Source organism: Bradyrhizobium sp. HKCCYLS2038, assembly GCF_051167655.1.
Taxonomy (GTDB): Bacteria; Pseudomonadota; Alphaproteobacteria; order Rhizobiales; family Xanthobacteraceae; genus Bradyrhizobium.
Window position 1 is genome coordinate 793,835 of sequence record NZ_JBNPTM010000004.1, and the last position, 56,090, is coordinate 849,924.

The 56,090-nt window shown below is 66.3% G+C and carries 52 protein-coding genes and 1 tRNA gene (2 of these 53 running past the window's edge); 23 read left to right on the forward strand and 30 right to left on the reverse strand.

Annotated features, from left to right (window positions below; all coding sequences use genetic code 11):
* On the forward strand, nt 1–542 hold the 3' portion of the coding sequence (locus ACQR1I_RS21580) for an SDR family NAD(P)-dependent oxidoreductase (RefSeq protein ID WP_434866551.1). Its footprint begins 238 nt before the window's first position; 542 of the gene's 780 nt are visible here — the last part of the coding sequence; its start codon lies off the left edge, out of view; its stop codon occupies nt 540–542.
* Nucleotides 543–631: 89 nt separating this feature from the next.
* Complete coding sequence (locus tag ACQR1I_RS21585; RefSeq protein WP_434866656.1) at nt 632–1,438, forward strand: glutamine amidotransferase; 807 nt, start codon at nt 632–634, stop codon at nt 1,436–1,438.
* 133 nt (nt 1,439–1,571) lie between these two features.
* On the opposite strand, the gene ACQR1I_RS21590 is transcribed toward ACQR1I_RS21585, so the two are convergent.
* A tRNA-Ala gene (locus ACQR1I_RS21590) sits at nt 1,572–1,647 on the reverse strand.
* 192 nt (nt 1,648–1,839) lie between these two features.
* On the opposite strand from ACQR1I_RS21590, the gene ACQR1I_RS21595 reads away from it, so the two are divergent.
* The 3 genes from ACQR1I_RS21595 (at nt 1,840) to folD (ending at nt 3,506) form a co-directional block, all read left to right on the forward strand.
* Nucleotides 1,840–2,130: a YggT family protein gene (locus tag ACQR1I_RS21595; RefSeq protein WP_434866552.1), complete on the forward strand. Its 291-nt coding sequence runs from the start codon at nt 1,840–1,842 to the stop codon at nt 2,128–2,130.
* Between the two features lie 82 nt (nt 2,131–2,212).
* Nucleotides 2,213–2,542: a DUF167 domain-containing protein gene (locus ACQR1I_RS21600; RefSeq protein WP_434866553.1), complete on the forward strand. Its 330-nt coding sequence runs from the start codon at nt 2,213–2,215 to the stop codon at nt 2,540–2,542.
* A gap of 79 nt (nt 2,543–2,621) precedes the next feature.
* Nucleotides 2,622–3,506, forward strand: a complete 885-nt coding sequence (gene folD / locus ACQR1I_RS21605; protein WP_434866554.1) for a bifunctional methylenetetrahydrofolate dehydrogenase/methenyltetrahydrofolate cyclohydrolase FolD — start codon at nt 2,622–2,624, stop codon at nt 3,504–3,506.
* 1 nt (nt 3,507) lies between these two features.
* Here the strand turns inward: folD and ACQR1I_RS21610 are convergent, their stop codons facing one another.
* The 3 genes from ACQR1I_RS21610 to ACQR1I_RS21620 all read right to left on the reverse strand — a co-directional run bounded on the left by ACQR1I_RS21610 (nt 3,508) and on the right by ACQR1I_RS21620 (nt 6,353).
* Nucleotides 3,508–4,989: a M20 family peptidase gene (locus ACQR1I_RS21610; RefSeq protein WP_434866555.1), complete on the reverse strand. Its 1,482-nt coding sequence runs from the start codon at nt 4,987–4,989 to the stop codon at nt 3,508–3,510.
* A 133-nt stretch (nt 4,990–5,122) separates the two neighbouring features.
* Nucleotides 5,123–5,659: an inorganic diphosphatase gene (gene ppa, locus ACQR1I_RS21615; protein ID WP_434866556.1), complete on the reverse strand. Its 537-nt coding sequence runs from the start codon at nt 5,657–5,659 to the stop codon at nt 5,123–5,125.
* A 184-nt stretch (nt 5,660–5,843) separates the two neighbouring features.
* Nucleotides 5,844–6,353 (reverse strand): GNAT family N-acetyltransferase, encoded by a 510-nt coding sequence (locus tag ACQR1I_RS21620; RefSeq protein ID WP_006611902.1) that lies wholly within the window; start codon nt 6,351–6,353, stop codon nt 5,844–5,846.
* Nucleotides 6,354–6,595: 242 nt separating this feature from the next.
* On the opposite strand from ACQR1I_RS21620, the gene ACQR1I_RS21625 reads away from it, so the two are divergent.
* From ACQR1I_RS21625 to ACQR1I_RS21650, 6 genes are all read left to right on the forward strand, one after another.
* Nucleotides 6,596–7,504: a dienelactone hydrolase family protein gene (locus tag ACQR1I_RS21625; RefSeq protein ID WP_434866557.1), complete on the forward strand. Its 909-nt coding sequence runs from the start codon at nt 6,596–6,598 to the stop codon at nt 7,502–7,504.
* A 9-nt stretch (nt 7,505–7,513) separates the two neighbouring features.
* Complete coding sequence (locus ACQR1I_RS21630) at nt 7,514–7,981, forward strand: DUF2269 family protein (protein ID WP_434866558.1); 468 nt, start codon at nt 7,514–7,516, stop codon at nt 7,979–7,981.
* Nucleotides 7,982–7,991: 10 nt separating this feature from the next.
* Complete coding sequence (locus ACQR1I_RS21635; RefSeq protein WP_434866559.1) at nt 7,992–9,320, forward strand: SDR family oxidoreductase; 1,329 nt, start codon at nt 7,992–7,994, stop codon at nt 9,318–9,320.
* Nucleotides 9,320–9,730, forward strand: a complete 411-nt coding sequence (locus ACQR1I_RS21640; RefSeq protein ID WP_434866560.1) for a thiol-disulfide oxidoreductase DCC family protein — start codon at nt 9,320–9,322, stop codon at nt 9,728–9,730. The genes ACQR1I_RS21635 and ACQR1I_RS21640 overlap by 1 nt, the downstream gene beginning before the upstream one ends.
* 216 nt (nt 9,731–9,946) lie before the next feature.
* Entirely contained in the window at nt 9,947–10,921 is a 975-nt protein-coding gene (locus ACQR1I_RS21645) for a YeiH family protein (protein WP_434866657.1), read from the forward strand.
* 8 nt (nt 10,922–10,929) lie between these two features.
* Nucleotides 10,930–11,820 carry a LysR family transcriptional regulator gene (locus tag ACQR1I_RS21650; RefSeq protein WP_434866561.1) on the forward strand — a complete coding sequence of 297 codons (891 nt, stop codon included), beginning with the start codon at nt 10,930–10,932 and terminating at the stop codon, nt 11,818–11,820.
* A 96-nt stretch (nt 11,821–11,916) separates the two neighbouring features.
* Here the strand turns inward: ACQR1I_RS21650 and ACQR1I_RS21655 are convergent, their stop codons facing one another.
* The 9 genes from ACQR1I_RS21655 to ACQR1I_RS21695 all read right to left on the reverse strand — a co-directional run bounded on the left by ACQR1I_RS21655 (nt 11,917) and on the right by ACQR1I_RS21695 (nt 20,085).
* On the reverse strand, nt 11,917–13,161 hold the full coding sequence (locus ACQR1I_RS21655) for a flavin monoamine oxidase family protein (RefSeq protein WP_434866562.1): 1,245 nt from the start codon (nt 13,159–13,161) through the stop codon (nt 11,917–11,919).
* 164 nt (nt 13,162–13,325) lie between these two features.
* Nucleotides 13,326–15,152 carry a translational GTPase TypA gene (gene typA / locus ACQR1I_RS21660; protein ID WP_434866563.1) on the reverse strand — a complete coding sequence of 609 codons (1,827 nt, stop codon included), beginning with the start codon at nt 15,150–15,152 and terminating at the stop codon, nt 13,326–13,328.
* Nucleotides 15,153–15,376: 224 nt separating this feature from the next.
* On the reverse strand, nt 15,377–16,018 hold the full coding sequence (locus tag ACQR1I_RS21665; RefSeq protein ID WP_434866564.1) for a hypothetical protein: 642 nt from the start codon (nt 16,016–16,018) through the stop codon (nt 15,377–15,379).
* A 148-nt stretch (nt 16,019–16,166) separates the two neighbouring features.
* Entirely contained in the window at nt 16,167–16,436 is a 270-nt protein-coding gene (locus tag ACQR1I_RS21670) for a hypothetical protein (protein WP_434866565.1), read from the reverse strand.
* The gene (locus tag ACQR1I_RS21675; RefSeq protein WP_434866566.1) at nt 16,429–16,662 is read right to left on the reverse strand and encodes a hypothetical protein; all 234 of its coding nucleotides are present in this window, start codon (nt 16,660–16,662) and stop codon (nt 16,429–16,431) included. Before ACQR1I_RS21675 ends, ACQR1I_RS21670 begins: the two co-directional genes overlap by 8 nt.
* Nucleotides 16,659–16,916, reverse strand: a complete 258-nt coding sequence (locus ACQR1I_RS21680; RefSeq protein WP_434866567.1) for a hypothetical protein — start codon at nt 16,914–16,916, stop codon at nt 16,659–16,661. Before ACQR1I_RS21680 ends, ACQR1I_RS21675 begins: the two co-directional genes overlap by 4 nt.
* 222 nt (nt 16,917–17,138) lie before the next feature.
* On the reverse strand, nt 17,139–18,554 hold the full coding sequence (locus tag ACQR1I_RS21685; protein WP_434866568.1) for a radical SAM protein: 1,416 nt from the start codon (nt 18,552–18,554) through the stop codon (nt 17,139–17,141).
* Nucleotides 18,535–19,254: a prolipoprotein diacylglyceryl transferase gene (locus ACQR1I_RS21690; protein ID WP_434866569.1), complete on the reverse strand. Its 720-nt coding sequence runs from the start codon at nt 19,252–19,254 to the stop codon at nt 18,535–18,537. The genes ACQR1I_RS21685 and ACQR1I_RS21690 overlap by 20 nt, the downstream gene beginning before the upstream one ends.
* A gap of 69 nt (nt 19,255–19,323) precedes the next feature.
* Nucleotides 19,324–20,085 (reverse strand): Crp/Fnr family transcriptional regulator, encoded by a 762-nt coding sequence (locus ACQR1I_RS21695; protein ID WP_434866570.1) that lies wholly within the window; start codon nt 20,083–20,085, stop codon nt 19,324–19,326.
* Nucleotides 20,086–20,252: 167 nt separating this feature from the next.
* Here ACQR1I_RS21695 and ACQR1I_RS21700 point away from each other — a divergent pair, with 167 nt between their 5' ends.
* Nucleotides 20,253–20,627, forward strand: a complete 375-nt coding sequence (locus ACQR1I_RS21700; RefSeq protein ID WP_434866571.1) for a response regulator — start codon at nt 20,253–20,255, stop codon at nt 20,625–20,627.
* A 29-nt stretch (nt 20,628–20,656) separates the two neighbouring features.
* Here ACQR1I_RS21700 and ACQR1I_RS21705 read toward each other — a convergent pair whose 3' ends face one another.
* Together ACQR1I_RS21705 and ACQR1I_RS21710 are read right to left on the reverse strand one after the other, a co-directional pair.
* A complete protein-coding gene (locus tag ACQR1I_RS21705) occupies nt 20,657–22,231 on the reverse strand; it encodes an alkaline phosphatase D family protein (RefSeq protein WP_434866572.1) in 1,575 nt (524 codons plus the stop codon).
* Between the two features lie 127 nt (nt 22,232–22,358).
* Entirely contained in the window at nt 22,359–23,717 is a 1,359-nt protein-coding gene (locus ACQR1I_RS21710; RefSeq protein WP_434866573.1) for a TAXI family TRAP transporter solute-binding subunit, read from the reverse strand.
* A 360-nt stretch (nt 23,718–24,077) separates the two neighbouring features.
* On the opposite strand from ACQR1I_RS21710, the gene ACQR1I_RS21715 reads away from it, so the two are divergent.
* Together ACQR1I_RS21715 and ACQR1I_RS21720 are read left to right on the forward strand one after the other, a co-directional pair.
* Nucleotides 24,078–24,377 carry a 4a-hydroxytetrahydrobiopterin dehydratase gene (locus ACQR1I_RS21715; RefSeq protein ID WP_434866574.1) on the forward strand — a complete coding sequence of 100 codons (300 nt, stop codon included), beginning with the start codon at nt 24,078–24,080 and terminating at the stop codon, nt 24,375–24,377.
* Between the two features lie 96 nt (nt 24,378–24,473).
* Complete coding sequence (locus ACQR1I_RS21720) at nt 24,474–24,890, forward strand: YkvA family protein (protein WP_434866575.1); 417 nt, start codon at nt 24,474–24,476, stop codon at nt 24,888–24,890.
* Nucleotides 24,891–25,011: 121 nt separating this feature from the next.
* Here the strand turns inward: ACQR1I_RS21720 and ACQR1I_RS21725 are convergent, their stop codons facing one another.
* The 3 genes from ACQR1I_RS21725 to ACQR1I_RS21735 all read right to left on the reverse strand — a co-directional run bounded on the left by ACQR1I_RS21725 (nt 25,012) and on the right by ACQR1I_RS21735 (nt 28,868).
* Entirely contained in the window at nt 25,012–26,187 is a 1,176-nt protein-coding gene (locus tag ACQR1I_RS21725; protein WP_434866576.1) for a TAXI family TRAP transporter solute-binding subunit, read from the reverse strand.
* 149 nt (nt 26,188–26,336) lie between these two features.
* Nucleotides 26,337–27,344 (reverse strand): hypothetical protein, encoded by a 1,008-nt coding sequence (locus ACQR1I_RS21730; RefSeq protein WP_434866577.1) that lies wholly within the window; start codon nt 27,342–27,344, stop codon nt 26,337–26,339.
* 549 nt (nt 27,345–27,893) lie between these two features.
* Nucleotides 27,894–28,868, reverse strand: a complete 975-nt coding sequence (locus ACQR1I_RS21735) for an NADPH:quinone oxidoreductase family protein (protein ID WP_434866578.1) — start codon at nt 28,866–28,868, stop codon at nt 27,894–27,896.
* Between the two features lie 329 nt (nt 28,869–29,197).
* Between ACQR1I_RS21735 and ACQR1I_RS21740 the strand changes: the two genes are divergently transcribed.
* From ACQR1I_RS21740 to ACQR1I_RS21765, 6 genes are all read left to right on the forward strand, one after another.
* On the forward strand, nt 29,198–29,824 hold the full coding sequence (locus ACQR1I_RS21740; RefSeq protein WP_434866579.1) for an invasion associated locus B family protein: 627 nt from the start codon (nt 29,198–29,200) through the stop codon (nt 29,822–29,824).
* A 149-nt stretch (nt 29,825–29,973) separates the two neighbouring features.
* Nucleotides 29,974–31,185, forward strand: a complete 1,212-nt coding sequence (gene rlmN, locus ACQR1I_RS21745) for a 23S rRNA (adenine(2503)-C(2))-methyltransferase RlmN (RefSeq protein ID WP_434866580.1) — start codon at nt 29,974–29,976, stop codon at nt 31,183–31,185.
* Between the two features lie 166 nt (nt 31,186–31,351).
* Complete coding sequence (locus ACQR1I_RS21750) at nt 31,352–31,834, forward strand: hypothetical protein (protein ID WP_434866581.1); 483 nt, start codon at nt 31,352–31,354, stop codon at nt 31,832–31,834.
* A gap of 46 nt (nt 31,835–31,880) precedes the next feature.
* Nucleotides 31,881–32,666: a phosphatase PAP2 family protein gene (locus ACQR1I_RS21755; RefSeq protein ID WP_434866582.1), complete on the forward strand. Its 786-nt coding sequence runs from the start codon at nt 31,881–31,883 to the stop codon at nt 32,664–32,666.
* A gap of 102 nt (nt 32,667–32,768) precedes the next feature.
* Nucleotides 32,769–34,115 (forward strand): argininosuccinate synthase, encoded by a 1,347-nt coding sequence (gene argG / locus ACQR1I_RS21760; protein WP_434866583.1) that lies wholly within the window; start codon nt 32,769–32,771, stop codon nt 34,113–34,115.
* A 1,015-nt stretch (nt 34,116–35,130) separates the two neighbouring features.
* Nucleotides 35,131–39,297 (forward strand): CHAT domain-containing protein, encoded by a 4,167-nt coding sequence (locus ACQR1I_RS21765; RefSeq protein ID WP_434866584.1) that lies wholly within the window; start codon nt 35,131–35,133, stop codon nt 39,295–39,297.
* Between the two features lie 68 nt (nt 39,298–39,365).
* On the opposite strand, the gene ACQR1I_RS21770 is transcribed toward ACQR1I_RS21765, so the two are convergent.
* Nucleotides 39,366–41,450, reverse strand: coding sequence for an OmpA family protein (locus ACQR1I_RS21770; protein WP_434866658.1), 2,085 nt, complete (start codon nt 41,448–41,450; stop codon nt 39,366–39,368).
* Between ACQR1I_RS21770 and ACQR1I_RS21775 the strand changes: the two genes are divergently transcribed.
* Nucleotides 41,346–41,753, forward strand: coding sequence for a hypothetical protein (locus ACQR1I_RS21775; RefSeq protein WP_434866661.1), 408 nt, complete (start codon nt 41,346–41,348; stop codon nt 41,751–41,753). The genes ACQR1I_RS21770 and ACQR1I_RS21775 overlap by 105 nt on opposite strands.
* Here ACQR1I_RS21775 and ACQR1I_RS21780 read toward each other — a convergent pair.
* The 9 genes from ACQR1I_RS21780 to sdhC all read right to left on the reverse strand — a co-directional run bounded on the left by ACQR1I_RS21780 (nt 41,743) and on the right by sdhC (nt 51,234).
* Nucleotides 41,743–41,961: a hypothetical protein gene (locus ACQR1I_RS21780; protein ID WP_434866585.1), complete on the reverse strand. Its 219-nt coding sequence runs from the start codon at nt 41,959–41,961 to the stop codon at nt 41,743–41,745. The genes ACQR1I_RS21775 and ACQR1I_RS21780 overlap by 11 nt on opposite strands.
* A complete protein-coding gene (locus tag ACQR1I_RS21785) occupies nt 41,961–42,446 on the reverse strand; it encodes a pyridoxamine 5'-phosphate oxidase family protein (protein WP_434866586.1) in 486 nt (161 codons plus the stop codon). The genes ACQR1I_RS21780 and ACQR1I_RS21785 overlap by 1 nt, the downstream gene beginning before the upstream one ends.
* Before the next feature lie 92 nt (nt 42,447–42,538).
* A complete protein-coding gene (locus ACQR1I_RS21790; RefSeq protein WP_434866587.1) occupies nt 42,539–43,366 on the reverse strand; it encodes an FkbM family methyltransferase in 828 nt (275 codons plus the stop codon).
* A 119-nt stretch (nt 43,367–43,485) separates the two neighbouring features.
* On the reverse strand, nt 43,486–45,441 hold the full coding sequence (locus ACQR1I_RS21795; protein ID WP_434866588.1) for an ABC transporter ATP-binding protein/permease: 1,956 nt from the start codon (nt 45,439–45,441) through the stop codon (nt 43,486–43,488).
* 63 nt (nt 45,442–45,504) lie between these two features.
* On the reverse strand, nt 45,505–47,655 hold the full coding sequence (locus tag ACQR1I_RS21800; protein ID WP_434866589.1) for an ATP-binding protein: 2,151 nt from the start codon (nt 47,653–47,655) through the stop codon (nt 45,505–45,507).
* Nucleotides 47,656–47,766: 111 nt separating this feature from the next.
* Nucleotides 47,767–48,549, reverse strand: coding sequence for a succinate dehydrogenase iron-sulfur subunit (locus ACQR1I_RS21805; protein WP_434866590.1), 783 nt, complete (start codon nt 48,547–48,549; stop codon nt 47,767–47,769).
* Between the two features lie 49 nt (nt 48,550–48,598).
* A complete protein-coding gene (sdhA, locus tag ACQR1I_RS21810) occupies nt 48,599–50,437 on the reverse strand; it encodes a succinate dehydrogenase flavoprotein subunit (RefSeq protein ID WP_434866591.1) in 1,839 nt (612 codons plus the stop codon).
* Nucleotides 50,438–50,440: 3 nt separating this feature from the next.
* Complete coding sequence (gene sdhD / locus ACQR1I_RS21815) at nt 50,441–50,815, reverse strand: succinate dehydrogenase, hydrophobic membrane anchor protein (RefSeq protein WP_434866659.1); 375 nt, start codon at nt 50,813–50,815, stop codon at nt 50,441–50,443.
* A gap of 20 nt (nt 50,816–50,835) precedes the next feature.
* The gene (sdhC, locus tag ACQR1I_RS21820; protein ID WP_434866592.1) at nt 50,836–51,234 is read right to left on the reverse strand and encodes a succinate dehydrogenase, cytochrome b556 subunit; all 399 of its coding nucleotides are present in this window, start codon (nt 51,232–51,234) and stop codon (nt 50,836–50,838) included.
* Between the two features lie 580 nt (nt 51,235–51,814).
* Here sdhC and ACQR1I_RS21825 point away from each other — a divergent pair.
* Nucleotides 51,815–52,072: a hypothetical protein gene (locus tag ACQR1I_RS21825; protein ID WP_434866593.1), complete on the forward strand. Its 258-nt coding sequence runs from the start codon at nt 51,815–51,817 to the stop codon at nt 52,070–52,072.
* A 7-nt stretch (nt 52,073–52,079) separates the two neighbouring features.
* On the opposite strand, the gene ACQR1I_RS21830 is transcribed toward ACQR1I_RS21825, so the two are convergent.
* Nucleotides 52,080–53,606 (reverse strand): malonate--CoA ligase, encoded by a 1,527-nt coding sequence (locus ACQR1I_RS21830; protein ID WP_434866594.1) that lies wholly within the window; start codon nt 53,604–53,606, stop codon nt 52,080–52,082.
* A gap of 180 nt (nt 53,607–53,786) precedes the next feature.
* Here ACQR1I_RS21830 and ACQR1I_RS21835 point away from each other — a divergent pair, with 180 nt between their 5' ends.
* Complete coding sequence (locus ACQR1I_RS21835) at nt 53,787–54,545, forward strand: SDR family oxidoreductase (protein WP_434866595.1); 759 nt, start codon at nt 53,787–53,789, stop codon at nt 54,543–54,545.
* A gap of 1,327 nt (nt 54,546–55,872) precedes the next feature.
* Here the strand turns inward: ACQR1I_RS21835 and bamA are convergent.
* Nucleotides 55,873–56,090, reverse strand: partial view of an outer membrane protein assembly factor BamA gene (gene bamA, locus ACQR1I_RS21840; RefSeq protein WP_434866596.1) — the 3' portion only. It continues 2,287 nt past the right edge of the window; the window shows 218 of its 2,505 coding nt (coding positions 2,288–2,505); its start codon lies off the right edge, out of view; the stop codon is at nt 55,873–55,875.

The window sequence follows — 56,090 nt, forward strand, 5'->3', positions numbered from 1 at the left end:
TCGAGCTCGAATACCTCGTCAACAACGCCGGCTTCGGCCTGTTCGGCAAGGCCGTGCAGCTTGATCGCGCCGAGCAGCTCGACATGATCGCAGTCAACGTGCGCGCGCTGACCGAGCTGTCGCTGCGCTTTGCCGACCAGTTGATCCGCAACAAGGGCGGCATCCTCAATCTCGGCTCGGTCGCCGGCTTCCTGCCGGGGCCGGGAATGGCGGTGTATTACGCCTCCAAGGCCTACGTCATCTCGTTCACCGAAGCCCTGCGCAAGGAGCTGGCGCCGCATGGCGTGCGCGTCACGGTGCTCTGCCCCGGCCCGGTGCCGTCGGAATTCCAGGACCGTGCCGGCTTCAAGCCGGGCGTGGATTCCGTGATCCTCAATGTCTCCCCGGCATCGGTTGCCGAAGCGGGCTACCGAGGCCTGATGGCCAACAAGCGCGCCGTGCTGCCCGGCCTCGGCATCAAGGTCGTGCCGTTTCTGCTGCGCTGGTTTCCGCGCGGCTTCATCCTCGAGGCCGTGGGCAGGCTGCAGCTGAAGCGAAGTTGATCGACGCTGGCCCGGCGCTTGCTTTCAAAGGTGGGGTATGGTGCTCGCTCACGCCCCGTTAATCTTTGCTTAGCTATGATAGCCAGGTGATGCTCAGGCAAAACCCTTCGTTGCAGCCGAATGAGACCACCACGGCGGACATTCGGCACATTCCCTCGAAGCTGGATCCGGCGCCGCCGCGGCGGCCGGTCCTCATCATCCTGCACCAGGAAACATCGAGCCCCGGCCGGGTCGGCAATGCGCTGCGCGCCCGCGGCCATCCGCTCGACATCCGCCGGCCGCGGTTCGGCGATCCGCTGCCGGAAACGCTCGATGCGCATGCAGGTGCCGTCATTTTCGGCGGCCCGATGAGCGCCAACGATCCGGACGACTTCGTCCGGCGCGAGATCGACTGGCTTGCAGTGCCCTTGCGCGAACAGCGCCCGTTTCTCGGGATCTGCCTCGGAGCGCAGATGCTGGCGATCCAGCTCGGCGCCAAGGTGGCTCCGCATCCGGAGGGACGTGCCGAGATCGGCTACTATCCGATCAGGCCTACGCGCGCGGGACACAAGCTGTGCCCGCATTGGCCGGATCACGTCTATCATTGGCATCGCGAGGGCTTCGACCTGCCGGTCGGCGCCGACCTGCTCGCTGAAGGCAGCGACTTCCCGGTGCAGGCCTATCAGTACGAGAATGCCACCGGGCTGCAGTTCCACCCCGACGTGACCTACGCGATGATGTGCCGCTGGACCACGCGTGGCCATGCCAGGCTGGATACGCCCGGAGCGCGGCCGCGCCATCACCATTTCGAAGGCCGCGCGCTGCACGACCGCGCCGAGCGGATGTGGCTGGCGCATTTCCTGGAGGGCTGGCTAGCGCGCGAACCGATGGGCGCATTGGCGGAAGCCGCGGAATAGCCGCATCGTCTGATCAACGATGGCTTGTCAGGGTTCTGAAAGCCCGGCTCCGCCAAGCGGCTACGCCGGGCACCACGCTTCGCCCTTCGGGCTCTTGCGTGGCCGTGCCACGCGTAGCCCGAAGGGCGAAGCGTGGTGGAGCCAGGCGGGATCGAACCGCCGACCTCATCATTGCGAACGATGCGCTCTCCCAGCTGAGCTATGGCCCCGAAACACGATCGCTTCGTCACGGCCGCGCGAGATTGGGAAGGCGGCCGTCAGATCGGGCGCCATTTACAGGCGGTGCCCAGTTCAAGTCAAGAACGCTCACATCGCCCGTTAGCCTTGACAGGCGGCTTCCCTTGTTTGCGCTCGGGGGAACAGATATCTAACCGGCCGACAGCTCGTTCCAGGACCCCCGGATGATACGCCTCCTAGACTTCGTCGACTGGCTTCTCGGCCTCTACGTGTTCATCCTGGTCGTTGCGGCAGTCATGTCCTGGCTGGTCGCGTTCAGCGTCATCAACGTCCGGAACGACCTGGTCCGTCAGGTGCTCTACACGCTTGATGCCCTGACAGAGCCGGCGCTGCGGCAGATTCGGCGCTTCGTGCCGCCTGCGGGCGCGCTGGATCTCTCCTTTCTTGTCCTGTTTATCCTGCTGCAGTTCATCCGTGTGGTGGTCATCCCAGGATTGCAGGGTCTGTTCATCTGACACGGTTGGCGACGCGCAATGCAGACGTCGCCAGTCAACGGGGTCTGCCGGAGCAGGCCGGCTCTGCAGCTGATTCGAATCAATGCTTCCTTGGCGGTGCTCAGTTGACGGTGTCGTCGTCGCATTGCGGGTGACGCCGCGCGGTGGCCGTGACGCCATCGACGGCGTCGAGACGCTGTCGGACGGTCGCCACGTGCTGAAGGTCCGGGTGCGCGCGATCGCCGATGGCGGCGAGGCCAATCGCGCCGTCACCGAGCTGCTGGCCAAGGCGATCGGCGTCACCAAGAAGGCGGTGCGAATCACCTCCGGCGCGACCTCGCGGCTGAAGCAGGTCGCGGTCGACGGCGATCCCGCCAAGCTCGATCAGGCCTTGCGCGCGCTCATCACACCCCATAAGCCGACCGGGACATAACGACGGAACGAAGGTCTCACCTCCCTGGAGGGCGAGGGTTCGTGCTCCCCTGGACTGTGTTGAACGACGAGGTAGAGCCATGGCTGCGCGCATCATCGATGGAAAAGTCATCGCAGCCGATCTGCGCGCGCAGGTGGCGCGCGAGGTCGAGCGGGTCAAGCGCGACCACGGCCTGACACCCGGCCTCGCCGTCGTGCTGGTCGGCAACGACCCGGCCTCCGAGGTCTATGTGCGCAGCAAGCACACCCAGACCCAGGCCGCCGGCATGGCCTCGTTCGAGCACAAGCTGCCGGCCGACGTGACCCAGGATGCGCTGCTGGCCTTGATCGGCAAACTCAACCAGGACCCGGCGGTGCACGGCATCCTCGTGCAGCTGCCGCTGCCGAAGGGCCTGGAGACCGAGATCGTGATCAACGCGATCGATCCGGCCAAGGACGTCGACGGCCTGCATCCGCACAATGCCGGCCGCCTCGCCGGCGGCCAGCCGGCGCTGGCGCCGTGTACCCCGCTTGGCTGCATCATTCTCAGCAAGACGGTGCATGCGTCGCTGGAGGGACTGAATGCGATCGTGATCGGCCGCTCCAACCTGGTGGGGCGTCCACTGGTGCAGCTGCTGCTGAACGAGAACGCCACGGTGACGATCGCGCATTCGCGCTCGCGCGATTTGCCTGCACTGACGGCGCGCGCCGATCTCGTCTACGCGGCGGTGGGCCGTCCGGAGATGGTCAAGCGCGACTGGATCAAGCCGGGCGCGACCGTGATCGACGTCGGCATCAACCGCATCCCGGCAGCTGAGGGCAAGACCAGGCTGGTCGGCGACGTCGCCTATGCCGAAGTGGCCGAAGTGGCCGGTGCGATCACGCCGGTGCCCGGCGGCGTCGGCCAGATGACGGTGGCCTGCCTGCTCGTCAACACGCTGCGCGCCGCCTGCGCCATCGCCGGCCTGCCGAAGCCTTCGGTGTGAGCTAGCCCGCGGCCGCCTGCAGCAGCCGCCGGTAGAAGCGAATCATGTCGGCATAGCCCTCGACCGACAGCCGCTCATTGGTGCCGTGAAAGCGCTTCAAGTCCTCTGTCGTCGCGCGCAGCGGCGAGAACCGGAAGATGCTGTCGGCAATGCCGGCATAGTGGCCCGAATCGGTGCCGGCGATCATCAGGCCGGGCGCGACCACCGCATCGTTGAAGATCTCGCGAATGGTGCGATTGACGAGCTGATAGGACGGGCTGGCGGTCGAGGTGACCGGCGGAGGCTCGCGGTTGCCGCGCAAGGGCGCAATCGAGATGCGGTCGTTGGCCACGGTCTGCCGGATGTGATCGATGATGCCTGCTTCCGTGTCGCCGGGCAGCAGCCGGAAATTCACCGTGGCCGAGGCGTTGCCCGGCAACACGTTGTCCTTGTCGCCGGCATTGAAGATGGTCAGCGCGGTCGTGGTGCGCACCATCGCTTCGGCCGGACCGCTCTTGGCGAACTCACTGAACAGCACCGGCTTCAACAGCCAGAGATTGGACAGCACCGCCCGGTTGATGCCGCTCATCTCCGGCGCCAGCGTATCGAACATCTCGCCGACCGCGCCGTCGATGCGCATCGGCAGACGGTTGGCCTCGAGCTTCGCCAGCGCCGCGCTCATCATGCCGATCGCGGTGTCCCTTGGCGGCATCGACGAGTGGCCCGGCGTGGCCTTGGCCGTCAGCACCAGGCTCGCATAGCCCTTCTCGGCGACGCCGACCAGCGCCGCCGGCCTGTCGAGGCCCTTGATGCCGCCCTCCGAGACCAGCAGGCCCTCGTCGATGACGAAATCCAGCCGCACGTTGCGTGCGGCGAGGGCAACCGCCATGGCCTTGGCCCCTCGGAGGCCGCCGACTTCCTCATCGTGGCCGAACGCGAAATAGACGGTTCGCTTCGGCTTGAAGCCGGCCTTGATCAGCGCCTCGGCCGCTTCGAGCATCGCATACAGATTGCCCTTGTCGTCCCAGGCGCCGCGGCCCCACACGAAACCGTCCTTGATGACGCCGGCAAACGGCGGCACGGCCCAGTCGGGCTCGGTGCCCGGTGCGATCGGCACCACGTCCTGATGGGCCAGCAGCGCGATCGGTTTGGCCGCGGCGTCGCTGCCTTGCCAGACGTAGAGCAGGCTGCGCCCGGCCACGACCTCCTGTGTCGCGGTCGCATGGAAGGCGGGGAAACTGCGCTCGATGTGGACCTTCAGCGCGGCGAAGGCATCTGCATTCAGATCGGGATCGTCGTAGCTCGAGACCGTGCGGAAGCGGACCGCCTCGGCGAGCCGCTGCGCGGCAGCTTCAGCACCGACGTCCACCTTGGGCAGCGCCGCGACCTCGATCTGGCGCGAGCTCTGGCGCAGCGTGTTGAACAGCACGATCGCGACGACGACCGCGCCCACGGCGACGACGAGCAGGACGAGATTTCGAATGAGCCTGAGCAGCCGGCGCATCGCAGAAGCTCCAACAAGACAACGGCGCCGCAGACCGGGAGCCTGCGACGCCGCGAAACTGCCTCAGAGCCGGGTCGAAAGTCCATCGCCTTTGCCAAGGCGCGGACCTCGATCGCTCATTGCTTGCGATGTCCTACTTCTTCGCAGCCTTGGCGCGCGCGATGCCCTCGGCGATCAGCTGATGGGCGTCGTCGGCATTGCCCCAGCGCAGCACCTTCACCCACTTGCCGGGCTCGAGATCCTTGTAGTGCTCGAAGAAGTGCTGGATCTGCTGCAGCGTGATCTCCGGCAGGTCCGAGTAGGTCCGGACCTTGTCGTAGCGCTGGGTCAGCTTCGAGGACGGGACCGCGATGATCTTCTCGTCGCCGCCGGCCTCGTCCTCCATCAGCAGCACGCCGACCGGCCGCACACTCATTACGGCGCCCGGCACGATCGCGCGGGTGTTGGCGACCAGCACGTCGCACGGGTCGCCGTCGTTCGACAGCGTGTGCGGGATGAAGCCGTAATTGCCGGGATAGCGCATCGCCGTATACAGGAAGCGGTCGACGATCAGCGTCCCGGCCTCCTTGTCGAGCTCGTACTTGATCGGCTCACCACCGACCGGAACCTCGATGACGACATTGACCTCGCGCGGCGGATCTTTCCCGATCGGGATGGCTTCGATGCGCATGAATGCTCCGTAGAACTTGAACTTGTGAGGGGCGGACGCTCGCGGGGAACGCTCGCATTCGCAGTCGCAAAAAAATAGCGACTGCGCAACAGCTACCTCAAGTCTGGATCTTCAGTTCAATTCACCGACACGTCAACGCTCAACGCGTCCAGAGCCCAGCTCGTTCAAGCGCAGTTAGGCCGGCTCAGTTGGTCCAGGCGAACGCGACCTTGTCCAGCGACTTCGGCCCGAAGCGCTCCGACGACCGCGCGACCATGCGGCCACCCAATGCGCGGTAAAACTCGGTGGCGGGATCGTTGTCGGACAACGCCCACACCACCATGCTCTTCAGCCCGCTCTGCGCGAGGTCGCGCTTGGCAGACTGGAAGAGCCGGCGACCGAAGCCCAGCCCCTGAAATTCCGGTCGCAGATAAAGCTCGTAGACTTCACCGTCGAAGTGCAGGCTGCGGGCGCGGTTGCGACCGTAATTGGCGTAGCCTGCCACCTTGTCGTTGAACACCAGCACGCTGACGCGGCTGCCTTTGCGGATCGCGCTGTCCCACCATTGCGGGCCGCGTCGATTGATCAGCTTCTCCAGCTCGGCGCCAGGGATGATTCCCTGGTAGGCAGAACGCCAAGCTTCATCGTGGGCTGACGCCACCGCAGCCGCATCTGCAGCCTTGGCCGGACGGACTTCGATCAGGGTTGTGCTCATGAGCGGATCAAAGCAAGTCGGCGGTCCGCCTTCAAGGTGCCACGTTAAAGATCGGTTAACCTGTGGACTTTCGGCATCACAGTGGCGGAAAGCTGTGCCGAAAAGGGACAATTTCGCAACATTGTCTAGCAGCGACGGTGCCCTGTAACCTCCGGTTCATACGTTGAACCAAAAACCAGAGGCGGCGAAGCCGGCGCGTCGGCTAGTGTGGCGCTAGCTCAACAATCTTCCCGCTTGGCTGAATGGTCCTGCTTCGCTGCGTCTCATGGTTGTTTGTGGTCGGGTTGCTAACAGGACCGAACGCCTGGGCACAGCCGTTCGGCCCGGTCTCGGCCGAAGCCGAGCCGGCGCGCCAGCAGCAATGGCTGGTGCCATCCACCCTCGCCGATCATCCGTCGCGCGCGCTGTTATATCGACCGTCCGGCGACGGACCATTTCCGCTCGCGCTGATCGCGCACGCTTCGACGCAGAACGCGCTGCGACGGGCGCAGCTGCCGCAGCCGTCCTACACGGCGCTGGCGCGCGAGCTGGTGGCGCGCGGCTATGCCGTGCTGGTGCCGGAGCGGCTCGGGCACGGCGGCACCGGCGGACCCTATGTCGAAGACCAGGGCGACTGCGCCGATCCGAACTACGAGAAAGCCGGACGCGCCACCGCCGCGGAGATCCTGCGGGCGCTGGCCTTCATGCGCGAGCAATCGTTCGTGGCGAAAGGCGGCGCCGTGATCATCGGTCATTCCGCCGGTGGTTTGGGCGCGCTGGCGCTTGCCGATCAGTCGCCTCGGACCATCGCTGCGATCGTCGCGTTTGCGCCTGGCCGGGGCGGCCATGCCGACGACGTCCCCGGGCGAGTCTGCGCCGAGCCGCGCTTGCGCGACGCCATCAGCGTTTTCGGGCGCAACGCGCGCGTGCCCGTCACATGGCTCCTCGCCGCCAACGACAGCTACTTCCCGCCGGATTTGTCGCAACGGCTCGCCGCTACATTCCAGGCCTCTGGCGCCCGCGTAAGCTTCAGCGTGTTGCCGGCGACGGGCGACGATGGCCACTGGCTGATCGAGCGTGATGACGGTGTCAAATCAGCTGCGGCTTCGCTCGCCGGCGCACTGGCTGCCCCGCCGATATATCGCTCGGCGCACCGGAAGCAGCACAACTAGCAGGACACGATGACGCTATATTTCCTCGTCAAGTATCTCCACGTGCTCGGCGCCATCGTGATCCTCGGCACCGGCACGGGAATCGCGTTCTTCATGCTGATGGCGCATCTGAGTGGCGAGGCCGCGTTCATCGCGCGCACCGCAGGCGTGGTGGTGATCGCGGACATGCTGTTCACGCTGTCGGCGGTGCTGTTGCAGCCGGTCACGGGCGGCACCTTGATGTGGTTGTCGTCGACGGCAATGAGCGAGAGATGGCTGCTGGCCTCGCTCGCGCTCTACGCCATCGCCGGTCTGTTCTGGGTGCCCGTGATCTTCATGCAGATCGAGCTGCGCGATCTCGCGCGCGCCGCTGATAGCCGCGCGGAGCTACTGCCGCCGCGCTACTTCATCGTCTTCCGCCGCTGGTTCCTGTGCGGCATCCCCGGCTTCGGTGCGGTCATGGCCATACTCTGGCTGATGATCGCAAAGCCGTTCTGAGAGGATGCGCATGATGCCTTCCACCACCCCGCGCGTTCTCGTGCTTGGCGCGTCCGGGCTGATCGGCCGCTTCGTGACCGACGATCTGCGCCGGCGTGGCCTGACGGCGATCGGAATCGCGCGCGCGCTGTCGGCCTCGCAGCGCGTGTCGTCACTCGATATCGAGCTGCCGATCATGGCCCTGGACGCGCCCGCGCTGGCGGCGTTGATGCGCGCGCATGAGACCGACGTCGTCGTCAATTGCCTCGGCGTGCTGCAGGACGGACCGGGCAGCGACACCAACGCCGTGCACCATCAGTTCGTCGCGCGCCTGCTCGACGCGATCGCTGCCTGCGGCCGCAGCGTGCGTCTGATCCAGATTTCGATTCCCGGCACGGCCGACGAGGATCACACCGCCTTCGCTACTACCAAGCGCGAAGCGGAGCGGCTGATCGCCGCCTCGAACATTCCGCATGCGATCCTGCGCCCGGGCTTCGTGATCGCGCCATCGGCCTATGGCGGCAGCGCGATGGTGCGCGCGCTCGCAGCGTTTCCGATCGATCTGCCGGCGAAGGACGCCGCGACGCCGTTCCAGCCGGTGGCGGTCGCAGACATCGCAGCCACGATCGCCTGGCTCGCCTTGCGGCCGATCGACGAGGCGGCGACACGCGCGATCAGTTGGGACCTGATGCAGCCGGAGCCGGTCACGCTCGGCGATGTCATCGGCGCTTTCCGCCGCAGCTTCGGCACCGAGAATTGGCGCGGCGCGACGATGCCGGCCGTGCTGATCAATCTCGGCGCGATCGCCGGTGACCTCTGCAGCCGTCTCGGCTGGATGCCGCCGATGCGTACCACTGCGATCGCCGAGCTTCGCCGCGGCGTGCGCGGCGAGCCCGCGCCGTGGCTCGCGGCGACCAGCATCGCGCCGACAGGCCTGACCGACGCCGTCGGCGCCCATGGCGCGACCATCCAGGACAAATGGTTTGCGCGGCTGTTCCTGATGAAGGCGCTGATCATCGCGAGCCTGGTGCTGTTCTGGATCGCCTCCGGCAGCATCGCGCTGTTCATCTCGTTTCCAGCCACCACCGCGATCCTCACCACGCGCGGCTGGTCCGAGAGTTTTGCGATCCCGTTCGCGGCGATCACCAGCATGATGGACATCTCGGTCGGCCTGTTGATCGCATTCCGCAAAACGGCGGCTTTCGGCCTCGCTGCCGGCATCTTCGTCTCGCTCGGCTACATGCTTGGATGTGCCGTGCTCACGCCCGATCTCTGGCTCGAGCCGCTCGGCGCCCTGGTGAAGACGGGGCCTGCGATCGTGCTGATGCTCGTGGGACTGCTGATGATGGACAATCGATGATGAGCCAATGGCCCGATGACGACGTGATCCTCTATGACGGCGTCTGCGTGTTCTGCTCGCGCTGGGTGCAGTTCGTCATCGCGCGTGACACCGCCGGACGTTTTCGCTTCACACCGATCCAGTCGCCCTACGGAACGCGTCTAGCTCGGGCGTTCGGCATCGATCCTGATGAGCCCGACACCAATGCCGTGATCCATGGCGGCAAGGCCCATCTGAAATCCGATGCGGCACTCACCGTGCTGTCGAACCTGTCGGGCTGGGGCTGGACGCGCGCGTTGTTCGCCGTGCCGAAGCCGCTGCGCGACGCCGTCTACAGCGTCGTCGCCCGCAACCGCTATCGCATCTTCGGCAAGTTCGACTCCTGCTTCGTGCCGGACGCGGAGCTGCGGAAGCGGGTGCTGGAGCAATAGAGACGTCGGGCAAACCAGCACCATTGATCGATTGAAACGAACGATATATCCGCTATAATTTGTTGGATCGATTGATTTGAGCATGAAATTCTCTTCCAAACCGCCGGTTTGGGAGAGTTTTCCATGGCTGCCCCGTCACACGATCTGACCGCCGATGCGCCCAACGTCGCTCGACATCGAGCTATCCGCCTCTCACCGGCACGCATCTCGCCGCTGCTGCCCGGCGTCGCGCTGTCGGCTGCGATCGCGGCAGGCGCCTTCGGGCTGCGTCTGCTGCCGGGGCTCGGGATGTTCAGCCCGATGATCCTTTCGATCGTGACAGGCATGGCGCTGCACAACATCGTCGGCACGCCGGCGCTGATGAAGCCGGGTGTCGCATTCTCGATGCGCCGCGTGCTGCGGCTCGCGATCATCCTGCTCGGCCTGCAGCTGACCGCGGCCCAGGTGGTCGAAGTCGGCGGCCGCGGGCTCTTGGTGATCGCGCTGAGCCTGGCCGGCACCTTCCTGTTCACGGTAGGAATCGGCCGGCTGCTCGGCGTCGACCGCAAACTGGCGGAGTTGATCGCCGCGGGCACCTCGATCTGCGGCGCCTCCGCCGTCATCGCAACCAATACCGTCACGCGCGCACCCGACGAGGATGTCGCCTATGCGGTCGCCTGCGTCACCGTGTTCGGCTCGATCGCGATGATCGTGTATCCCCTGCTCCCGGCATTGCTGCATCTCGACGCACATGCCTTTGGCCTGTGGAGCGGGGCCTCGATCCATGAGATCGCCCAAGTCGTCGCGGCCGCGTTTCAGGAGGGGCAGCAGGCCGGTGAGTTCGGCACGATTGCCAAGCTCGCGCGCGTGATGCTGTTGGCCCCGGTGGTGCTGACGCTAGGCGTGCTGGCGACGCGCCGGGCGCGCCGTGGCGGTCATGGCCACGCCAGCGCGCAGCCGCCGCTGCCCTGGTTCGTGTTCGGCTTCATCGCACTGGTCGGCGTCAACAGCGTCATCACCGTGCCGCCCGAGGCCAAGATGATCATCGTGACAACGACCACCTTCCTGCTGTCGATGGCGCTCGCCGCGATGGGGCTGGAGACGGATTTTGCCAAGCTCAAAGCCAAAGGCCTGCGGCCGCTGGCGCTCGGCTTCGCGGCCTTCCTGTTCATTGCGGGCTTCAGCCTGGCGCTGGTAAAACTGACGAGCTAGGAGACCATGTGACGCTCGAGCAGCTCCGGATCTTCGTTGCGGTCGCGACGCGCGAGCACGTCACCCAGGCGGCGCGCGAGCTCAATCTGACCCAATCGGCGACGTCGGCGGCCGTCGCCGCGCTCGAAGCGCGCTACCAGACAAAGCTGTTCGATCGGGTCGGCCGCCGCATCGTGCTCACGGCAGCCGGCAAGGCGTTTCTGACGGAAGCCAAAGCGGTGCTCGCGCGCGCCGCCACAGCCGAGACCGTGCTCGACGATCTCGCCGGGCTGAAGCGCGGGCAGCTCGCGCTGGCGGCGAGCCAGACCATCGCCGGCTATTGGCTGCCGGCCTTCATTCACCGTTTCAACACCGCGCATCCGGCGATCAAACTGCAGCTCTCGATCGGCAACACCGAGCAGGTGGCAGACCGGGTGCGGGAGGGCTCTGCCGATCTCGGCTTCGTTGAGGGGGATGTCAACGATCCCGTGTTGGCGGCAGAGCCGATTGCCGAGGACGAGATGGTGCTGGTCGGGCCGATCGATCATCCGCTGTGTCGGGCGTCGTCGGTGACATCAGGCGATCTCAAGGCGGCGCGCTGGGTGCTGCGCGAGCAGGGTTCCGGTACGCTTGCGGCCCTGGAAGCGGCGCTTGGCCGGTTCGGGATCATACAATCAGAACTCGATGTGGCGTTTGACCTGCCCTCCAACGAGGCCGTGCGCGGCGCAGTCGAAGCCGGCGCCGGAGTCACGGTGTTGTCGCGGCTGGTGGTGATGCGCGGGGTCAAGGCAGGGCTGCTTGCGATCGCCCCGATCGATCTGCCCAAGCGCCACTTCTACAGCCTGCGGCACCGCGAGCATCACCAGACCCAGGCGGCACGGGAGTTCTTGCGGGTCGTGAGGGAGGCGGTCGCTGTTTGAGGCACCGTCATCGCGAGCGCAGCGAAGCGATCCAGGATTCTCACCACCGGCGTGGCCCCTGGATGGCTTCGCTGCGCTCGCAATGACGGCGGACGGCTAGTGCTTGCCCAACGCAGCCAGCGCTCCCTTTGCCGCCCGCTCACCCGAGTCGCGGGCGCCATGGGCGGTCGAGAAGAAGTCCGACGGCGTGGCCTCGCCGGCGAAGAACAGGCGGTCGTCGACCGGCGCGGCGAGCACGGCGCGCTTGCCGGCGTGGCCCGGCAGCGCGTGCGAATAGGCGCCGCGGGCGAAGGGATCGGCGCTCCAGCGGGACTCGGCGAGCGACCGCAAGCTCTTGCGGATGTCACTGCCGAGCAGCGCCACGACGTCGTCGATCGCCTGCGCCGCCAAAGCGCCCTCCCCCGCAGCCTCGATCTCGCGCGCGAAGCTGCCGCCATAAAACCCTTCGATGCAGGGCTGGCCGAACGGGCGCAGCTGGAAGCTGCCGACGCGCGCGGTGTGGCTGCGGCCGCGCATCCCGGAATCCTGCGGCAGGTGCTCCCAGCCGTCGAGCGCCAGCGTGACCTTGTTGTCGAGGCCGAGCGGCAGGCCGCTGGCTGCTTCGACTTTCGCCGGCAACGCCGGCGTGAAGCGGAGCGCTTCGTCGGCGATGAGGTTGGTCGACACGGTGACGATGACCTTGTCGGCTGTTAGCGTGCCCCGTGACGTCGTCAGCCGGACGCGCTTGTCGCTGTGATCGATCAGCGTGACATTGCAGTTCAGCGCGACCGGCAGGCCGGCGCCGAAGCGAGCGACCAGCGCGCCGTAGCCATGGCGCACGCGCCAGTTCAGCTCGGTGTCCTCATAGGCCTCGAAATCGAGCAGCGACATCTGGTCGAGCTCGCAGCCGTTGAGATAGGTGCAGATCGCATCGATCATGCCGTTCCAGCGATTGCCGGGCTCGAGGCAGATGCTGGCCGGCGCGTCGCGGCCGCTCGCGGCAGCCTCGGCGGTGCGCGTGAAGAAGGCCTCCAGCGCGCGCAGAAAATCCTCGCGCTCTGCGCGGGGGAATGCGGCTTCGTAGGCCTGGTCGCGCCACGGCGGGCGGGATTTGTCGATGGAGAAGGAGAGTTGCTCGGCGATGGCGACGAAGGAGTTGCGGTCGGCGGAATGCAGCCAGCCGCAGCCGAGATCGAACGTCACGTCGGGCGAGGCCATGACGGTGTGGGCCCGGCCGCCGATGCGGTCTCGTGCTTCGAGCACGATGAAGGAGACGCCCTTGTCGCGCAACGCATGCGCGGCGCCCAGGCCGGCTGCGCCGGCGCCGATGATGGCGATGTCGATGGAGGATGGGAAAGACATCGGCTCATCCAGCTCCGTCGTCATGGCCGAGCTTGACCCGCCCGCGCGGGCCGTAGCCACTTCGGCGGCGAGGGCCCGGGCATCCAAGCTCGTCCTTGCAAGCATCTAAAACGTGGATGGCCGGGACAAGCCCGGCCATGACGTCGTCGAGAGCCAGGAATTGATTACGCCACCGCTTCCTTGGCCTTCTCCGCGCGCTTGCGCTCGTTCGGATCCAGGTGCTTCTTGCGCAGACGGATCGACTTCGGCGTGACTTCGACCAGCTCGTCGTCCTCGATATAGGCGAGCGCCTTTTCGAGCGTCATCTTGATCGGGGGCGTCAGCCTGACCGCTTCGTCCTTCGACGTGGTGCGGATGTTGGTCAGCTGCTTGCCCTTGAGGACGTTGATCTCGAGATCATTGTCGCGGGTGTGCTCGCCGACGATCATGCCGCGATAGACCTTCCAGCCCGGCTCGATCATCATCGGGCCGCGGTCCTCCAGCTTGAACATCGCATAGGCCACCGCCTCGCCCTGGTCGTTCGAGATTAGCACGCCGTTGCGGCGGCCCTGGATCTCGCCCTTGTAGGGCGCATAGTTGTGGAACAGGCGGTTCATGATCGCGGTGCCGCGGGTATCCGTCAGCAGCTCGCCCTGATAGCCGATCAGGCCGCGGGTCGGCGCGTAGAACACCAGGCGCAGACGGTGACCGCCGGACGGCTTCATTTCGATCAGCTCGGCGCGGCGCTCGCTCATCTTCTGCACGACGACGCCGGAATGCTCCTCGTCGACGTCGATCACGACCTCCTCGATCGGCTCCAGGGTCTGGCCGGTCGCCGGGTCCTTCTGGAACACGACGCGCGGACGCGACACCGACAGCTCGAAGCCTTCGCGGCGCATGGTCTCGATCAGGATCGCGAGTTGCAATTCGCCGCGGCCCGCCACGTCCATCGAGTCCTTGTCGTCGGCCTCGCGGACGCGCAGCGCGACGTTGCCCTCGGCCTCGCGCAGCAGGCGGTCGCGGATCATGCGGCTGGTGACCTTGTCACCCTCCGTGCCCGCCAGCGGCGAGTTGTTGACGATGAACGACATCGACACGGTCGGCGGATCGATCGGCTGCGCCGGCAGCGGGATGTCGACGCTGGGATCGCAGAAGGTGTCGGCGACGGTGCCCTTGGTCATGCCGGCGATGGCGACGATGTCGCCCGCCTCGGCGTCATCGAGCGGCGTGCGCTCGAGGCCGCGGAACGCCAGGATCTTGGTGATGCGGCCCTGCTCGATCATCTTGCCGTCGGCGGCCAGCACCTTGATCTGCTGGTTCGGCTTCAGGGTGCCGGACGAGATGCGGCCGGTGATGATGCGGCCAAGATAGGGGTTGGCCTCGATGATAGTGCCGATCATGCGGAACGGCCCCTCCTCGGTGCGCGGCGGCGGCACGTGGCGCAGCACCAGTTCGAACAGCGGCTCCATGCCGCGGTCCTGCGGACCTTCCGGCTTGTCGGCCATCCAGCCCTGCTTGGCCGAGCCGTACAGGATCGGGAAGTCGAGCTGCTCCTCGGAGGCGTCGAGCGCCGCGAACAGATCGAACACCTCGTTGATGACCTCGGTCGGACGGGCGTCCGGGCGGTCGACCTTGTTGATGACGACGATCGGCTTGAGGCCGACCTTGAGCGCCTTGGAGACCACGAACTTGGTCTGCGGCAGCGGGCCCTCGGCGGCGTCGACCAGCACCAGCGCGCCATCCACCATATTCAGGATGCGCTCGACCTCGCCGCCGAAATCGGCGTGGCCGGGGGTGTCGACGATGTTGATGCGGGTGTCCTTCCACTGCACCGAGGCGGCCTTGGCCAGGATGGTGATGCCGCGCTCGCGCTCCAGGTCGTTCGAGTCCATGGCGCGCTCGGCGACCTTCTGGTTCTCGCGGAAGGTACCTGACTGCTGCAGGAGGCGGTCGACCAGGGTGGTCTTGCCGTGGTCGACGTGGGCGATGATGGCGATGTTGCGAAGATTCATGGTCGGTGTCTTCTAAGCTTTCTGGAGCTCGTGCTCTGTCCCCGGCGGGGCGCGCGCTTTATGATAGTCGAATCAAGCTTTTAGCTTTGCGACGCGCGCTCGCGAAACTCGGTTCGGCGGCCGGGGCCGGCAGCCCCAAATAGGAAACCCGGCCATTCGACCGGGCAGACCTCACGCGTTGCGGCGCAATATATGCAAAAAATGCCAAAAAACAATGACTGCTTTCAGGAATGAGGAGCGGCTCCGGGCGGCGGGCCATTCGCCGGATCCGTGGACGCTTCAGCCAGCCAACGCTGCCGGGCCGCACGAAAACAGAGAATCCCGATCGCCCCGGCTGGCAACCCGATCGGAAGCAGCACCGACGGCATGTCGTTGATCCAATACAGCCGGCTGAAGCCGTAGACGACCAGAAACAGGCCGGGGATCAGCAGCACGATCCCGCTCGCCATGAGCAGGCCGGCAAGACCGTCTGGCCTCGCGCGGACCCACCACAGCGCGGCAACACCAAAACCTCCCAGGGCGAATCCTGCCAGCAGCGAACTCGGGTCACCGATATGCGTGATTTCGCCGAGGGCGCCCAATCCGAAAAACGTCGAATAGGCACCCGGCAGCAGCAGAACGAATCCGGCGAGCAGCATGAAGCTCGGCAGGCAGCCGCTCGCAGCTGCCGTTCCTGGCTCCGGACGGTTTGGCGCAGCGGCGCGCAAGCGATGGTGCGCATAAAGAATCAGGCCGGCCCCGATGATCGAAGCGGCCAGCCCATCGAGGAAGAAGCCGAAGTACCCGCCCATGTTCCAGCGCACGTAGAAGACGAAATAGATCGCTGCGTAGAGTCCCCATGCGATCAGCCCGAGGCTGCCGACCATGATCAGCAGAGTGTGGCTGCCATTGCGCGTCGGCCCCGGCTCATCCGGAACGCCGCCCGGCGGGCCCTTCCAACGCTCCTTCGGCAGCGGCGGAATGGGGCGGTTTGCGTCCGACCCGGGACGTTCGGGTGACGTCATGCGAACGGCCTCAGCCCCAGCGGCGGCGCACCGCCAGCACGACGATCACGAGTCCCGCAATGGCCATCCCGGCCAGGATCGCTCCGGGGCCGAACAAGCCGCCGAACTCGTTCCACTCGCGGCGCATGAAGGCCATGGTGCAGCCGAACGGAAACATCAGGGCGAGGCCGCCCAGGATCGCTCCGACCGTCGCTACGAGGCCTGCCGGCTCGTGGACGCGACGCACCTCCTCCAGGAAGGGCGACAGCGGTGGACGGCGCTTGAACGGGTCATCATCCATGGCGGCGCGGCATCATCAGGCGAATGGCAACAAAGACGATGAGCAGGCCGATCAGGGCTGCAAAGAATAGAACGCCATAGATGGGAGTCGCCGAACTCGGTACACGCTCCCCTGTCACCAAGCATAGCAAGCCCGGCGCGAGCAGCGCCAGCCCGATTAGCAACATCAGGATCGACAGCAAAATCCTGAAGAAGCCCCAAACGGCAGACGGCTGCGACGGTGTCACGGGTCGTTCCGCTCAACACGCCAGCGCCGCACTGCGCGAACGATCAACAAGACTCCGACAATGGCCGCGCCGATGAACAGCAGCCCGATCGGATCGACCAGGTCGCTACGGGTGATCTGACCGGGGAAGACGACGAGGACGCACGCGGCGGGAAAAAGAAGGATCAGGCCACCAAAGAGCCCGAGCGCTGCCAGGCAGCCAGACCGTTGCCGCTGTGGCGGAAGCTCGGGGGGTAGGATGGGACGTTCACTCATGACTTTGGTTTTCGCATCGTAACGAACGCCGCGATGACCAGCGCAAGGCCGATGGCGGCAACGATCGAGGCCCGCCCGGTCCAGGGAGCCCCCGCGGGAGCGGTGACGACGCACAATCCACTCGGCAGAAACAGGATCCATCCGAATATCAGCAAAAACGCGATCCCGCAGCCGTTGCGTTGCTCTGGCGGCGTCGGCGGTGCGGGACCGTTGGCGCTCCGATCACTCATCCGCGCCCTTCGCCAGCCGCGCGCGGATGCCGTGGATGGCGCCGTTGCGGTAGAACAGATTGTAGGTGTCGAACGGGATGATCTCGCCGCGCTCGGTGACGAAATGAATGCAGGAGCGCTTGACGTTGCCGACGCAGAAATTGAAGCGGTCGAGAAACTGCACGATGGTGACGCGGAAGACGTGCTCATAGCCGAGATTGTCGGGCACCTGCACGGACGGCAGGCAGCAGAGGAATTCGGCGACGCGCTCGCCGGTGTTGAACGGCCCCGATGACAGCGAGAACAGCTCGACGAATTTTTCCCGCAGCACCGGATATTTTTCCGGGCTGATCGTGTTCGGCATGACCGACAGCAGTTCCGCCTCGGGCACCATCGAGGTCAGGGGCAGCACATTGGTGCCGTTGCGCAGGCCGTAGCCGATCGAGATGCTCTCGGGATTGCACGGCAGTGGGATCATATCGTTGTCGCCGAACACGCCGGTCTCGATCACGCGGCGGCGGATTTCCGACAGCATGATGCGGTCGGTCTGCTTGTTGAAATCAGCGTTGCGGCCGGCATCCTGCACCGGCTGCAGGGTTACGCCGCGCACGCAGGACCACTGCAGCGCGTGGCGGACGATGTCGCCGATCTCGTCGTCATTGACGCCGCGCTTGATGGTCGCGACCAGCGTCGTCGAGATGCCGGCGCGCTCGAGATTTTCCAGGGCCTGCTGGCGGATGCGGCGCAAATCGGCGCCGCGAATGTTGGTGAGGCCGGCGCGCGACAGCGAGTCGAACTGCAGATAGACCTCGAGGCCGCGCTTGTTTTCGGCGAGCCGTGTCACGAACTCCGGCTCGCGCGCGATGCGCAGGCCGTTGGTGTTGATCATGACGTGGCGGATCGGGCGGGCGCGCACCGCGGCGAGGATATCGAAGAAGTCAGGATGCAAGGTGGGCTCGCCGCCGGAGATCTGCACCAGGTCCGGCTCACCTTCGCTTTTCACCAGCGCGTCCAGCATCCGCTCGACCGTGGCCAGCGGCGTGAAATGCGCGCGCTGCGGCGACGACTCGGCGAAGCACACCGGGCAGGTCAGGTTGCAGTGATCGGTGATCTCGATCAGCGCCAGGCAGGAATGCTGCTCATGGTCCGGGCACAAGCCGCAATCATAGGGGCAGCCATATTCGGTGCGGCGCTGGAAGCTCAGCGGCGTGTCGCCGGGCTTGATGAACGACTTGCAGCGCCGCCAATACGCCGCGTCGTCCGAGACCAGCGTCGACTGCACGCCATGCTCCTTGCAGCGCTTCTCGTACCAGACCTCGTTGTCGACGATCTGGATCTTGGTCGGCACCAGCTCAAGACAGGTCTCGCAGAGGGATTGCGTCTGCCCCCAGAACACATAGGAGCGCGATTTACGCAGTGGCGCGTTCATGCAGGGCCTTCGGTTCGGGCGCGGTCGCCAGCATGACCACGGCGTAGACCGCAATGGCGAGCGACAGCAGATGAAACAGGGTGAGCGGGCCGATCACCGGCCCATAGGGCTTGAGAAATTCCCAGGCGAAGCGCTGCACGCCGTAGACGAGCAGCGCGAGATAGAAGCCGTTGGCGATGATGGCCGCGTTGCCCCTGAGCACCGCCACGACATAGAGCACGGCGAATGCCGCCATCGCCAGGCTTTCATAGAGCTGGACCGGATGGCGCAGGATCCCGTCGCCGAAATCATGTCCCCACGGCAACGCCGTCGGCGTGCCGTAGGTGAAATCGTCGAGGCCAGCCGCGTAGCAGCCGATGCGGCCGACCGCGATGCCGATCGCGAGCGGCAGCGCGAAGCGCGCGCCGGTGCGCAGGACGATGCCGTGCTGCCATTTGTACAGCTCGACCGCGACGATGCCGCCGGCGAGCGCCCCCTCGACCGAACGCGCCAGTCCCGGCATCCCGGAGAGCCACAGGTTCAGCGTGCCGAACAGATAGGCGCCGACACCGGCGCCGAACACCAGCGCGGCGACATAGGACCATTCGGTCGACTGCTTGGGAAAGCTCACATGGGCGACACGCGTGAGCCACCAGCCGGCGGCAGCGGCGCTCAGCCAGGCGGCAACATCGAAGATCGCGTGGAGAACGGCCCCGTCCATGACTCCCATCGTCCGGTTGCAGCCGGACTATGGCAAGTTCCACGCAGCAAAGGCAATGGCGCGCTGCGCTCAGCTGGCGGCGGCCTGCTCGGTTGGATAGACGCCGCGCAAGACCTCCTCGAAGTGGGTCTTGACCGCCTCGTTGCACAGGCAGGAGCGCCGCTTCAGCGCCTCGAAATCCCGCACCATGAAGGCGCCGCGCCGCGTGTCGAGGATGCCTTCGGTCCGGAAAGTCTGGACAACCCGGCTCACATAGCTGCGGCCGACGCCCAGCAGCGTGCCCAGTTGCTCATGGGTCAGCGGCACGATCGGTTCACCGTCGGTACGATCCATCGCCGCAACGATCCATTTCGCCGTGCGCTGCTCGATCGAATGGATGGCGTTGCAGGCGGTCGACTGGAACATCTGCGCCAGCATGCAGTCGGCGTAGCGCGCGAACACGTTGCGCAGCGTCTTCGACTGCAGCTTGGCGGCGGCAAGCCGCGACAATGGCAGGCGCGCAAACGGTCCGCCGAACTTGACGACGATCCGCGTATAGGCCGGCAGGAAGCCCTCGCTGACGATGCCGCCGACCGCCCCTTCGCGGCCGACCAGGATGGTTTCGACGTCGCGGCCGTCCTCGTTGGGCACCAGATAGGAGGTGAGCGCCGGTCCGCAGGGGAAATGCACGATCTGCACGTCATCGCCAGGGCGATAGAGCAGCTCGTTGGGCGCAGCCGCGTCCTCCACGAGGTAGGGCGCGATCAACGCGTAGTCGGCCGGGCTCAACCGCCGCAGCAGGTTGTTGTAGGGCCGCTCCCGCGTCAGTGTCGTCACACCTTGGTTCAGCATCGTCGCTCCCCGCGCCGTACGCATGTGCGTGATCCGTGCCCCTTGTGTTCACAAGTGCACCGACACAGGAACTCGGATATGCTGCGATCGGTTCCAGGAACCCGCCGGTGCGCTTAAGACGAGGCACCGGCCGCGGGGCCGTCCTTCACCCTGGAACCCCGCAGATCATGACCAGCTCGCAAGCAGGCGTGCCCGAGTTCTATCAGGATGTGCTGGTCGTCGAAGACGACCCGATCATCGCGCTCGGTCTGGAAGACACCATCTCCGATTTCGGCATTGCCATCGTGAGGGTTGCAGCGAACGTCGCCGCCGCACTCGCGATGATCGAGCAGCGCGTCCCGCAATTCGCGCTGCTCGACGTCGGTCTCGTTCGCGAGCAGAGCTTCGCGATCGCCGAACGGCTGATGGTGCTCGGCATTCCCTTCGCATTCTCGACCGGCTATGGCGCCGATCGCGTGCCTCCCGCCTTCTCCGACCGGCCGCGGCTGCCGAAGCCGTGTCCGACAGATGCGTTGGAGGCCGTGCTGCGGCGGCGGGAGTAGTTTCCGCCGCCGCGTCCGGACGAGAGCTCTCAGCCCAGTCTGGGGTCGAGCGTCGTCGACCACAGCGCGACGTCGGCGCGGTCGCGCAAGGTCACCGTCATCTGCCCGCTCTCGCCGTCGATCTTGACGTGGCCGAAGAACTGCATGCCGGCCGACGGCGGCAGGTTCTGCTTGTCGAGGCCGGGCGCCTTGATGAAACGCACCTCGGGACCGAACGTGTTGTCGAGCTCGTTCGGACCGAACGTGCCGGCATGGAGCGGGCCCGACACGAACTCCCAGAACGGTTCGAAGTCCTGGAATTGCGCCTTGTTCGGATCATAATAGTGCGCGGCCGCGTAGTGCACGTCCGCCGTCAGCCACACCGTGTTCTGGATCGGCGCCGTCTTGATGAAGCGCAGGATCTCGGCGATCTCGAGCTCGCGGCCGCGCGCCGGACCGTTGCCCTGCGCGAACGCCTCCGAGCCCTTCTTGTTGGCCGCATCGTCATACACGATGATGCTGAGCGGCATGTCGGACGCGATCACCTTCCAGGTCGCGCGCGAGTTCAGCAGCGCCTGCTTCAGCCAGCGCATCTGCTCCGGCCCGATGAAATAGGACGCCGGACCATAGGTCTCCTCGAGATTGGGGCCGTTGGCGCCGCGATAGCTGCGCTCGTCGAGCACGAACACGTCGAGATGCGGGCCGTAGTTGATGGTGCGGTAGACGCGGCCCGGTTCGACGATGCTCTCGCGCATCGGATACATCTCGTGGAAGGCGCGCGCGGCGCGGGCCGCGAGCAGCTGGATGTTGCGCTCCTTGTAGACGGCGGGCAGCTCCTTGGAGGCCGACCAGTTGTTGGTCACCTCATGGTCGTCCCACTGCACGAAGATCGGCACCTCGGCATTGAAGGCGCGGACATTCGCATCGAGGAAATTGTATTTGTGAGCGGCGCGGAATTCGTCGAGCGTCTCGGCGACCTTGGCCTTCTCTTCGATCGTGAGGTTCTTCCAGACCTTGTTGTCCGGCAGCTTGACCTCGGACTTGATCGGGCCGTCGGCATAGATGGTGTCGCCGGAATGCAGGAAGAAATCCGGCCGATGCTTCTTCATGGTGGCGAAGGTGAACATGCCGCCATCGTCGGGATTGATGCCCCAGCCCTGCCCGGCGACGTCGCCGCCCCAGACGAAGGAGACGTCGCGCTTGTTGCCGGGCGCGGTGCGGAAGCGGCCGACCACCGCCTCGCTCTCGACGGCGGTATGCGCCAAGTCGCGGAATTTGACGCGGTAGAAGATGTCCTGGCCGCTCGGCAGATTGTCCAGCAGCATCTTGGCGGTGAAGTCGCTTTCCGGGAGCGCCGCGATCGGCGGCAGGCTGCGCGCGTTCTTGAACGACTCGGTCGTCGCCACCTCGACCATCATCTGCGACGGACGATCGGCACGCGCCCAGACGACGCCGCCGTCCATGCCGACGTCGCCCGACTGGACGCCATGCGTGATCTGGGGCCGGTCGGCCGCCCGGCTCAGATAGGGCATCGACAGCGTGGTGACGCCGGCCGCGGCCGCCGTCGTCAGGAAGCGGCGGCGAGACAGCGTGCGGAGCTGCGGGCGTGGAAAATGGACGGTCATGCTGGTCTCCAGGTCGGACGGCGCACCGACGCGCGCGGGTGTGCGCCCGCAGACCTAGAAAAATTTGATGACGCTGCGATTACAGGACGCGCCCCGGCAGCCGCTTGGCCGCCGCCGCGGCGACGTATCAGGTGCCGGCGGCGCGCAGCTGCGCCCCGGTCCGCTGCAGGTTGGCCGGCATGCTCATCAGGATCAGCTTGCGATCGGCAACCGCATTGTGGAACTGTTCGAGCGCGATGTTGAAGGCCGTCAGCGCGGCATGCTCGATGGCGCCATCCTCGAAACAGGTCAGCGTGTTGCGCAGGATCTCGTCGGCCTCGCTCTGCAGCTGGTCGAGCTCCTCGGTCGAATCGCTCTTGCGGGCGATGCTGATCATCTCCAGCAGGCGGTCGCGCAGCGACGTGTTGATCGTGCGCTCGTCGCGCTTGAGATAGCCGGCGAACCAGGCGCCCGCCGAGCCCATCGCCGACAGGGCCATCAGCGCCCACCAGATGTAGTCGCTGTAGCGATCGAGGAAGGTCTTCTCCTCGCCGTCCACGAAGGCGGCCGCGCCGGGATGGGCGGGGATGGCGGCGTCCTTGTCGGTGTCCGGGGTCTCGATCTTGGCGGCGAGCGGGAATTCCGACATCAGCTGCTGGCGCACCGAGAACAGCTGATGGGTGAACGCCGAGACCGTCGCGTCGGACAAGCCCTTCCGCGCCACGATATGGTGGGTGAAGCTGATGGTCTTGACCTCGTCCTCGGGGCGATCGGGCGAGCCGCCGAAGGCGCCCGCCGGAATGTCAGCGGATTCGTATTCCGGGTGGTTCTGCGCGATGGCCTCGGCCGAGTCGATTGCCAGGAAGGTCGGCACGCCGCCCTCCTTGGTGGCCGCAGCGATGGCATCGGCGGTGATCTTGCTGTTGATCGGTCCGGCGGCGAGATAGGCGTCGGCCTTCTGGCTGCGCACCGCCTCGGCCGCCTCCGAGATCGGAAACTGCACGAACTCGACCTTGCTGGCATCGACGCCATACTGGTGCAGGACCACCTTCAGCAGGTTCACATTGGCCGGGGTCCGACCGATGATTCCGACCTTGTGGCCGGCCAGCTGCGAGATCTTGGTGATCTTGGTGCCGCCCTTGCGCCCCTTGCCCTTCGCGGCCGGAGGCACGAAGAGAACGGCAACGTTCTTGCGCAGCGTGGCGACGGCCTGCGCGTTCTTCGGCACTTCGAGGTCACCGCGGACGATGGCGAGATCGACCTTGGCCGCCGCCAGCGCTTGCGCGCTCTCCGCCGCGCCTTCGGTGGGAACGGGGCGAAGCCGGACCGACGCATGCGACTGGGAGAACGCCTGGGTCAGGGCCTGGACCACCTTGAGATCGTCGCTGTTCGGCGGCCCGACGGCGATCTTCAGCGTCACCGGCCGCATCGCGAAATAGTAGGCGCCCGCCAGCGCACCGATGATCGCGAGGATCCCGGCGATGACGATGAACACGGCAGGGCGCATCTGCGAGCGCTGCGCTGGCGTGGTCTGAGGGTCTACCAGGTCCGGTCCTCCGGTCGTCGGATGGCGCGAAAGCAACGCCAGGCGCGGCTTGGTCCCGCCTTCTCCTTCGCTAGGGGTAAACTGTAGCAAATTTCTTGTCTCGCCGGGGTGACATCTCCGTCATGGTTACTACCCCCCGACTGAGCGGGGATCGGGGCCGTTCCGTGGCCCGACCGCGTCGGCGCCACAAGGCTCTGATCCGGATGCCTTTTCTGGTAAGCTGGGGCTGCGGCAGAGTGACGCCGGAAATGTTTCGGACCCCGTAGAGACCCGGATCGCCATCGGGCGCGTGGACCGTCCGCAGCTGAATGGGAGGTCGACATGGCGGAGCGATTGGCAAATGAGGCACGCGCCAGTGCCCTGAAGGAGCTGCCCGGCTGGTCCGAACTCGACGGGCGCGAGGCGATCACCCGCAGCTTCAGCTTCAGCGATTTCAACGAAGCGTTCGGCTTCATGACCCGCGTCGCCCTGGTGGCCGAGAAGCTCGACCATCATCCGGAATGGCGCAACGTCTACCGCACGGTCGACGTGGTGCTGACCACTCATGACGCTGGCGGCGTGACCACGCGCGACATCGAGCTGGCGAAAGCGATGGATGCGATCGCGGCGTCGCGGATTTGATTTGAGATGGCTAGCTGCCTTGCAGCCAAGGCGGCCGTCCCCACATCAGCGCTGACAGATCGCGCGACACCGCGATCCGGAACGGGGAGATGGCAGATGGTCTCGGACGCGACCGACTACAACGTTGGCTTCGAGCCTGCCGACCAGCTGGCGCAGGACCGCGCCAGCGTTCGCCGTCGCTTCTGGGTCAAGATCAAGCAGGTCCTGGCCAGGATTCCGTTCGCCGAGGATCTGCTCGCAGCCTACTATTGCGCTTTCGACAAGGAGACGCCGCGGCACGTCCAGGTCGCGCTGCTCGGCGCCATCGCCTATTTCATCCTGCCGTTCGACTTTGTGCCCGACGTGCTGCCGGTGCTCGGCTTCACCGACGATGCCGCCGTGCTTGCGACTGCAATCCGCCTGGTGGCCTCGCACATCACGCCTGACCATCATGCCGCCGCCCGTGCCGCGCTTGCGCGGCTGGAAGAGGGAGTGGACGCCGATCTCGACAAGGACCAAGCCAGGGACGGCTGATGCGCTCTGCCGGAAGCGGGTCCGCAGTGCGATTCTGCAAACGAGGCCAAACGAAAAAAGCCCTGCGCGAGCAGGGCTTTTTGTTGCGGCCTCGATCGCCGGTGAATGCGATGCGCGCGCTTCAGCGCTGTCGGGGTGCCTGGGCGCGGGCATTGCCGGTCTTCTCGGCTTCCCAGGCCTGATACTGCTTGAACAGGGCTTCGCGGTCGGCCTCGCTCTGCAGGCCCCTGCCGGCGCTGCTCTGCTTCAGGAAATCGTCGAAGCGGTCGCGCTGCGCGCCTTCCATCGCATGGGTCTCGAGCCATTTGCTGGCTGAGGGCAGCCGCTGCCAGCCGGCGAGCGGCGCGGACAGCGAGACTTCCTTCCACTTCGGATGGAAGGGCGGGTTCTGGAATGCCGGGAACTTGGTGAAGAAGGCGTCGACGAAAGTCGCCAGCTTGCGATAGCGGTCGGTGTTCGGCGCCCAATTATACGCCGCGAGCACGGCCGGCACCGCGATCGTGTCGACCTTCTCGCCTTCGGCGATCAGGTTCGGATAGTCCTTCGCCGTCAGTGCCGCCGGCAGATAGTCGTTCTGCAGCGGCCGGTCGTAGTCGACATTGACGAGATGGAAGCGACCGTCGTTCACGAAGGTGCTGACCGACTTGTAGGGCTTGCCGCCGACGACGATGACGGCGTCGAGCTCGCCCCGCTTCAGCTTCTCCATCGCGATGCGCTGCTCGATGTACAGGAAGTTCGCCCGCAGGCCGAGACGCTCGAACACCGTCAGGGCCGTCACGAAGGTGCCGCCGTTCGGAAGGTCGACGCTGACGCGGCGGCCTTCGAGGTCACGCAGGTTGCGGACCGCGCGCGGCGCGATCACCTGCATCTCCTCATTGTAGAGCTTGGTGACGTAGGTGAACTGCTTCTTGATGTCCTTGGCGAATCCCTTGCGCTCGAGATAGTCGAGCGTGTCGGCGCGCACGACGCCGAGATCGACGCCCTGCAGGAACAGGATGTCGGCGACGCTCTGCACCGAGCCGCGACCGACGATCGGCAGGACGCGCAGGCTGTTGCCGTCGTCCAGCAGCGAAGCGAGGTCGGCGCCGAACTGCACATAGGTGCCGCCGATGGTGCCGGTGATCAGCGTCACCGTGTTGGCGTTCAGAGCCTGCTTGGTCTGCACCGAGCCGAACTGGAAGATCGCCTTCAGGCTGTCGCTGACCTTGGCGGGATCGAACTCGCCGTCCTCGGCGTGGGCCGAAAAGCCGCACGCTATCATCATTGCGGCGATGGCCGCTCCAACAAGACGTCGCATGTATCCCCCTCGGTTTTAAAGCTGGTACATGATCGCGGGCCTGTCCGCGGGCGGCGCCTGGACACGACAGGCGGCGCCGAGAGACACGGCTCGGGAGTCATGCGCAAAAACAAAAAGCCAAACGCGCGACCTCAAAAGCCGCCGCGCGTTCAATTCTGCAACTGATCCAGCCGGCGCTGCGCTTCGGACGAGCCGAGCTGGGCGGCGCGGCGGTACCAGTTGCGCGCGGCGGTCGGATCGGCATTGATGTTGCGGATGTCCTTCGTTCCCAGCACGTGGGGATCGTAGGTCTGCGCCAGCATCAGCGCCGCTGCCGGCTCCTGCGCCTCGGCCGCGCGCTCAAGCAACAGCCGCGCGGACGGGATGTCGCCGGCCGCGAGCAGACCCTTGGCACGCTTCATGATGCCGGCAAGCTCATCCGGGTCCAGCCGCCGCGTTGGGACCGGCGGCGGTGAGGCCGTCACGGCGCCAAGGCCGGGCGCGACGATGGCGGCGCCAGCGCCGGGAGAATTGATCGAAGGCGGCGCCATCGCTGTCGGCGCAGCCGGGGCCGTGGCGCTCGGCGCAACCGGCGCCGGCGGCGTCACCGCGCGGTTCTGCAGGGCGGTCTGGTACGCATTGGCGATGTCGTCGCGGCTGGGCGCGACCGCCGCCATTTGTACCGGCGAGGCCGAGGCGACCGGCTCGGACGGCACGCGCGCCGGCTCGTTCAACTGCATGTCGCGCGCGGTGAGCTGCGTTCCGCTGGGCTGCGGTGGCGCGGTCGGGTCGGGCGCGCTGCCGATCATCGAGGCCTTGGCGCTGGCGATCAGGTCGCGTGTCGCATCCGACGTCACCAGCGCGAACAGCACGGCGACTCCGGCCGCCGCCACCACGGCGAGAAGGATACGGGTGGAGATCGACGTGCGGCGCGGCCGCGCCGGCCACTGATCCTCGAACTCCATGCTCTCGATCTGGTGCCCACCCTCGTACTCCGAGAGGAACATCGGCATCGACTCGTCACCAGGATAAGACCCGGATCTCTCGTGGTCCTGAGCGGACCGTCCGAACCGATAGCTCGCCGCACGGTCGTGCGCGGGATCGTCAGGGAAATGGCCAGATTCAGGACCAGGTTGGTTTCTGTCCGTAAACCATCCGCGACTCGTCCGCTCAGCCATGGCCTTATTCCCCATCTCACGTCACGCAACACACGTGGTCCCAAGCTCGTCAGAAGCTCGAGACCCGTTACGATTGTTAGAGGCACCCCACTGCCACCAACTAATTGACTAATTGAATCCGACTAAAAGTGGACGGGACCCGGCATGAATCTGGAGATATTTTGATCTCATTGTGGCGGCGCAGGCGCGATATCGCTGCGCGGCATTTCCGGATCTATCGACAAAACAACGGGTAACATCCGGAATTAACCATGCCACAATCGGCGCCGGTTGCGTTAACCACAACACGCTCGTTTTCTGATTTTCGGCGTCAGGTTGCATGCGCCGGCTGCGCTTTTCGCCGCGGCGTGCCGAGTTCCGCCCGGGAACAGGCGCACATCAGCTACGATGTCGGCGCCATCGTTCGTTAGTCGCACGTTGCCGCACTTGATGCGTCCGCTCCGGATGTTTGCCACCCGAACGCCACAAAGCATAACGCCGGCCTCTGGCGAGACCGGCGTTGCGAAGCCGCGACGAGACGCGACGAAAGTGCGTCCGATGCGCGCGTCCTCAGGGATGCAGGATCACCTTGCCCATGGCCTGCCTGCCGGCGAGCACCTTGAGCGCGTCGGCCGTCTGCGCCAGCGGGAAGGTGCGGTCGACATGCGACGACAGCTTGCCTTCGGCCGTCCACTGCACGAGCTTTTCCAGATTGGCGCGGTTCTTGGCCGGGTTGAGCCGTGTCCAGGCGCCCCAGAACACGCCGCGGATGTCACAGCCCTTCAGCAGAGCGAGATTGAGCGGCATCTTCGGAATGTCGCCGGCGGCGAAGCCGATCACCAAAAAGCGGCCCTCCCAGGCGATCGAGCGCAGCGCCGCTTCGGCATAGGCCCCGCCGACCGGATCGAAGATGATGTCGGCGCCCTTGCCGTCGGTCAGCCTGCGCAGGCCTTCCTTCAGATCCTCCTTGGCGTAGTTCAAGGTCAGGGACGCGCCGTGCTGCTTGGCGAAGGCAAGCTTCTCGTCGGATGACGCGCAGGCGATGACCTTCAGCCCCATCAGCTTGCCGAGCTCGCAAGCCGCGAGCCCGGTTCCGCCGGCGGCGCCGAGCACCGCCAGCGTCTCGCCCGGCTTGGGACTGGCGCGATCCTCCAGCGCATGCAGCGCCGTGCCATAGATGATGATGATGCCGGCAGCGCGGTCGAAATCGAGATTGTCGGGAATCTTCACGATCGAGGCGGCCGGCAGCGCGATCTTCTGCCGCGCGCCATTGTGGCCGCACGATGCGACGACGCGATCGCCGACCTTCAGATCCGTCACGCCGTCGCCGACGCTTTCGATCACGCCGGAGACCTCGGCACCCGGCGAGAACGGGAACGGCGGCTTGATCTGGTACTTGCCCTGGATCATCAGGATGTCGAAGAAGTTCAGCGCCGCAGCCTTGATCGCGATCACGGCCTCGCCGGGAGCGGCCACCGGATCGGGCACGTCCGCGAAGACGAGATCGTCGGGCTGGCAGAATTCCGAGCAGAGAATGGCTTTCATGGACGCTCCTTCAAGCGGTTGTCCGGATCGTGCCCGGCTTTTCAAACGTCATGCCGGATTTGCAGCCGCGCGACAATTGCCAAACACCACGCGGCGATGGCGGCATCGGCGCCAAATACCGCCTCTCGGAACGGGACTGCGATCGGCCAGAGCTCGCCTCTCAACGCTTCTCGACGGCAGCGGGATTCACATCAACGAGGCCGGGCGCGTCGATGCGGCTTTGCAACCGGCGCATTAAGCCGCTATCCCTCGCAGCGCGGTCTGCGATTCCGGGCCATTTTCCAGTCACAATATTGGTGGACGAGGTCGTGGGGGAACGTAGCTTAATCATGTTGTTTTCGCGATTGTCGACAGCGCTGGCAGCCGGCGCGCTCCTGTTCGGAGCTGCGGGCCCGGCAGATGCCCAGACGGCTGCGCCAAAGGCGCCGCCGAAGGGTGCGCCAGCTCCACAGCCAAAGGCCGCGCCGAAAGCCGATGCCAAGCCCGCCGTTCCCAGCATCGGCGGCGTGGAACCGACGTTGATCGGACAGTTCGGCGGGTGGGGCGCCTATACGGCGGCTCCTGGCGGCAAGAAGGTCTGCTTCGCATTGGCCAAGCCGTCGTCTTCGAAGACCAACCCGCCCAATCGCCCGCGCGACCCGGCCTACGCATTCGTCTCGACCCGGCCCTCCGAGAAGGTGTTCAACGAGGTCTCGATCATGATCGGCTACGCGCTGAAGCCGGGCTCCGACGCCTCGCTGGATGTCGGCGGCGCGTCCTACGCGATGTACACGCAGGGTGACGGCCTCTGGATCAAGAACGCGGCCGAGGAGGAGCGCATGGTCGACGCCATGCGCAAGGCTCCGGACGCGGTGGTCAAGGGCGTCTCCGCCAAGGGCACGGAGACGACCGACGTGTTCTCGCTGAAGGGATTGGCCCAGGCGCTGGACCGAGTCGCCCAGGATTGCCGTCGTTAAGACTGCCGTCGCTAAAACCCGTCCGCGCTGAACGGACGGCGGTTACGCCGATACCGCTCGTGCGGGTCGCATTTGCCGGCCGGATCGTTATATAAGGCGGCTGAACGCCTCCGGCCGCAGCGGCCGGGCAGCATTTTGGGCCCCTGGACATGGCAACGACCGCCGGGCTGCGCGCCACCGCCGCGCCCCTCGAAAAGACTCCGCTCGAAACCTACGTGCCGCCGGCCAAGCCGTCGCTGATCGGGCTGTCGCGCGCCGAGCTGGCTGCGAAACTCGGCGAGCTCGGCGTCGCGGAGCGCCAGCAGAAGATGCGGGTGCAGCAGCTGTGGCACTGGCTGTATTTTCGCGGAGCGACGTCGTTCGACGAGATGAGCTCGGTGTCGAAGGACACCCGCACCGCGCTGGCCGAGCGTTTCACGGTCGACCGCCCCGAGGTCGTGGCCGAGCAGATCTCCAATGACGGCACCCGCAAATGGCTGCTGCGGCTGCCGAGCGGCGATGGCCTGCAGAAGGCCCACGAGGTCGAGTGCGTCTACATTCCGGAGACCGACCGCGGCACGCTTTGTGTTTCATCGCAGGTCGGCTGCACGCTCAACTGTTCGTTCTGCCACACCGGCACGCAGCGGCTGGTGCGCAACCTCACCGCGGGCGAGATCGTCGGCCAGATCATGGTGGCGCGCGACCGGCTCAACGACTGGGCGGACCGCGAGACGCCGCACGGCAACCGCCTCATCACCAACATCGTCATGATGGGCATGGGCGAGCCGCTGTACAATTTCGATGCGGTCCGTGATGCGCTGCTGATCGTCTCGGACAACGAGGGCATCGGCATCTCCCGACGCCGCATCACGCTGTCGACATCAGGCGTGGTGCCGAACATCAAGCGCGCCGGTGAAGAGATCGGCGTGGCATTGGCGATCTCGCTGCACGCGGTCCGCGACGAACTGCGCAACGAGCTGGTGCCGCTGAACCGGAAGTATCCGATCGCGGAGCTGCTGCAGGCCTGCCGCGACTATCCCGGCGCCTCCAATGCGCGCCGCATCACGTTCGAATATGTGATGCTCAAGGGCGTCAATGATTCGCTCGACGATGCCCGCCTGCTGGTCAAGCTGCTGAAGGGCATCCCGGCCAAGATCAACCTGATCCCGTTCAATCCGTGGCCCGGCTCGGCCTACGAATGCTCGGACTGGGAGCAGATCGAAAAATTCTCCGAATACGTCTTCAACGCTGGCTATTCCTCACCCGTGCGCACGCCGCGCGGCCGCGACATCCTCGCCGCCTGCGGCCAGCTGAAGTCGGAGACCGAGAAGCTCTCCGCCCGCGAGCGCCAGGCGCTGCGCGCGATGGCGATGACGGATTGATGATCGTTCGCGCCGGCATCTCCAAGCAACGTCGTCATGCCCGGGCTTGACCCGGCCATCCATCCGCTTCGAAGAGCCGATCTTGACTGATGGATGGCCGGGTCAAGCCCGGCCATGACGACCGCAGAAAGCGGGCTCTCCTAATTATTTGCGTGGGCACTTCACCATGGCACTGATCGGCCGGCTGATCGTCATCGCGTTCGCATTTCTCGTCGCGAGCTTCGTGGCCGGGCTGGTCGTGGTCACCGCGATCCTGATTCCGGAATTCTCCAACGTCGGCATCGGCCCGATCGACCAGAGTGCCCTGCAGGTCGTCATCGGCTTCGGCTTCATCTTCGTGTCCGGCTTTGCGCTGATCCCGGCGCTGCTGGTCGCACTCATCACCGAGGCGTTCTCGATCCGCAGCGTGCTCGCCTACGCGATCGGCGGCGGAGTGGTCGGCGCCGCCTGCTATCTCGGCCTGATTCCGTTCGACCCCGAGACGTTCCACTTCGAGGGCATCGACCACCGCCAGCTCGAGATCCTGACCGGCGCCGGCATCCTCGGCGGCCTCGTCTACTGGCTGATCGCCGGCCGCAATGCCGGCCGGTGGCGCGAATCACCGCAGCGATTGCCGCCGCCACCTCTCCCGTCCGGATCGCCGCGCTGAGGCACTGGCCTTTCCATCGCCATCCGCTTTCGCTAAACCGCGGGCCATGAACCGGACCGGCCTCTTCATCGCATTGTCGCTCGCGCTCGTCATCGGCGTGCTGTTCGGCGTCTATCCCGAGCTCGACCTGAAACTGGCCGCGCTGTTCTACGATCCCGGCACGCGCAGCTTCCCGCTGAAGCTGGATGGCACGGCCGCGCTCGCGCGCGACGCCGCAATGTGGGTCGCGTGGGGCCTCGCACTGCCCTCGCTGGTCGCGCTGATCGCAAAGTTCATCCGGCCCGACCGTCCGCTGCTGGTGAAGGGCCGCACCATCGCCTTCCTGCTCCTGACCCTGTCGCTCTCCGCCATCGTCATTACCAATCTGACCTTCAAGTCCTATTGGGGCCGGCCGCGACCGGTCGTCGTCACCGAGTTCGGCGGCGACATGCAGTTCGTGCCGTGGTGGGATCCGCGCGGCGGCTGCGGCCGCAACTGCTCGTTCTTCTCCGGCGAGGGCGCCACCGCGTTCTGGACCCTGGCTCCGGCCGCGCTGACGCCGCCGGCGATCCGTCCCGTTGCCTACGGCGCCGCTGTGCTGTTCGGCCTCGCCACCTCGGTGCTGCGAATGGCGTTCGGCGGCCATTTCTTCACCGACATTGCCGCAGCCGGCCTCGTCACCTTCGTCGTGATCTGGCTGCTGCATGGCTACATCTACCGCTGGCCGGCGACGCGCCTGACCGATGCCGGCATCGACGCGGCGCTCACCAGGATCGCCGGGCCCGGCTATCGCCTGCGCCGCCGGCTGTCCGGCGCGCGCCGTCCCGCAGCGGATGGCGGCTCTGCGGCCTGAGCGCCGACGACGACCCATTAATCGCGTGCCGAACAGGGCGAAATCTGTTATTCGCGGCCGAATTTCGCAACGAACCGCCATCACGACCCGGTTGGACTCCCCATGACCACGATCCTCAAAGGCCTTCCCAAGGGCGAGAAAGTCGGCATCGCCTTCTCCGGCGGTCTCGACACCAGCGCCGCACTGCTGTGGATGAAGCAGAAGGGCGCGCGCTGCTTCGCCTACACCGCCAATCTCGGCCAGCCCGACGAGTCGGACTACGACGAGATCCCCCGCAAGGCGATGAGCTTCGGCGCCGAGAAGGCGCGCCTGGTCGATTGCCGCACCCAGCTGGTGCATGAGGGCATCGCCGCGATCCAGTCCGGCGCCTTCCACATCTCCACCGGAGGAGCGACCTACTTCAACACCACGCCGCTCGGCCGCGCCGTCACCGGCACGATGCTGGTCGCCGCGATGAAGGAGGACGGCGTCAACATCTGGGGCGACGGCTCGACCTACAAGGGCAACGACATCGAGCGGTTCTACCGCTACGGCCTGCTGACGAACCCGAACCTCAAGATCTACAAGCCCTGGCTCGACCAGCAGTTCATCGACGAGCTCGGCGGCCGCGCCGAGATGTCGGCGTTCCTCACCGCCAACGGCTTCAACTACAAAATGAGCGCCGAGAAGGCGTATTCGACCGACAGCAACCTGCTCGGCGCCACCCACGAGGCAAAGGATCTTGAGAGCCTCTCCAGCGGCATCCGGATCGTCAACCCGATCATGGGCGTGCCGTTCTGGCGCGAGGACTGCGCGGTCAAGCCGGAGACCGTCGTGGTGCGCTTCGAGGAGGGCCAGCCGGTCGCGCTCAACGGCCAGACCTTCACCGATCCGGTGGCGCTGTTCCTGGAATCCAATGCGATCGGCGGGCGTCATGGTCTCGGGATGTGCGACCAGATCGAGAACCGCATCATCGAGGCCAAGAGCCGCGGCATCTACGAGGCGCCGGGCATGGCGCTGCTGCACATCGCCTATGAGCGGCTGCTGACCGGCATCCACAACGAGGATACGATCGAGCAGTACCGCATCAGCGGCATGAAGCTTGGCCGCCTGCTCTATCAGGGCCGCTGGTTCGACTCGCAGGCCTTGATGCTGCGCGAGACCGCGCAGCGCTGGGTGGCGAGCGCCATCACCGGTGAGGTTACGCTGGAGCTGCGGCGGGGCAACGACTACTCGCTCCTCAACACCGAGAGCCCCAACCTGACCTATCAGCCGGATCGGCTGAGCATGGAGAAGGTCGAGGACGCCGCGTTCACGCCCGCCGATCGCATCGGCCAGCTGACGATGCGCAACCTCGACATCACCGACACCCGCGCCAAGCTGAAGCTCTATTCGGACACCGGCCTGCTGTCGGGCGCGGAAGGCGCACAGATCTTCCAGCTCGGCCACGACAAGGGCGACAAGAGCTGAGCTCAGCGTCTCAGACCGAGACGCGGCCACATCCACCGCTGTCGTCCCGGCGAACGCCGGGACCCATAGCCACCGACGGATGTGGCGAGAGCTGGCTGGAGCTCCAGCCATAGCAACACTGAATCCTGTGAGTCTGGGTCCCGGCGTTCGCCGGGACGACGCTGGAGCGGGACGCTAGGGATTGCAGCTAGCGAAATGGCAGGGATGACTGCGCGGGCGCACGATACGCCACTTCGACATCGCCGGCCTCAGACGCACCGGCGGTCATCTTCAGATGTCAAACAGCATCGGGACGAGACAAGCACCGTCTTTCTCGCGGCGTGATGACGCCCGAGCGATGATCGCCTTGGTCCCTCGAAAATGTCGAGGGCGCAGGGAATGCCGGGAGCTGGCCGCCCCCATGGCCCGCCTGCGGAAAAAAATGCAGGCGGCAGGTACCACAGGTTCAGCCGAGACATCCCGGCATTCCCCGCGCGATGGGTTTAACGTTTGCTTCGTGCTCTCCTCGGGGACCGGCTGATTGACCCCGTCATCGACACCGCGCATCAGCGCCGCATCGGCTTGACCTCGGCACCGGGAGGCCAGGACCACACGACTTCACGTCCGCACCGGAATTGTTCGTTCGCGCGACAGAGCGCGCTGCAACCCGATACGGCCACCGCATCCCCGCCTCGCATATCGTGACGACCGCGCGTACGCCCCTCTCGGTGAGGCGGGATGCGTGAAGGAAGCCATATATTTCCGAAAAACGGAAGCATAATTCTGCGACTGGCGAATTCCATGGGCGGCATCGCATTGAGCTGCTGCGCGAAATCAATTTTTCGGCGCAAGCCATTTGCGTTGGTCGAGGTGACCCGAGAGGCGGAGGTGATCTGCCAATCGCACAGCTGATTCGCCCGACGGGCAGCGGCGACACTCAGCAACCAGTGCACCGTCAAACAACTCCTGCTTGCTGCGGAGCCAGGTTTCAGCCGAGTATGCGTCCGGCAAGATCATAGCCTCGACGGGACAGCGGATGACCGGCACCGGGATCGCGATCGATCATGACGGCTTCGAGCTGATCTGCAACGGCGAGCGGGTCGGCATGCGGCGGCATCTCGATGCCACCGCGGTGGCGGCTCTGACCGCGTTCGCGCAGCACTACACAAAACTGCTGGAGCGCGACGATCCGGCCGCGGAGCTGCTGGTGCTCGGCGGCGGGCTGTTCTCCTTCCTGGACGGCTCCGGCCGCGACCTCTGTCGTCTGCTCGACCACGCTCATCGCCCCGTGCATTTCGAGATCGCGACGGAGACGCTCCGCCCGTCGGAGGCCGCCATAGCACTGCTACGTGCGCCCTGGGAGCTGCTTGCCCGCAATCGCATTTATCTCGCGTCCGACGTCCCGCTCGGCTTCTCACCGCTGCGCCGGCTCGGCCGCCGCCAAGACCCGCCGCCCCTCGGCCCCCACCGTCTCGGGCTCGTGTTCATGGCGGCGGCGCCGCGCGGCCAGCATGAGCTCGACTACGAAGCCGAGGAGAGCGCCATCATGCGCGCGGTCGGCAGCACCGCGCTCGACCTGCTGGTGGAGGAAAGCGGCAATCCCGACCGGCTCGCCGAGCGCATGGTCGAGCTGGAGGCGATGCAGGCGCTGCATCTCGGCTGCCATGGCGACAACGATCCCGATCCGGTGCTGCTGTTGGAGGACGATGCCGGCGAGGAGCTGCCGACCAATCCGGCCACGCTGATCGAGACGCTGCAGGCGCACCGGCCGCAATTCATCTTCCTGTCGGCGTGCCTCACTGCGGCGGGGCCGCAGGCCAAACCGGCGCGCGGCCGGGGAATCGCGCAGTCGCTCGCCGAGGCGATGGTCGACAGCGGCGTGCCGGCGGTGCTCGGCTGGGACGGTTCGGTCGGCGATGCCGCCGCGATCGCCTTCGCCGCAACGCTGTATGACGCGCTCGCCGGCCGCAAGCAGCTACCCGACGCGGTCGCCGGCGCCCGACGCACGCTGCTGAATGCCGCCGCCGATGATATCAGGCGGCGCGACTGGCATCTGGCGCGGCTGTGGTGCGGCCCGCAAGGCGGCGGCGCGATCGTCGGCGGTACCGCCAAGCGCAGCCTGCTGCCGGCCACCCACGGCGCCAAGGAGTTCCTGATCAAGGAGCGGCAGCAGGTCCCGGTGGCGTCGCACGAGATGTTCGTCGGACGGCGCCGCGAGCTGCAGGCGGCCTTGCGCGCGCTGCGCGACGGCGGCCGAGCCGGCGTGCTGCTGCACGGCATGGGCCGGCTCGGCAAGTCGAGCCTGGCCGCCCGGGTCGCCAACCGGCGCCGCGATCTGCGGCTAGCGGTAATGTTCGAGCGCTATAGCGCGCCCGACGTGATGGACGCACTCGCCACGGCGCTGGCGCGAGACCGCGCCGGCGTCGACGCCATGCGCGGAGCCGCACAGCGGGTGCGCCAGGACCCGTCCTGCCTGGAGCAGGAGCTGGTCCTTCTGCTCTCCGGCCCCTGTGCGCAGGCCGGCCGTCACGGCGCGGCCGTGCTGCTGGTGATCGACGATCTCGAACGCATCCTGGAATGGGACGCGACACGGCAGCACCATATCGTCACGGCCGCGCATGCGCCCGTGCTGCGCGCGGTGCTGTCGGCATTCCACGCCGCCGGCGGCGACAGCCGCCTGCTGCTCACCAGCCGCTTCCGCTTCGTGCTCGATGGACTGGAACAGCATCTCCGCGACCTGCCGCTGCCGCCGCTCTCGGAGGCCGCGCAGGCGAAGCTGGCGCTGCGCCAGATGTCCGCCGCCTTGAGCGGACGGACGGCTCAGGAACGCGACAGGGGCGCGACACTGATCGACGAGCGCGCCGCCTTGCTGGACCGGGTACCCGGCCTCGCCCGCGGCAATCCCGGCCTGCAGGACCTGATCGGCCGCAAGCTGGTGCTGTCGCCGGCGGTGAACATCGAACACGCCACGCAGGCGCTCGACCAGATGCAGGCCTGGCTGGCTCAAGGCGGGCTGCCGTCGGACAATGAAGTGCGGCAATGGCTAGAAGACCTCGCGATCGAAACGCTGATCAATCTGGCTGGCGCTGCCGGGCGCGAGGCCTTGCGACGGCTGACGCTGTTCCACTTACCGGTGCCGGAGTCAGTTGCAGAGAAGGTGACGAGGACGGCCGGGACCTCGCTCGATGGCCTGCGCGATCTCGGCTTGGTCGATCCGCATGACGACGCGGTCGACAGTGCCGTGCGGGCGCTAGCCGTGAATGCGCTGGTTGCGGCGCGGCTGCCGCCGCTAGACGACGGTGGGCGTAAAACAGTTGCTCGTGCAACGGCGCGCGACCTGTTTGTCGCCTGGAGCGCCGCGGCGGCGCGGCTAGGTCGCCCCCTGACCTGCGACCTGGAGCTGGCAAAGCTTGGGCTAGCGGCCGAGGACGGGGACATTGTTACAGCCTGTGGGTTTCAGGCCCTTTGCGGCCTAAGAGAGGGTGCGGCCAAGAACGCAGCGGCGCTCGGCCGGGCGTCGATCGACCTGCTCGATGCCCAGAGCCGGCCCGTCCCGTGGCCGCTCCTCGGCGAAACAGCCAGGGCATTTCTGACCGTCGGCGAGGGCGCAGCGGCCGATGCGCTGCTCGAACGCGGGGTTGCTTTGCTCAAGGCCCAAGAGGCAAGCGAAGCCCGAATTGATCCGATCGAAGCCGGCCTCCTCGTCTTCGAATACGCGCGACGGATGAAGCAGCGTGGCCACCTCGATGATGCGAGGTCGTTGTTCGAGCAAGCCGCGGATCTGGCCGAGACAGCGGGACAGGTGCTGGACGCAACAATTGCACGCGGCGAAATCGCCAATATCCTTGAGGAGCGCGGGGACCTCGACGAAGCCTTGCACATCCGGCAACAGGTCGAGCTACCCGTTTATGATAGACACGGCGACATACGGTCTCGCGCCGTCGCTATGGGCCAAATCGCCAACATTCTCGTGGCGCGCGGGGATCTCGACGAGGCCTTGCGTATTCGAAAAGAGGAACAGCTGCCCGTTTTCGACAGACTCGGCGATATTCGGTCGCGTACCGTCACCATTGGCCAAATCGCCGACATCCTTGAGTCTCGCGGCGATCTCGACGAAGCCTTCCGTATCCGAAATGAAGAAGAGCTGCCGGTCTATGATCGCCTCGGCGATATTCGGTCGCGTGCCGTCACTATGGGCCAAATCGCCGACATCCTCGCGGCACGCGGCGATCTCGACGAGGCCTTGCGCATCCGGCAACAGGAACAGCTGCCCGTCTTCGACGGCCTCGGAGAGATCCGCGAGCGCGCTGTCACCATGGGCAGAATCGCCGACATCCTCGTGGCGCGCGGCGATCTCGACGAGGCCTTGCGCATCAGAAACGACGAGGAGCTGCCCGTCTATGAACGCCTCGGCGATATCCGCTCCCGCGCCGTCACCATGGGCAAAATCGCCGACATCCTTGCGGCACGCGGCGATCTCGACGAGGCCTTGCGCATCCGAAAACACGAAGAGCTGCCCGTCTATGAACGCCTCGGCGATATCCGCTCCCGCGCTGTCAACATGGGCAAAATTGCCGACATCCTTACGGCGCGCGGCGATCTCGACGAGGCCTTGCGCATCCGCCAACAGGAAGCTCTGCCTGTCTTCGACAAACTCGGCGATATCCGCGAGCGCGCCGTCACTATGGGCAAAATCGCCGACATTCTCGCGGCACTCGGCGATCTCGACGAGGCGCTGCGCATCCGAAAGAATGAGGAACTGCCCGTCTTCGACAGACTTGGCGATATCCGCGCGCGCGCCGCCACCATGGGCAGAATCGCCAGCGTGCTCGCAGCGCGCGGCGATTTCGACGAAGCTTTGCGCATCTGGCAAGTCGAAGTGCTGCCCGTCTATCAGCAACTCGGCAATTCCGCTGGAATCGCTGCAACGCTCTGGCAGGTGGCACAAATCGATCTTCACCGGAAAAGCTTCGGTGAGGCTCTGCAAGGTATGGCTGAAGCCTATGCAATCGTCCTCCGCCTCGGCCAAGCCGACGGGATTGCCGTCGTCGGCGCGACGCTGGGCCGGATCCTCGCCGCGAGAGGGGAGACTTGCGGAGAGGCTCGCGAAATTTTGCAGCGCTCGGCGTCGACATTCCGCAGGATGGGGCTGGAGAGCAAGGCGCGTGAGGTCGAGGAGATCATCGCCAAGTTCGAACTGTGACTTGGGCTGATCGCCAACAAAAATGGCCGGGATCGCTCCCGGCCATTTTCATTTCGTAGCAGCGCGCCTCAGCGCGGCGGCGCGGTGCCCGGGGGCGGTGGCGGCAGCGCCGCTTGCCCGCCGTTGAGCAGCGGGGTGATGCGGCGGACCGTGACGCGGCGGTTGATGCGGCTCGGGCCCTGCGTCTGCTCCTTCAGGTACTGCTCGCCATAGCCCTGCGACGTCAGGTTCTCGGCGGGCACGCCGAACTGCTGCGTCATCAAGGTCGCGACCGATTCGGCGCGGCGATCGGAGAGCGACAGATTGTCGGTCTCGTTGCCGACCGCGTCGGTGTGGCCCTCGATCAGGAAGACCTCGCGCGGATTGCGCTGGATCGCCTGGTTGAGTCCGTCGGCGATGACCTGCAGCTTCGCCACCTGATCGGGGCCGATCTCCCACGATCCCGTCTCGAAGGTGATCGTGTTGAGATCGATCGACGGCATCAGCTGACGCACCGATGGCGAGTAGCGGACCTCGTCGAGCGAGTAGCGCCGCTGCACGCGCTCCACCGGAGGCGCGATCAGCGTGTCGTAGATGACATCCGGCGGCGCCTCCTCGGCGTCGACGATGTAGCGATTGTAGGGGATGCGGATCTCCGGCGGCGGCAGTTCGACGTAGAAGCCGCCAACCGCCTGCGGATCGCGATAGGTGTTGTCGATGATGATGATCTCGCGGCCGCCGATGTCGCGGCGGATGCGGCGCAGCAGCCGGCCATCCGGAGCCGTGACCGTGACGATCTGGCTGCCGTCGGGACGGATCACCACCGTGCGCGTCTCGCCGCGCTCCTGCTGCACGCGAATGTCGCGCGCACCATAGCGGAAGCGCTCGAGCTCGTCGTGACGCACGAACGCCTGACCGCTCGGGTCACGCACGATCACGCGGCCCGGCTCATAGATCAGCGTTCGTCCGCCCTCCTGAACCTCGCGGCGCTGGCCGCGGAAGTCGTCGAGCCGCTGCGGTCCCTGCATCGGCGCACCCGGCGCGATCGGCGTCAGCTGCTGAGCCGTCGGCGGCGGCGGAGCCGGAATCGGGGCGGTCACCTGCGGCGGCGGGCGATTGGACATCGCCGGCGGTCCGGCTGGCGGCACCGCGCCCGGCCCGGCCTGCGGCGCGCCGCCAGGTGCGGGACCACCCCCACCCGGCTGACCCGCGACCGGCGGTGGTGCGCCCGGGCCGCCAGGAGGCGTGCCAGGACGTCCGCCCGGCGGCGGATTGCCGGCGACGGGCGGCGTTCCCGGCGCAGGGGTTTGCGCGGCCGGAGGAGTCGGAGACGGCGGTGTGGGCGACGGCGGCGTTCCCCCAGCCGGCGGCGGCGTCGGCCCTCCACGCGGCGGCAGACCTCCCGGCTGGGCACCGGGCGGTGGACCGCCCGCTCCCGGCCGACCTGCCGGGGGCTGACCTGCATTTGGCGGCGGCGTCTGCCCCGGTGCAGGCGGCGGCGTCGCGCCGGGAGGCGGCGAATGGGGTGGAGGCGGTGGAGGCGTCGTTGCACCCGCCGGCGGTGGCGATCCGGGGCGCGCGCCCGGAGTTGCGCCAGGCGGCTGCGCAGGAGAAGCCGGCGTGGCCGCGGGCGGCACTTGAGGTGCCGGAGGCGTGACCGGTGCGGCAGCGGGGGGCGGCGGAGTTGGGCGCGCAGGCTCACGCGGCACCACCGGCGGCGGCGGAGGCGGCGAATGCGCGGGCGGAGCCACAACCGGAGGCGGCGGCGGCGCCGGACGTGGCGGCTCCGCACGCGGTGGCGGCGGAGGCGGCGCCGCCGGACGCGGCGGTTCAGCGCGCGGTGGCGGCGGAGGTGGCGGCGCCGGACGCGGCGGTTCAGCACGCGGCGGCGGCGGAGGTGGCGGCGCTGGACGCGGCGGCTCAGCACGCGGCGGAGGCGGGGGCGGCGGTGCTGGACGCGGTGCAGCTGCCGGCGGGGGCGGAGGTGGAGGCGGCGCCGGACGCGGAGCCGCAGCGGGCGGCGGAGCGCCAGGCCCCTGGCGTTGCGGCTGGCCTTGCGGCGGCTGACCATGCTGCTTCGGCTTGCCGTCGGGACCGACCTCGCCACCGGGTCCGCCTTGGGCCATGATCATCGGCGCGCCCTGCGCGTAGGATGCGGAGCCCGTCAGTTGCATCGCCGACAGCGCGGTGGTCGCGAGCAGCAGGACGCGGAATTTGCTCATGTGTCTTGGTTTCCCGAAAAGGTTCTTTGTCAGCACGAACTGATCAACCTTTATGCGTTAGGCCGGATTGTGGCGCAGTTCAAATTCGCGAGGGGATTTATTTCGACGCGAAGCCGTCATCTCACTGCCGCCATTCATGTCCCATTCAGTGTTGAATTTCAAAGGCTTGATAGGACATGCGAGAAGAAGGCCGGCATCCGACCGGCCCTCTTTCTCATCTATCATGATCACGGCCCGATCGCGGTCAATCCGTGACCGGACTTGGCGTGGTCGGGCCAAGCGGTCCTCGTCCCGGCACTTCGTCCGGGGTTTGTCCGGGCAGCTCGCGCGGTGGCGCGGGCGTATCCGGCTCGTGCACCGGCGGCGGCACTTCCGGAGCCGGGTTGCCGACCGGGTCCTCCGGCGGCGGCTCGGTGGGACGACCGGGCGTCGCCGGCGGAATCTCGGGCGGTTCGATCGGCATCACATCGAGACCTTGCGGTTGTCGCCGACGTCGGGCCGCGTGCCGGTCACGGCGGCGGCTGCCATCTTGACGTAGCTGACGACGGTGCCTGGCGAGTCCCAGAACTCGGCGTCGTCGGGCGTGATTTGCAGCAGGCGGATGTTGGGATCCTCGGCGCTGTCCCACCACGCCTTGGCCGTGGTCGTGAACAGCTCGCGAATCTTGGCGCGATCGTTGGAGATCGCGGCGGTGCCGGTCAGCGAGACGTATTTTTGGCTGCCCGCGTCGGCAAAGGAGAGATTGACCTGTGGCGACCGCGCGATCTCCTCGTCCTTGTGATGGCGCGCATCGGTGAGGAAGTAGACCATGTTCTCGTCGCGCGCGAGATACGCGCTCATCGGCCGCGCCCGCAGCCGGTCACCATCGCGGGTGACGAGCATGGCGAAGCCGATCTTCTTCATCAAATCCCAGACGCGATCCTGATCGCGCGCGTCATCGTTGCCCATGGTTCGCTCCTGAGTTTCAGGAACGACAACGCCGCGTGGTCCCGCGATGTTCCGGAATTCGCCTGATGAAAGCGCGCCGCGGGGCGGCGGCGTCAGCCGCGCAGCAGCAGCGTGTTGCTGCGCGTGCGGCCGATCTCGCGATAGCCGCGCGCCATCATGTCGGCGAGACAATCGTTCTGCCATTCGTCGCGCGACAGATGCTCGATCACGATCGCGCGCGGCCACAAGGCGGCGGGTGCGTCACGCAGGAAGCACGTCAGAACGCGGTCCTCGAAGCCTTCGACATCGATCTTCAAGGCGTCGACATGCGTAGCTCCGGCCTGCTCGAGGATCGCCTGCAGCCGCAGCGAGGGAACCTTGAAGGCCTCGCCGCCGGCTTGGCCGGTGACGATGTGACTTGCACCGAGATTGTCGCCATCGGTGGCGATCATCACCTCGCCGTCGCTGTCGCCCGCGGCCGCAGCGACCAGCCTGACCTCAGCCAATGCCGACGCGTCGCGATTGAAGCTCAGCCGTGCGAACGTCACAGGATGGGGCTCGACCGCGATCACGAGTCCATCTGGCCCGACGTGCCGCGCCAGCGGCAATGCAAAGGTCCCGACATTGGCGCCGACATCGACGGCGACGCCGCCGGGCGGAATGTGGCTGCGCAGGAAGTCGAGCTCTTCGCGGTTGTAGTCGGGATTGAACAGCGCGCCGCGCTCGGTCGCGCTCACCTGATGATGGAAGCGGAAGCTGGCGCCCTGGTAGTCGACGTCGAGCGGCCCGGCCCGCAGCAGGTCGACGATTCGGGTGAGCATCGGCCGGAAGGCACCGCGCTTCAGCCCGGACCCGTGTGCCAGGCGGATGACCAGCGCCTGCGCGGCATTGGGAGCGAAAGCGCCGAACGGAGGCGGCGTCGGGTCGTTGTCGGGCGTCAAGGTCGGGTCCTGGAATGAGGGCGCCGTGTGATAGCCGGTTTTGCCGAGGACTCCAATGCGGAGCGCGTGGCTGCTTTGTGGCCATCGCGAGACGGCGCAACGGCGTCGCGTGCGGTCGCTCAGGCCCGCTTGCGCTGGCGCAGGAAACGGCCGATCAGGCGCCGCTTGCCCTTGCGCGGAATCAGGTCGATGTCGCTGACCAGCTTGGCGCCGCCCTTGCGCCGCTCCAGCACGATCTTGCGGCTGTGGAAGGCCTCCAGCTCGGCCCGGTGCGCCACGCTGACGATGGTTGCCCTGGGCAACTCGCTCGTCACCATCTGCATCATCAGGTCCTGGCTCTTCTCGTCGAGCGCCGACGTCGCCTCGTCGAGCACGACGATATCGGGGCCGTGCAGCAGCAGCCGCGCGAAGGCGAGGCGCTGCTTCTCGCCGCCCGACAGCGTCTGATCCCACGGCGCTTCTTCCTCGATGCGATCCTTGAGATGATCGAGGCCGACCTTGTGCAGCGCTTCGCCGACCTTCTCCACGCTCCAATCCTCGGCGGCTCCCGGATAAGCCACCGCGCGGCGCAGACTCCCCGAGGGAACGTAGGGCCGCTGCGGCAGCATGAACAGCCGGCGGTCCGGATGGAAGTTGATGCTGCCGCCGCCCCATGGCCAGAGACCGGCGATCGCACGCACCAGCGTGCTCTTGCCCGTCCCCGATTCGCCGGCGACGAGCAGCCGCTCGCCGGGATCGACCACGACCTCGGTCTCGCCGACGACAGCGGTGCCGTCGTCGAGCGTGACCGAAAGGTCGTTCAGGGTGAGCATCGCCTCGCCCGTGGTCTCACCGCGCTTGATGCGGCCGAGGCCGTCACCGAGCTCGGCGCGCTCCAGCGCGTCGAGCGACATCATCAGCGACGCGATGCGGCGCGCGCAGGCGTTCCAGTCGGCGAGACGCGGATAATTGTCGACCAGCCAGCCGAACGCGGTCTGCACGATCGTGAACGCGCTCGCGGCCTGCATCACCTGGCCGAGCGTCATGCTGCCGTCGAGAAATTTCGGCGCGCACAACAGCAGCGGCACGACAGGGGCGATCAGGCTCGATCCCTGCGATACCAGCGTCGTACGCATGTGCTGGCCGGCGAGCCGCGCCCATTGCTGCAGGACGTTGCCGAAGGTCTTGTCGATGCCGGCACGCTCCTCGGTCTCGCCGCCGAGCAGCGCGATGCTCTCGCCGTTCTCGCGCACGCGCGTCAGCGTGTAGCGAAATTCGGCCTCTGCCTGATTCTTGTCCTCGGAGGTCTGCACGAAACGGCGGCCGATCGTCACGATCGAGCCGGATGCGATGGCCGCATAGGCAATGGCGGCGATCACCAGGAAGCCAGGAATGGTGATCTCGCTCCCGCCCCAACGCAGCGTCAGCGCGCCGCCGATCGTCCACAGTACGACGATGAAGGTGACGGCCGAGAGCAGAGCTGACGTGACGCCGGCGACGAAATCGACCGGCGAATCGGTCGCGATGCGCAGATCCTCCGCAATACGATACTCTGGATTCTTGTGATCGCCGCTGACGAGGTTGAGTTGGTAGTAGCGGCCGCTGCTCAGCCAGCGCGAGATGACGCTATTCGTGAGCCAGGCGCGCCAGCGCCGCTGGATCGCCATCCGCACATAGACCTGCGCGACAGCAAGGACGACGCTGCCGATCGCCAGCGGGAAGAAGATCGCCGTGAGATGAAACACGGTCGCGGCGTCGCGCTTCTCGATCGCGTCGAAGATCGACCGATTCCAGACGTTGATGCCGTATTGAAACGCCACGGTGCCGACGATCAGGACGACCAGGCCGATCGTGAACGCCCACGCCAGCCGGTCGCCGCTCTTGCCCCAATAGCCGCGGGCGCTGATCCAGAACCGCGTCAGCAGATAGCGCTTGCGGACCTGCTCGGCCTCTTCCGGCGACAGCTCCGGATCCGGCTCGACGACCTCCGGCGGCGGCGGCTCGACATGCTCGCCGTTCTCGGCGGCAATGTCGATGATCGGCGTCCTTGCGGGCTCCGCCGCAGCGGTCCGCTCGATGTCCTGGACCCGTCCCATGCCGCGATAACAGCAGCCTGGTTGGAAGGTTCCCGCGCCGGTTCCCCTGCAAACACCGCGGTGTCAGCGCACCTCGGAGTTCGGCGCCACCGGCGGAGCGCGATACAGCGGCACCGGCACGACCTTGTGCAGCACGCGCGATAATTCCTCGATCGAATAGGGCTTGCGCAACAGCTCGAAGCCGTTGGCGCCCTGCTGCGCCAGGACGTGGCTGTAGCCGCTCGCGAGCACGACCGGCACGTTGAGCTCGAGGCGGCGGATTTCCTCGGCCAGCTCGAGGCCGGTCATGCCCGGCATGACGACGTCGGTGAAGACGACGTCGAACCGGCTGGCACCGCCGATCAACTCTTCCAGCGCGTCGCGGGCATTGTCGACCAGCGTCGTGAGATAGCCGAGCTCGGCCAGCGCTTCCGTGGCCGATCGCCCGACATCGATGTTGTCCTCGACCACCAGCACCGACATGCCCTGCCCGCTGATCGGCACGGCATGGCCGTCGTCGTCGCAGCGCTGCTGCTGCGCGGGAGCCACGCGCGGCAGATAGAGCGTGAAGATGGCGCCCTTGCCGAGCTCACTGGTCACGCCGATCTCGCCGCCGGACTGCTTGGCGAAGCCGAACACCTGCGAAAGTCCGAGACCGGTGCCGTGGCCGATCGTCTTGGTGGTGAAGAACGGCTCGAAGATGCGGCTGAACTGCTCCTGCGGGATTCCGACGCCGGTGTCCTCGACGGCAATGGCGACGTAGCCCAGCGGCGGACGCTCCTGCGGGGCCGCGGGCGTCGGCAGATCGGCCACCGCCGCCACTGTGATCGCGAGCCGCCCCTGGCCGGCCATCGCGTCGCGCGCATTGACGGCCATGTTGATCAGCGCGGTCTCGAACTGGCCGGCATCGGCGTTGACGTAGCAGGGCTCGTCGGGCACCGAGATCACGATCTCGATGCGCGAGCCGACCAGCGTCTTGGTCATATCGCGCAGGGTGATGACGCTGCGGCCGATGTCGAACACCTCCGGCTTCAATGTCTGGCGCCGGGCGAAGGCGAGCAGCTGCGACGTCAGCTTGGAGGCGCGCGCCACCGTGTCCGAGATCGCATCGATGTAGCGCAGCCGCCGTTCCTCCGGCAGGTTGGCGCGGCGCAGCAGGTCGGCCGATGCCCGGATCACCGTGAGCAGGTTGTTGAAGTCGTGCGCCACGCCGCCGGTGAGCTGGCCGAGCGCCTCCATGCGTTGCCCATGCTTGAGCGCGTCCTCCGCCTCGAGGCGGCGCGCGGCCTCGACGTAGAACCGCTCCGTGCGCCGCCGCGCCAGCGTCAGGAAGATGACGAGCAGCGCGGTGGCCGGAATGCCGAAGATCAGATGCCGGCCGATCGTGCCGAGCCAGCGGCCCCGGATCGTCGCCGTCTCCAGTCCGGCCGACACATAGACCGGATAGCCGCCGAGGCGCTGGTAGCCGACACGGCGCTCGATGCCGTCGATCGGCGAGGTCTCGGTGATCAGCTGCTCGGTATCGGCGGCGCTCGTCGGGACGTCATTCTGCGACGGACCCGTGCTTCTGCCCCCTGCCGGGAAGCGCGCCAGGATGAGGCCGTCGAAGCGGCGCAGCGCGAAATAGCTGCCTGCGGCGCGTCCGATGCGGGCATAGAAGTGCTCGAAATAGTCGGGCAGTACGGAGACCTGAATGACGCCATTGAAGCTTCCATCCTCGCCCGGCCGCCGGCGGCTGACGCTGAAGAAGGGAGCGCCCTGATAGGGCAAGCGCGGCGTCAGGGCCGCACCGATGAAGGTGCCGGGGCTTTCCTTGACGTGAGCGCTGAAATAGTCGCGATCGGCAAACCCGGTGTCGGGCGCCGGATAGATAGCGCTGTTGACCAGGGCCCGGCCATTGGCGTCGAATACCCAGGCGGATTTCATCTGCGGCAATGCGTCCGACAGCTGGCGCAGGCGAGCATGCAGCATCTGCTCGCGCGCCTTGATCTCGGCATCGGACAGGTCGCGCACCACCTCGTCGATTTCCGACAGGCTGCGGTCGAGCGTCTCGAACACCTTCAGCGCGTGCTCGTGGACGACGTCGAGCGACCGGCGGATTTCCCGGTCCGCCTCCTCGGAGGTGGTGCCATGGGAGACGTAGGCGGCGATCGCGAACAGGGCGACGGGCAGCGCGAGCGACGCGACCATCATCCATCGCAGCATCTTCAGCGATTTTCGTTGTGCGGTCTGCACGGTCGCTCCAGCCCGAAAAGGCCATGAGCTTAACGCAATCGGCTGCAGCTACAAACAAGCCACGCCCGGAACTTGTGACGTTTCCGGGCGCGGACGGTATCCTTGAGGCGCCTAGATCTGCCGCTCGACCAGCTTGAGCTTGAGCTCGGCGATCGCCTCGGCCGGGTTCAGCCCCTTCGGGCAGGCCTTGGCACAGTTCATGATGGTGTGGCAGCGATACAGCCGGAACGGATCCTCGAGATTGTCGAGCCGCTCGCCGGTGGCCTCGTCGCGGCTGTCCTTGACCCAGCGATTGGCCTGCAGCAGCGCCGCCGGTCCGAGATAGCGCTGGCTGTTCCACCAGTAGCTCGGGCACGAGGTCGAGCAGCAGGCGCAAAGGATGCACTCGTACAGGCCGTCGAGCTTCTCGCGATCCTCGTGGCTCTGCCGCCATTCCTTCTGCGGCGTCGGCGAGGTCGTCTTCAGCCACGGTTCGATCGAGGCGTATTGCGCGTAGAAGTTGGTGAGATCAGGCACCAGGTCCTTCACGACCGGCTGGTGCGGCAGCGGATTGACCTTGACCGCGCCGTCCTTCACGTCGTGCATCGACCTGGTGCAGGCCAGCGTGTTCTGGCCGTCGATGTTCATCGCGCAGGAGCCGCACACGCCCTCGCGGCAGGAGCGGCGGAAGGTCAGCGACGGATCGATGTGGTTCTTGATCCAGATCAGGCCGTCGAGCACCATCGGACCGCAATCATTGACGTCGACATAGAAGGTGTCGACGCTCGGATTCTTGCCGTCGTCCGGATTCCAGCGATAGACCTTGAACTCGCGAACCTCGGTGGCGCCGGCCGGCTTCGGCCAGGTCTTGCCGCCGGTGATCTGCGAATTCTTCGGAAGTGCGAACTCAGCCATTTCGGGAGGCCTTCTTGCTTTTGACGGACGGGGCTCAGCACACGCGCGATCAGTACACGCGTGCCTTGGGCGGGATGTACTGCACGTCGTTGGTCATGGTGTAGTTGTGCACCGGGCGGAAATCGATCGTGGTCTTGCCGTCCTTGTTGTCGAGCCACGCCAGCGTGTGCTTCATCCAGTTCTTGTCGTCGCGATCCGGGAAATCCTCGCGCGCATGGGCGCCGCGGCTCTCGGTGCGGTTGTTGGCCGAGTCCATCGTCACCACCGCCTGCGCGATGAGGTTGTCGAACTCCAGCGTCTCGATCAGGTCTGAGTTCCACACCAGCGAGCGGTCGGACACGGCGATGTCGCCGATGCCGCCATGGACCTTGTGGATCAGGTTGTGGCCTTCCTGCAGCACCTCGCCGGTACGGAACACGGCGCAGTTGGTCTGCATCACGTGCTGCATGCTCTCGCGCAGCTTCGCCGTCGGCGTGCCGCCGGAGGCGTAGCGATAGCGGTCGAGACGGCCGAGCGCGAGATCCGCGGAATCCTTCGGCAGATCCGGCTGCTTGCCGTTCGGCGTCAGCTTCTCGGCGAGCCGCAGCGCGGCGGCGCGGCCGAACACGACGAGGTCGATCAGCGAGTTGGAGCCGAGCCGGTTGGCGCCGTGCACGGAGACACAGGCCGCTTCGCCGACCGCCATCAGGCCCGGGACGATGGCGTTGTCGTCGCCGTCCTTCTTGGTCAGCACCTCGGCGTGATAGTTGGTCGGGATGCCGCCCATGTTGTAGTGCACCGTCGGCACGATCGGGATCGGCTCGCGGGTGACGTCGACATTGGCGAAGATCTTGGCCGACTCCGAAATGCCGGGCAGGCGCTCCTGCAGCACCTTCGGGTCGAGATGGTCGAGATGCAGGAAGATGTGGTCCTTCTTCTTGCCGACACCGCGGCCTTCGCGGATCTCGATGGTCATCGCGCGCGAGACGACGTCGCGCGAGGCGAGGTCCTTGGCGGACGGCGCATAGCGCTCCATGAAGCGCTCGCCCTCGGCGTTGACGAGATAGCCGCCCTCGCCGCGTGCACCCTCGGTGACCAGACAGCCGGAGCCGTAGATGCCGGTCGGATGGAACTGGACGAATTCCATGTCCTGCAGCGGCAGGCCGGCGCGCAGCGCCATGCCGCCGCCGTCACCGGTGCAGGTATGCGCCGAGGTGCAGGAGGCATAGGCGCGGCCATAGCCGCCGGTCGCCAGGATCGTGGTCTGGGCGCGGAAGCGGTGCAGCGTGCCGTCGTCGAGCTTGATCGCGATGACGCCGCGGCAGACGCCCTGGTCGTCCATGATCAGGTCGATGGCGAAGAACTCGATGAAGAACTCCGCAGCATGGCGCAGCGACTGGCCATACATCGTGTGCAGCATCGCGTGGCCGGTGCGGTCGGCGGCGGCGCAGGTGCGCTGCGCCTGGCCCTTGCCGTAGTCCATGGTCATGCCGCCGAACGGACGCTGGTAGATCTTGCCGTCCTCGGTGCGCGAGAACGGCACGCCCCAATGCTCGAGCTCGTAGACCGCGTCGGGCGCGTTGCGCACCATGTATTCGATCGCGTCCTGGTCGCCGAGCCAGTCCGATCCCTTGACGGTGTCGTACATGTGCCAGCGCCAGTCGTCCTGGTGCATGTTGCCGAGCGAGGCCGAGATGCCGCCCTGCGCCGCCACGGTGTGCGAGCGGGTCGGAAACACCTTGGTGATGCAGGCCGTGCGCAGGCCCGCTTCGCTGCAGCCGACCACCGCGCGCAGACCCGCGCCGCCAGCGCCGACCACGACGACGTCGTAGGTGTGGTCCTCGATCGGATAGGCTTTTCCGTTCGTCGCGGGCGCGCCGTTCGCGCTGCCATTTGCTCCGCCGGCCATTCGCTAGACTCCAGTGGACAGTTTGATGAGGGCGTAGATCGAGGCGATCGCCACGGTCACGGCAAAGAAGTTATTGGCCATCACGGCGACGAGCTTGATCGGCTCGCTATGGACGTAGTCCTCGATGATCACCTGCATGCCGATTTTCATGTGCCAGCAGCTCGCGACCACGAACAGCAGCATGATCAGCGCGATCGGCAGCGAGCCGAGGATCTGCGCGGCGCCGGCCTGATTGCGGCCGAGCAGCATGATCACGACCACGACGACCGGCACGATCAGCAGGGTCATCGCGACCGCGGTGATGCGCTGGCGCCAGAAATCACCCGTGCCGGAATGCGCCGCACCGAGGTTGCGGACGCGGCCCAGCGGGGTCCGCATCGATTTCGCGCGTGCGTCGCTCATCGGCCGCCTCCCACTGCGTAAGCCACGATCCAGACCAGAACGGTCAGGAAGATGCCGCCGATCAGTGCGCCCCAGGTGAGCGTCTCGCGCTCATTGGGTTTGAAGCCGTAGCCGAGGTCCCAGACGAAGTGGCGGATGCCGGACAACAGATGGTGCAGCAGCGCCCAGGTGTAGCCGAACACGATCAGGCGGCCGAGGAAGCTCGCCATGAAGCCCTGGACGTAGGAATAGGCGCTTGGACCGGACGCGGCGGCGATCAGCCACCAGGCCAGCAGCAGCGTCCCGAAATAAAGTGCAACACCGGTGGCGCGATGGACGATCGACAAGATCATCGTCAGCGTCCAGCGGTAGGTTTGCAGATGCGGCGAAAGCGGTCGTTCGATCCTGGCTGTCATTGGTTGCTTTGATGATTTCTTGTGGGCCGTGAACGGAAGGGGCTTGCGGCCGTGTGGATCGGCAAGGCGGGCTTTATTTACGGAGAAGGAACAGGTGTTGCAACGGCCAAATGGCTCGAAACCGAACAGTGATTCAGTACTACGGCAGCCATGAAAAAAGGATCAATCGCCGCCGTGGTATACCAGGCCCCGTCAACCCGTCCTCTTTGCGAATTCCGATTCATTTCTATCCCTCCGCTGAAGCCGCGGCGACCACGTCCGAGCTGTAAAATAGCGCCAATCCTAGGTCATTGATTCACCGCTTAACTACGGTCTTCGCCGTATCGGGTTTGCAGACGCGAGGCCCGTAAGGCCCGTGAATCTGCAAACCTGACCGGAGCGATTCGCGGGACAACGAGCCCGCACTGGCGCTCCCGGTTCTGCCGCTGCTTCGGCAAATCACCGCTGGCCCACGCGTTCCTCTTGGTCGACGGCGCAAGGAAAGGCGCGCGGCGTGGGTCCATTTTGCCGCATGTCCGAAGACGCCGAAGCGGCCTAGTCTCGGAAGGTCGCAACAAACGACGCGGTGCAGAGCACGCCGATGCCGCTTCCAACGGTCAGACCGACTATTCCCGAACGCCCGGCGGCGCTGCCGGCACGCAAGGTGTCGTCGCAAGAGCCGGCCGAGGAGCCTTTGACCTGCATCCTCGGCTTCACCGCAGCGGGACTGTTCGCCGCCTGCCTCGCGCTGGCGATTCAGCACGAGATTGCCTGGCTCGCCGTGCTCGAATTCGTACTGATCTGCGCCGCGCCGCCGCTGGCCGCGCTTGCGGGTCTCGCGATCGGGCGGCGGCGCTGAGCCGTCGTCACTTCGTGTAGATGTCCTTGTACTGGTCACGCAGCACGTTCTTCTGCACCTTGCCCATGGTGTTGCGCGGCAGTTCGTCGACCACGAACACACGCTTGGGCATCTTGAATTTCGCCAGCCGGCCATCGAGACCCTTGAGCACGCCGGCCTCGCTGATGTCGGCACCGGGCTGCCGCACCACGACGGCGGTGACGCCCTCGCCGAAATCGGCATGCGGCACGCCGATCACGGCCGACTCCACGACGCCCGGCATGGCGTCGATCTCGCTCTCGATCTCCTTCGGATAGACGTTGAAGCCGCCGGAGATCACCAGGTCCTTGCCGCGTCCGACGATGTGGACGTAGCCCTGGCTGTCGATCTTGCCGAGATCGCCGGTGATGAAGAAGCCGTCGTCGCGAAATTCCGACTTGGTCTTCTCCGGCATCCGCCAATAGCCCTTGAACACGTTCGGGCCCTTGACCTCGATCATGCCGATGTCGTCGCGCGCGAGCTCCTTGGCCGTTTCGGGATCGGTGACGCGCACGGACACGCCGGGCAGCGGGAAGCCGACCGCGCCGGGCACGCGCTCGCCGTCATATGGATTCGAGGTGTTCATGTTGGTCTCGGTCATGCCGTAGCGCTCGAGCACGGCGTGGCCGGTGCGCGCGAACCATTCGCGGTGGGTATCGGCGAGCAGCGGCGCCGAGCCGGAGACGAAGAGACGCATGTGGCGGGTCGTCTCCTTCGACAGCCGCGGGTTCTGCAGCAGCCGCGTGTAGAAGGTCGGCACGCCCATCAGCACCGTGGCGCGCGCCATCAGGTTGATGATCAGGTCGGGATCGAGCTTGGGCAGGAAGATCATCGACGCGCGCGAAAACAGCGTCACGTTGCTGGCCACGAACAGGCCGTGGGTGTGATAGATCGGCAGCGCGTGGATCAGCACGTCATCCTTGGTGAAGCGCCAATAGTCGATCAGGGTCAGCGAGTTCGAGGCGAGGTTGTCGTGGGACAGCATCGCGCCCTTGGAACGGCCGGTCGTACCCGAGGTGTAGAGAATGGCGGCGAGATCGTCCGCGCCGCGCGGCACGGTCGTGAACGCGCTGTCAGCCTTGTCCGCCGCGTCCGTGAGCGAGCCCTTGCCCGAGGCATCGAGCGTTTCCACCTTGGCGCCGACCTTGGCCGCGAGCGCGCCGATACCCTCCGCCTTGGCAGGATCGCAGACCACAACCGTCGGCTCGGCGTCGCCGATGAAATAGTCGAGCTCGTTGAGCGTATAGGCGGTGTTGAGCGGCAGGTAGACGCCGCCGGCGCGCACGGTCGCCAGATAGAGCACCAGGCCGGACACGGATTTCTCGGTCTGCGCCGCGACCCTATCGCCCGGCTTCACCCCCCGGCTCACCAGCACATTCGCCATCTGCCCGGCCCGCGCGACGAGGTCGCCATAGCTGATGCGCTGGCCGTCATGGGTCTCGATCGCGAGACGGCTGGGATCGTCGAGGCCGTCGAACAGACGGGCGAACAGGTTGGCGTTGGCGGCTTGGTTCATGCAACATTCCCCTCAAGAGCACCGCCGGGCCGGCTGTTTCAGCCGGCGGAACATCGGGCTCGACGAAGACGAAAAGGGCCGGACGGCGGATGGCAGCGGCGGCGCCGCCAGGATGGCCGTCTCTGATCGAGGCTGCTCTAGCAAAAACGCCCTTTCGAAGGCAACGGGAGACGCAACGATATGACCAAGGGGAAACGGATCGCGTGGATCACCGGCGGCGGCACCGGCATCGGCGAGGCCGGCGCGCTGGCGCTGGCGGCCGAAGGCTGGACCGTGATCGTGTCGGGAAGGCGCAAGGCGGCGCTCGAGGCCGTGGTGACGAAGGTAGCGGCGAATGGCGGGCTGGCCGAGGCCGTTCCGCTCGATGTCGCCAAGGCCGCCGACGTACAGGCGGCGGCGGACGCCATCCTGGCGCGGCACGGCCGGATCGATCTCGCGGTCAACTCCGCCGGCGTGAACGTGCCGAAGCGGAGCTGGAGCGACATGACGCTGGACGGCTGGAACCAGCTGGTCGAGATCAATCTCAACGGCGTGCTGTATTGTATGAAGGCGGTGCTGCCGGCGATGCGCAAGCAGCAGGACGGCACCATCATCAATGTCTCGTCCTGGGCCGGGCGGCACGTCTCGAAGATGCCGGGGCCAGCCTACACCTCGACCAAGCATGCGGTGCTGGCGCTGACCCACTCCTTCAACATGGAGGAATGCGTGAACGGCCTGCGCGCCTGCTGCCTGATGCCGGGCGAGGTCGCAACGCCGATCCTGGAGCAGCGCCCGGTGGTGCCGAGCGCCGAGGAGCAGGCCCGCATGCTGCAGCCCGAGGACCTCGGCCGCACCATCGCATTCGTGGCGAGCCTGCCGCCAAGGGTGTGCGTCAACGAGATCCTGATCAGCCCGACCTGGAACAGGGGATTCGTCCAGACGCCGGGGAAGAGAGATTGAGCGGAGCTGGAGGTCGGTAACGGCGAGCGCGCCTGCAACGACTGAGATCTCCGGGACTTGGCGCCACATGACGCCAGCCTTTGCAATGGCCCATCGCGTGTCACACCACCGGCGTCGTCCCGGCGAACGCCGGGACCCATACCGCGTGATGTCTGAAACAGGCAGGCCGAGAGTCCCGTGCAAAACAATTGAACCCTGTGGTTATGGGTCCCGGATCGGCGCGCTTCGCGCTTGTCCGGGACGACAGTTGAGGTTGACGCGCGGGCGTTGCCTCCGGGACAGAGTTCAAGGCGTGCGCCTTCGTCCTCGCGACACGATGCGCCCGAGCTGTGCTGAAACTCACCGCCCTCGAATAACAGAGGGCGCAGGGAAGGCCGGGCGCTGGCCGCGCCCGTGGCCCGCCTGCGAAAAAAATGCAGGCGGCAGGTACCACAGGTCTGGCCGAGAACGCCCGGCCCTCCCTGCGCAACGGTTTTAACGGCTGCTTCGCGTTCTCCCTGGTGCGCCGGCTTGCTGGCCACCATCCCCACGCGAGGCGAAGCCTCGTCGTGAGTTGATATCAGCGTCGGGATATCAGGACCGCGCGACTTGACCGTGCGTGCATCGATCGTTCGTCGGCGAGGACTGAACCACGCTGCGTCGACACACACCCATCGCATCCCACTGCCAACGTCTCGTGACGGTCGCGACACGCCCCTCATGCGGCAGCAGGGACGCGCGGAAATGTGCAGGTGATTTGCCCGACGGTGCAAGGGGAAATGCTGCGGCAAACTAACACGACGGGCAGTTTGCGCATGGGAGGGATGCTGATAGCTCCATCGTCATTGCGAGCGCGGGCTGATGATCGTCGAATTTTTGAACGAGCGACTCAATCCACCGTCATTGCCGGCGCGGCGACGTGTCCGCCGAAGCCGGCAGGGCGTTGGCGGAGCAATCCAAAGCTCTGGGTGTCGCCCCTGGATTGCTTCGTCGCTGCGCTCCTCGCAATGACGGGTGGAGGCAGTGTGCCACGAGTAGTCGCAAGATCTCTGCCGCGTGATGACCGTGACCTCGTGTGGCCGCGTCGGCAGTGGGCTCCCCTCCCCCTTGCGGGGAGGGGTTGGGGGTGGGGGTCCGCGGGCGCTGAATTGAGTGAGTGCGGACAGTCAGAGCAGCAGCGCGCGAAGACGGATGGCGGATGTTCGGCTTTGAAGCGCCGATTCTCATCGACCGCGGGACTCGTGGTCCCCCACCCCCGACCCCTCCCCGCAAGAGGGGGAGGGGAGTGCACCGCGCCCGGGGGTGAGAGGCGGTGTTCTCGGCAAAGCGAGAGCTACGCCACGCCCTCTCAGAATGACGTGCCGCCGCCGAACCTGAATTCCTGCACGACGTCGTATTTGCCCTTGGAAAGCGGCACGGCGTAGTCGAAGCGCAGCGGGCCGAAGGGCGAGGCCCAGATCAGGCCGACGCCGACCGAGGAGCGGACGACCTTGCTGTCGTCGTATTGCAGGGCGCATTTGCAGGCGGCGGAGTTGACCTCGCCGGTGGCAGCCCAGGAGGTCGGGC

Bases quoted from the DNA above. Each gene is read 5' to 3' on its own strand.
- ACQR1I_RS21720 (WP_434866575.1), top strand. From the start codon at position 24,474: ATGGTCTCGGACGCGACCGACTACAACGTTGGCTTCGAGCCTGCCGAC.
- sdhC (WP_434866592.1), bottom strand. From the start codon at position 51,234: ATGACAGCCAGGATCGAACGACCGCTTTCGCCGCATCTGCAAACCTAC.
- ACQR1I_RS21805 (WP_434866590.1), bottom strand. From the start codon at position 48,549: ATGGCTGAGTTCGCACTTCCGAAGAATTCGCAGATCACCGGCGGCAAG.
- sdhD (WP_434866659.1), bottom strand. From the start codon at position 50,815: ATGCGGACCCCGCTGGGCCGCGTCCGCAACCTCGGTGCGGCGCATTCC.
- ACQR1I_RS21610 (WP_434866555.1), bottom strand. From the start codon at position 4,989: ATGCGCCGGCTGCTCAGGCTCATTCGAAATCTCGTCCTGCTCGTCGTC.
- ACQR1I_RS21785 (WP_434866586.1), bottom strand. From the start codon at position 42,446: ATGGGCAACGATGACGCGCGCGATCAGGATCGCGTCTGGGATTTGATG.
- ACQR1I_RS21665 (WP_434866564.1), bottom strand. From the start codon at position 16,018: ATGGTCGGCAGCCTCGGGCTGATCGCATGGGGACTCTACGCAGCGATC.
- ACQR1I_RS21735 (WP_434866578.1), bottom strand. From the start codon at position 28,868: ATGAAAGCCATTCTCTGCTCGGAATTCTGCCAGCCCGACGATCTCGTC.
- ACQR1I_RS21780 (WP_434866585.1), bottom strand. From the start codon at position 41,961: ATGCCGATCGAACCGCCCGAGATTCCGCCGGCGACGCCCGGTCGTCCC.
- ACQR1I_RS21830 (WP_434866594.1), bottom strand. From the start codon at position 53,606: ATGAACCAAGCCGCCAACGCCAACCTGTTCGCCCGTCTGTTCGACGGC.
- ACQR1I_RS21795 (WP_434866588.1), bottom strand. From the start codon at position 45,441: ATGGGACGGGTCCAGGACATCGAGCGGACCGCTGCGGCGGAGCCCGCA.
- ACQR1I_RS21835 (WP_434866595.1), top strand. From the start codon at position 53,787: ATGACCAAGGGGAAACGGATCGCGTGGATCACCGGCGGCGGCACCGGC.
- ACQR1I_RS21600 (WP_434866553.1), top strand. From the start codon at position 2,213: ATGCTTCCTTGGCGGTGCTCAGTTGACGGTGTCGTCGTCGCATTGCGG.
- folD (WP_434866554.1), top strand. From the start codon at position 2,622: ATGGCTGCGCGCATCATCGATGGAAAAGTCATCGCAGCCGATCTGCGC.
- ACQR1I_RS21705 (WP_434866572.1), bottom strand. From the start codon at position 22,231: ATGACCGTCCATTTTCCACGCCCGCAGCTCCGCACGCTGTCTCGCCGC.
- ACQR1I_RS21595 (WP_434866552.1), top strand. From the start codon at position 1,840: ATGATACGCCTCCTAGACTTCGTCGACTGGCTTCTCGGCCTCTACGTG.
- typA (WP_434866563.1), bottom strand. From the start codon at position 15,152: ATGAATCTTCGCAACATCGCCATCATCGCCCACGTCGACCACGGCAAG.
- ACQR1I_RS21635 (WP_434866559.1), top strand. From the start codon at position 7,992: ATGATGCCTTCCACCACCCCGCGCGTTCTCGTGCTTGGCGCGTCCGGG.
- ACQR1I_RS21730 (WP_434866577.1), bottom strand. From the start codon at position 27,344: ATGGCTGAGCGGACGAGTCGCGGATGGTTTACGGACAGAAACCAACCT.
- ppa (WP_434866556.1), bottom strand. From the start codon at position 5,659: ATGCGCATCGAAGCCATCCCGATCGGGAAAGATCCGCCGCGCGAGGTC.
- ACQR1I_RS21690 (WP_434866569.1), bottom strand. From the start codon at position 19,254: ATGGACGGGGCCGTTCTCCACGCGATCTTCGATGTTGCCGCCTGGCTG.
- ACQR1I_RS21630 (WP_434866558.1), top strand. From the start codon at position 7,514: ATGACGCTATATTTCCTCGTCAAGTATCTCCACGTGCTCGGCGCCATC.
- rlmN (WP_434866580.1), top strand. From the start codon at position 29,974: ATGGCAACGACCGCCGGGCTGCGCGCCACCGCCGCGCCCCTCGAAAAG.
- ACQR1I_RS21625 (WP_434866557.1), top strand. From the start codon at position 6,596: ATGGTCCTGCTTCGCTGCGTCTCATGGTTGTTTGTGGTCGGGTTGCTA.
- ACQR1I_RS21755 (WP_434866582.1), top strand. From the start codon at position 31,881: ATGAACCGGACCGGCCTCTTCATCGCATTGTCGCTCGCGCTCGTCATC.
- ACQR1I_RS21670 (WP_434866565.1), bottom strand. From the start codon at position 16,436: ATGGATGATGACCCGTTCAAGCGCCGTCCACCGCTGTCGCCCTTCCTG.
- ACQR1I_RS21725 (WP_434866576.1), bottom strand. From the start codon at position 26,187: ATGCGACGTCTTGTTGGAGCGGCCATCGCCGCAATGATGATAGCGTGC.
- ACQR1I_RS21620 (WP_006611902.1), bottom strand. From the start codon at position 6,353: ATGAGCACAACCCTGATCGAAGTCCGTCCGGCCAAGGCTGCAGATGCG.
- ACQR1I_RS21585 (WP_434866656.1), top strand. From the start codon at position 632: ATGCTCAGGCAAAACCCTTCGTTGCAGCCGAATGAGACCACCACGGCG.
- ACQR1I_RS21825 (WP_434866593.1), top strand. From the start codon at position 51,815: ATGCCGCTTCCAACGGTCAGACCGACTATTCCCGAACGCCCGGCGGCG.
- ACQR1I_RS21740 (WP_434866579.1), top strand. From the start codon at position 29,198: ATGTTGTTTTCGCGATTGTCGACAGCGCTGGCAGCCGGCGCGCTCCTG.
- ACQR1I_RS21765 (WP_434866584.1), top strand. From the start codon at position 35,131: ATGACCGGCACCGGGATCGCGATCGATCATGACGGCTTCGAGCTGATC.
- ACQR1I_RS21775 (WP_434866661.1), top strand. From the start codon at position 41,346: ATGCTGCTTCGGCTTGCCGTCGGGACCGACCTCGCCACCGGGTCCGCC.
- ACQR1I_RS21695 (WP_434866570.1), bottom strand. From the start codon at position 20,085: ATGCTGAACCAAGGTGTGACGACACTGACGCGGGAGCGGCCCTACAAC.
- ACQR1I_RS21770 (WP_434866658.1), bottom strand. From the start codon at position 41,450: ATGCAACTGACGGGCTCCGCATCCTACGCGCAGGGCGCGCCGATGATC.
- ACQR1I_RS21680 (WP_434866567.1), bottom strand. From the start codon at position 16,916: ATGAGTGAACGTCCCATCCTACCCCCCGAGCTTCCGCCACAGCGGCAA.
- ACQR1I_RS21715 (WP_434866574.1), top strand. From the start codon at position 24,078: ATGGCGGAGCGATTGGCAAATGAGGCACGCGCCAGTGCCCTGAAGGAG.
- ACQR1I_RS21685 (WP_434866568.1), bottom strand. From the start codon at position 18,554: ATGAACGCGCCACTGCGTAAATCGCGCTCCTATGTGTTCTGGGGGCAG.
- ACQR1I_RS21750 (WP_434866581.1), top strand. From the start codon at position 31,352: ATGGCACTGATCGGCCGGCTGATCGTCATCGCGTTCGCATTTCTCGTC.
- ACQR1I_RS21710 (WP_434866573.1), bottom strand. From the start codon at position 23,717: ATGCGCCCTGCCGTGTTCATCGTCATCGCCGGGATCCTCGCGATCATC.
- ACQR1I_RS21640 (WP_434866560.1), top strand. From the start codon at position 9,320: ATGAGCCAATGGCCCGATGACGACGTGATCCTCTATGACGGCGTCTGC.
- sdhA (WP_434866591.1), bottom strand. From the start codon at position 50,437: ATGGCCGGCGGAGCAAATGGCAGCGCGAACGGCGCGCCCGCGACGAAC.
- argG (WP_434866583.1), top strand. From the start codon at position 32,769: ATGACCACGATCCTCAAAGGCCTTCCCAAGGGCGAGAAAGTCGGCATC.
- ACQR1I_RS21700 (WP_434866571.1), top strand. From the start codon at position 20,253: ATGACCAGCTCGCAAGCAGGCGTGCCCGAGTTCTATCAGGATGTGCTG.
- ACQR1I_RS21655 (WP_434866562.1), bottom strand. From the start codon at position 13,161: ATGTCTTTCCCATCCTCCATCGACATCGCCATCATCGGCGCCGGCGCA.